Source organism: Streptomyces sp. NPDC046308, from assembly GCF_055588065.1.
The window spans coordinates 55,996-112,752 of record NZ_JBVJFB010000007.1 but is presented as its reverse complement, the minus strand read 5'-3'; the positions used below and the strand labels follow the sequence as shown (position 1 = coordinate 112,752).

The 56,757-nt window shown below is 72.5% G+C and carries 52 protein-coding genes and 1 riboswitch (2 of these 53 cut by a window edge); of the genes, 37 read left to right on the top strand and 15 right to left on the bottom strand.

Going from position 1 to position 56,757, the window contains the following annotated elements:
• The 22 genes from ACZ6JT_RS26450 to ACZ6JT_RS26345 all read left to right on the top strand — a co-directional run.
• Positions 1-176, top strand: partial view of a VOC family protein gene (locus tag ACZ6JT_RS26450; protein ID WP_469213461.1) — the end only. It extends 268 nt beyond the left edge of the window; 176 of the gene's 444 nt are visible here — the last part of the coding sequence; its start codon lies beyond the left edge, outside the window; it ends in the stop codon at positions 174-176.
• A 1-nt stretch (position 177) separates the two neighbouring features.
• A complete protein-coding gene (locus ACZ6JT_RS26445) occupies positions 178-2,001 on the top strand; it encodes an AGE family epimerase/isomerase (RefSeq protein ID WP_469213459.1) in 1,824 nt (607 codons plus the stop codon).
• A gap of 37 nt (positions 2,002-2,038) precedes the next feature.
• On the top strand, positions 2,039-2,383 hold the full coding sequence (locus tag ACZ6JT_RS26440; protein ID WP_469213457.1) for an STAS domain-containing protein: 345 nt from the start codon (positions 2,039-2,041) through the stop codon (positions 2,381-2,383).
• Positions 2,380-4,533, top strand: coding sequence for a glycogen debranching protein GlgX (gene glgX / locus ACZ6JT_RS26435; protein WP_469213455.1), 2,154 nt, complete (start codon positions 2,380-2,382; stop codon positions 4,531-4,533). Before ACZ6JT_RS26440 ends, glgX begins: the two co-directional genes overlap by 4 nt.
• A 16-nt stretch (positions 4,534-4,549) precedes the next feature.
• Entirely contained in the window at positions 4,550-4,861 is a 312-nt protein-coding gene (locus ACZ6JT_RS26430; RefSeq protein ID WP_469213453.1) for an STAS domain-containing protein, read from the top strand.
• Positions 4,862-4,875: 14 nt separating this feature from the next.
• Positions 4,876-5,331 carry an ATP-binding protein gene (locus tag ACZ6JT_RS26425; protein ID WP_469213905.1) on the top strand — a complete coding sequence of 152 codons (456 nt, stop codon included), beginning with the start codon at positions 4,876-4,878 and terminating at the stop codon, positions 5,329-5,331.
• Positions 5,313-6,572 (top strand): PP2C family protein-serine/threonine phosphatase, encoded by a 1,260-nt coding sequence (locus ACZ6JT_RS26420; RefSeq protein WP_469213451.1) that lies wholly within the window; start codon positions 5,313-5,315, stop codon positions 6,570-6,572. Before ACZ6JT_RS26425 ends, ACZ6JT_RS26420 begins: the two co-directional genes overlap by 19 nt.
• The gene (locus ACZ6JT_RS26415; RefSeq protein ID WP_469213449.1) at positions 6,573-7,316 is read left to right on the top strand and encodes a MinD/ParA family ATP-binding protein; all 744 of its coding nucleotides are present in this window, start codon (positions 6,573-6,575) and stop codon (positions 7,314-7,316) included.
• Between the two features lie 69 nt (positions 7,317-7,385).
• Positions 7,386-8,126, top strand: coding sequence for a type 1 glutamine amidotransferase domain-containing protein (locus tag ACZ6JT_RS26410; RefSeq protein ID WP_376618641.1), 741 nt, complete (start codon positions 7,386-7,388; stop codon positions 8,124-8,126).
• A gap of 32 nt (positions 8,127-8,158) precedes the next feature.
• Complete coding sequence (locus ACZ6JT_RS26405) at positions 8,159-9,643, top strand: aldehyde dehydrogenase family protein (protein WP_469213446.1); 1,485 nt, start codon at positions 8,159-8,161, stop codon at positions 9,641-9,643.
• A 24-nt stretch (positions 9,644-9,667) separates the two neighbouring features.
• A complete protein-coding gene (locus tag ACZ6JT_RS26400; protein WP_469213445.1) occupies positions 9,668-10,282 on the top strand; it encodes an NADPH-dependent F420 reductase in 615 nt (204 codons plus the stop codon).
• Positions 10,279-10,809 carry a (2Fe-2S)-binding protein gene (locus ACZ6JT_RS26395; protein ID WP_469213903.1) on the top strand — a complete coding sequence of 177 codons (531 nt, stop codon included), beginning with the start codon at positions 10,279-10,281 and terminating at the stop codon, positions 10,807-10,809. The genes ACZ6JT_RS26400 and ACZ6JT_RS26395 overlap by 4 nt, the downstream gene beginning before the upstream one ends.
• Before the next feature lie 5 nt (positions 10,810-10,814).
• Positions 10,815-13,220 (top strand): xanthine dehydrogenase family protein molybdopterin-binding subunit, encoded by a 2,406-nt coding sequence (locus ACZ6JT_RS26390; protein ID WP_469213444.1) that lies wholly within the window; start codon positions 10,815-10,817, stop codon positions 13,218-13,220.
• A complete protein-coding gene (locus ACZ6JT_RS26385) occupies positions 13,217-14,047 on the top strand; it encodes an FAD binding domain-containing protein (RefSeq protein WP_469213442.1) in 831 nt (276 codons plus the stop codon). Before ACZ6JT_RS26390 ends, ACZ6JT_RS26385 begins: the two co-directional genes overlap by 4 nt.
• Positions 14,048-14,101: 54 nt before the next feature.
• A complete protein-coding gene (locus ACZ6JT_RS26380) occupies positions 14,102-15,358 on the top strand; it encodes an MFS transporter (protein WP_469213440.1) in 1,257 nt (418 codons plus the stop codon).
• Positions 15,355-16,866, top strand: coding sequence for an ATP-binding protein (locus tag ACZ6JT_RS26375; RefSeq protein ID WP_469213438.1), 1,512 nt, complete (start codon positions 15,355-15,357; stop codon positions 16,864-16,866). The genes ACZ6JT_RS26380 and ACZ6JT_RS26375 overlap by 4 nt, the downstream gene beginning before the upstream one ends.
• Before the next feature lie 12 nt (positions 16,867-16,878).
• Complete coding sequence (locus ACZ6JT_RS26370; RefSeq protein ID WP_389019721.1) at positions 16,879-17,220, top strand: nuclear transport factor 2 family protein; 342 nt, start codon at positions 16,879-16,881, stop codon at positions 17,218-17,220.
• A gap of 116 nt (positions 17,221-17,336) precedes the next feature.
• A complete protein-coding gene (locus ACZ6JT_RS26365) occupies positions 17,337-17,984 on the top strand; it encodes a TMEM175 family protein (RefSeq protein ID WP_469213437.1) in 648 nt (215 codons plus the stop codon).
• 72 nt (positions 17,985-18,056) lie between these two features.
• Positions 18,057-19,373 carry an IS701 family transposase gene (locus tag ACZ6JT_RS26360; RefSeq protein ID WP_469213435.1) on the top strand — a complete coding sequence of 439 codons (1,317 nt, stop codon included), beginning with the start codon at positions 18,057-18,059 and terminating at the stop codon, positions 19,371-19,373.
• The gene (locus ACZ6JT_RS26355; RefSeq protein WP_469213433.1) at positions 19,373-20,542 is read left to right on the top strand and encodes an XdhC family protein; all 1,170 of its coding nucleotides are present in this window, start codon (positions 19,373-19,375) and stop codon (positions 20,540-20,542) included. The genes ACZ6JT_RS26360 and ACZ6JT_RS26355 overlap by 1 nt, the downstream gene beginning before the upstream one ends.
• Positions 20,543-20,678: 136 nt before the next feature.
• Positions 20,679-22,121: a GuaB1 family IMP dehydrogenase-related protein gene (locus ACZ6JT_RS26350; RefSeq protein WP_469213432.1), complete on the top strand. Its 1,443-nt coding sequence runs from the start codon at positions 20,679-20,681 to the stop codon at positions 22,119-22,121.
• Between the two features lie 307 nt (positions 22,122-22,428).
• Positions 22,429-22,992: a sigma-70 family RNA polymerase sigma factor gene (locus ACZ6JT_RS26345; RefSeq protein WP_469213430.1), complete on the top strand. Its 564-nt coding sequence runs from the start codon at positions 22,429-22,431 to the stop codon at positions 22,990-22,992.
• Here ACZ6JT_RS26345 and ACZ6JT_RS26340 read toward each other — a convergent pair.
• The 7 genes from ACZ6JT_RS26340 to ACZ6JT_RS26310 all read right to left on the bottom strand — a co-directional run bounded on the left by ACZ6JT_RS26340 (position 22,929) and on the right by ACZ6JT_RS26310 (position 32,546).
• Positions 22,929-25,751 carry an ATP-binding protein gene (locus tag ACZ6JT_RS26340; protein WP_469213901.1) on the bottom strand — a complete coding sequence of 941 codons (2,823 nt, stop codon included), beginning with the start codon at positions 25,749-25,751 and terminating at the stop codon, positions 22,929-22,931. The two genes, ACZ6JT_RS26345 and ACZ6JT_RS26340, sit on opposite strands and share 64 nt — an antisense overlap.
• An 85-nt stretch (positions 25,752-25,836) precedes the next feature.
• Positions 25,837-27,072: a sensor histidine kinase gene (locus tag ACZ6JT_RS26335; RefSeq protein ID WP_469213899.1), complete on the bottom strand. Its 1,236-nt coding sequence runs from the start codon at positions 27,070-27,072 to the stop codon at positions 25,837-25,839.
• Positions 27,073-27,077: 5 nt separating this feature from the next.
• A complete protein-coding gene (locus ACZ6JT_RS26330; protein WP_469213428.1) occupies positions 27,078-28,835 on the bottom strand; it encodes a sodium/solute symporter in 1,758 nt (585 codons plus the stop codon).
• A 129-nt stretch (positions 28,836-28,964) separates the two neighbouring features.
• Positions 28,965-29,240 (bottom strand): hypothetical protein, encoded by a 276-nt coding sequence (locus ACZ6JT_RS26325; RefSeq protein ID WP_365480391.1) that lies wholly within the window; start codon positions 29,238-29,240, stop codon positions 28,965-28,967.
• Positions 29,241-29,436: 196 nt separating this feature from the next.
• Complete coding sequence (locus ACZ6JT_RS26320; RefSeq protein ID WP_469213426.1) at positions 29,437-30,264, bottom strand: LytR/AlgR family response regulator transcription factor; 828 nt, start codon at positions 30,262-30,264, stop codon at positions 29,437-29,439.
• 163 nt (positions 30,265-30,427) lie between these two features.
• Positions 30,428-31,408, bottom strand: a complete 981-nt coding sequence (locus tag ACZ6JT_RS26315; RefSeq protein ID WP_469213897.1) for an SCO0930 family lipoprotein — start codon at positions 31,406-31,408, stop codon at positions 30,428-30,430.
• A 118-nt stretch (positions 31,409-31,526) separates the two neighbouring features.
• Entirely contained in the window at positions 31,527-32,546 is a 1,020-nt protein-coding gene (locus tag ACZ6JT_RS26310) for a GDSL-type esterase/lipase family protein (protein ID WP_469213424.1), read from the bottom strand.
• A gap of 414 nt (positions 32,547-32,960) precedes the next feature.
• Between ACZ6JT_RS26310 and ACZ6JT_RS26305 the strand changes: the two genes are divergently transcribed.
• Both ACZ6JT_RS26305 and ACZ6JT_RS26300 read left to right on the top strand, forming a co-directional pair.
• Positions 32,961-34,442 carry an amino acid permease gene (locus ACZ6JT_RS26305; RefSeq protein ID WP_469213421.1) on the top strand — a complete coding sequence of 494 codons (1,482 nt, stop codon included), beginning with the start codon at positions 32,961-32,963 and terminating at the stop codon, positions 34,440-34,442.
• 10 nt (positions 34,443-34,452) lie between these two features.
• Positions 34,453-34,908, top strand: coding sequence for an Lrp/AsnC family transcriptional regulator (locus ACZ6JT_RS26300; RefSeq protein WP_007262967.1), 456 nt, complete (start codon positions 34,453-34,455; stop codon positions 34,906-34,908).
• A 40-nt stretch (positions 34,909-34,948) separates the two neighbouring features.
• On the opposite strand, the gene ACZ6JT_RS26295 is transcribed toward ACZ6JT_RS26300, so the two are convergent.
• Positions 34,949-35,248 carry a WhiB family transcriptional regulator gene (locus tag ACZ6JT_RS26295; protein ID WP_469213419.1) on the bottom strand — a complete coding sequence of 100 codons (300 nt, stop codon included), beginning with the start codon at positions 35,246-35,248 and terminating at the stop codon, positions 34,949-34,951.
• An 80-nt stretch (positions 35,249-35,328) separates the two neighbouring features.
• On the bottom strand, positions 35,329-36,045 hold the full coding sequence (locus tag ACZ6JT_RS26290) for a GNAT family N-acetyltransferase (protein ID WP_469213417.1): 717 nt from the start codon (positions 36,043-36,045) through the stop codon (positions 35,329-35,331).
• A gap of 491 nt (positions 36,046-36,536) precedes the next feature.
• Here ACZ6JT_RS26290 and ACZ6JT_RS26285 point away from each other — a divergent pair, with 491 nt between their 5' ends.
• The 3 genes from ACZ6JT_RS26285 to ACZ6JT_RS26275 all read left to right on the top strand — a co-directional run bounded on the left by ACZ6JT_RS26285 (position 36,537) and on the right by ACZ6JT_RS26275 (position 39,735).
• Positions 36,537-36,998: a hypothetical protein gene (locus ACZ6JT_RS26285; protein WP_469213416.1), complete on the top strand. Its 462-nt coding sequence runs from the start codon at positions 36,537-36,539 to the stop codon at positions 36,996-36,998.
• A gap of 198 nt (positions 36,999-37,196) precedes the next feature.
• A complete protein-coding gene (locus tag ACZ6JT_RS26280; protein WP_469213414.1) occupies positions 37,197-37,997 on the top strand; it encodes a carbon-nitrogen hydrolase family protein in 801 nt (266 codons plus the stop codon).
• A 40-nt stretch (positions 37,998-38,037) separates the two neighbouring features.
• Entirely contained in the window at positions 38,038-39,735 is a 1,698-nt protein-coding gene (locus ACZ6JT_RS26275) for a flavin monoamine oxidase family protein (protein WP_469213412.1), read from the top strand.
• A gap of 144 nt (positions 39,736-39,879) precedes the next feature.
• Here ACZ6JT_RS26275 and ACZ6JT_RS26270 read toward each other — a convergent pair whose 3' ends face one another.
• From ACZ6JT_RS26270 to ACZ6JT_RS26260, 3 genes are all read right to left on the bottom strand, one after another.
• Positions 39,880-40,548 (bottom strand): DUF5995 family protein, encoded by a 669-nt coding sequence (locus ACZ6JT_RS26270; protein ID WP_469213411.1) that lies wholly within the window; start codon positions 40,546-40,548, stop codon positions 39,880-39,882.
• Between the two features lie 76 nt (positions 40,549-40,624).
• Positions 40,625-42,022, bottom strand: coding sequence for a uracil-xanthine permease family protein (locus ACZ6JT_RS26265; RefSeq protein WP_469213408.1), 1,398 nt, complete (start codon positions 42,020-42,022; stop codon positions 40,625-40,627).
• A 94-nt stretch (positions 42,023-42,116) separates the two neighbouring features.
• Positions 42,117-43,355: an MFS transporter gene (locus ACZ6JT_RS26260; protein ID WP_469213406.1), complete on the bottom strand. Its 1,239-nt coding sequence runs from the start codon at positions 43,353-43,355 to the stop codon at positions 42,117-42,119.
• A 55-nt stretch (positions 43,356-43,410) separates the two neighbouring features.
• Here ACZ6JT_RS26260 and ACZ6JT_RS26255 point away from each other — a divergent pair, with 55 nt between their 5' ends.
• A complete protein-coding gene (locus ACZ6JT_RS26255; RefSeq protein WP_469213404.1) occupies positions 43,411-44,580 on the top strand; it encodes an ROK family transcriptional regulator in 1,170 nt (389 codons plus the stop codon).
• A 219-nt stretch (positions 44,581-44,799) separates the two neighbouring features.
• Here ACZ6JT_RS26255 and ACZ6JT_RS26250 read toward each other — a convergent pair whose 3' ends face one another.
• From ACZ6JT_RS26250 to ACZ6JT_RS26240, 3 genes are all read right to left on the bottom strand, one after another.
• Positions 44,800-45,531, bottom strand: coding sequence for an SDR family oxidoreductase (locus ACZ6JT_RS26250; protein WP_469213403.1), 732 nt, complete (start codon positions 45,529-45,531; stop codon positions 44,800-44,802).
• Positions 45,532-45,586: 55 nt separating this feature from the next.
• Entirely contained in the window at positions 45,587-46,471 is an 885-nt protein-coding gene (locus ACZ6JT_RS26245) for an RNA polymerase sigma-70 factor (RefSeq protein WP_469213402.1), read from the bottom strand.
• 78 nt (positions 46,472-46,549) lie between these two features.
• Positions 46,550-48,904 carry a chitinase C-terminal domain-containing protein gene (locus tag ACZ6JT_RS26240; protein WP_469213401.1) on the bottom strand — a complete coding sequence of 785 codons (2,355 nt, stop codon included), beginning with the start codon at positions 48,902-48,904 and terminating at the stop codon, positions 46,550-46,552.
• Between the two features lie 286 nt (positions 48,905-49,190).
• Positions 49,191-49,321: riboswitch (FMN riboswitch) on the top strand.
• 149 nt (positions 49,322-49,470) lie between these two features.
• Here ACZ6JT_RS26240 and ribD point away from each other — a divergent pair.
• From ribD to ACZ6JT_RS26195, 9 genes are all read left to right on the top strand, one after another.
• A complete protein-coding gene (gene ribD / locus ACZ6JT_RS26235; RefSeq protein WP_469213399.1) occupies positions 49,471-50,607 on the top strand; it encodes a bifunctional diaminohydroxyphosphoribosylaminopyrimidine deaminase/5-amino-6-(5-phosphoribosylamino)uracil reductase RibD in 1,137 nt (378 codons plus the stop codon).
• Positions 50,608-51,237 (top strand): riboflavin synthase, encoded by a 630-nt coding sequence (locus tag ACZ6JT_RS26230; RefSeq protein WP_469213397.1) that lies wholly within the window; start codon positions 50,608-50,610, stop codon positions 51,235-51,237. It abuts the gene before it with no gap.
• Positions 51,234-51,890, top strand: coding sequence for a nicotinamide mononucleotide transporter family protein (locus ACZ6JT_RS26225; protein ID WP_469213395.1), 657 nt, complete (start codon positions 51,234-51,236; stop codon positions 51,888-51,890). Before ACZ6JT_RS26230 ends, ACZ6JT_RS26225 begins: the two co-directional genes overlap by 4 nt.
• A complete protein-coding gene (locus tag ACZ6JT_RS26220; RefSeq protein WP_469213393.1) occupies positions 51,887-53,176 on the top strand; it encodes a bifunctional 3,4-dihydroxy-2-butanone-4-phosphate synthase/GTP cyclohydrolase II in 1,290 nt (429 codons plus the stop codon). The genes ACZ6JT_RS26225 and ACZ6JT_RS26220 overlap by 4 nt, the downstream gene beginning before the upstream one ends.
• 51 nt (positions 53,177-53,227) lie before the next feature.
• On the top strand, positions 53,228-53,713 hold the full coding sequence (ribH, locus tag ACZ6JT_RS26215) for a 6,7-dimethyl-8-ribityllumazine synthase (RefSeq protein ID WP_007262951.1): 486 nt from the start codon (positions 53,228-53,230) through the stop codon (positions 53,711-53,713).
• Between the two features lie 67 nt (positions 53,714-53,780).
• Positions 53,781-54,062, top strand: coding sequence for a phosphoribosyl-ATP diphosphatase (locus ACZ6JT_RS26210; protein ID WP_030706574.1), 282 nt, complete (start codon positions 53,781-53,783; stop codon positions 54,060-54,062).
• Positions 54,063-54,120: 58 nt separating this feature from the next.
• Positions 54,121-54,969, top strand: coding sequence for an ATP phosphoribosyltransferase (hisG, locus tag ACZ6JT_RS26205; RefSeq protein WP_469213391.1), 849 nt, complete (start codon positions 54,121-54,123; stop codon positions 54,967-54,969).
• 44 nt (positions 54,970-55,013) lie between these two features.
• Entirely contained in the window at positions 55,014-55,478 is a 465-nt protein-coding gene (locus ACZ6JT_RS26200) for a PH domain-containing protein (protein ID WP_469213389.1), read from the top strand.
• Between the two features lie 200 nt (positions 55,479-55,678).
• Positions 55,679-56,757, top strand: partial view of a hemolysin family protein gene (locus ACZ6JT_RS26195; protein WP_469213387.1) — the 5' portion only. Its footprint extends 352 nt past the window's final position; the window shows 1,079 of its 1,431 coding nt (coding positions 1-1,079); the start codon lies at positions 55,679-55,681; its stop codon lies off the right edge, out of view.

Here is a 56,757-nt window from a genome sequence, read left to right as displayed (position 1 = left end):
TGGCCGAGCTGGGCGACGCGGCCGAAGTGACCCTGGGGCCGCTGGACTTCGACGACTTCATCTGCGGCTGGCGGACCGTGTGGGTCCGCGATCCCGACGGGGTGATCGTCGAGGTCAGCCAGGGATATGAGGACGACCGCTCTCACGAGGGCTCTCACGACAAGGACGGTGCTTGACATGGCGGACGCCGTGAGCTTCTCCTTCTCCGACACCATCGCCGGCTACGTCGAACGCTTCGACTCCGGGGCGCGCGTGCTGCGTCTGAAGACCTCCGACGGGCGCGAGTTCGACGTCTCGCTCGCCGGCGACCCCAGCGCCGAGCTGGTCCGCAACCTGGACGAGCCCTACATCGACGCCTCCGGGCACATCGACGAGATGCTCTCGCCGGGCCGGTTCCTCTTCGTCTACGGAGTCCACTACCCGGAGCGCGGCGGGCGGTTCGACGCCAAGCGGCTGGTCTTCCTGGGCCGCGGCGCCGAGGACTTCCGCTTCGAGGAGCCCAGCTGGTGGATCAAGCAGATCGAGTCGCTGGCCGACTTCTACAAGCGGGCGCAGTTCGGCGACGGGCCGGTGGACTTCACCGAGTACCGCACCGAGATCCGGCTCGGCGGCGACAAGACCGCCAGTCACGTCCAGGAGACCGACACGATCTCCCGGCTGGTCTACGGCATGGCCTCGGCCTACCTGCTGACCGGCAAGGACGAGTACCTGGAGGTCGCCGAGCGCGGCACCGAGTACCTGCGCAAGCACATGCGGGTCGTGGACAGCGAGGAGGACGTGGTCTTTTGGTACCACGGCATCAGCGTCGACGGGGACAGCGAGCGCAAGCTGTTCACCTCGGAGTTCTCCGACGACTACGACGCGATCCCGATGTACGAGCAGATCTACGCGCTGGCCGGCCCCATCCAGACGTACCGGGTCACCGGTGACGTCCGGATCAAGAACGACGCGGACGCCACCATCCGGCTGTTCGACAAGTTCTTCTTCGACCCGGAGCAGGGCGGCTACTACTCGCACATCGACCCGATCCTGTTCAGTGCCGACCACGAGTCCCTCGGCGAGAACGCCGAGCGCAAGAACTGGAACTCCGTCGGCGACCACGCGCCCGCGTACCTGATCAACCTGTACCTGGCGACGGGTGAGCAGAAGTACGCCGACTTCCTCGAGTACACCTTCGACACCATCGCGGACAAGTTCCCGGACTACAAGAACAGCCCCTTCGTCCAGGAGCGCTTCTTCCGCGACTGGTCGCACGACACCGCCCACAGCTGGCAGCAGAACCGCGCGGTGGTCGGCCACAACCTGAAGATCGCCTGGAACCTGATGCGGATGAACTCGCTGAAGGCGAAGCCGGCGTACGAGGACCTCGCCAGGAAGATCGGCGAGATCATGCCGGCGGTCGGCAGCGACGTGCAGCGCGGCGGCTGGTACGACGTCGTCGAGCGGATCAAGTCCGGGGACGAGGAGACGTATCGTTTCGCCTGGCACGACCGCAAGGCCTGGTGGCAGCAGGAGCAGGCGATCCTCGCCTACCTCATCCTGCACGGCACCGTCGGCGGCGAGGCGAACCTGCGCGAGGCCCGCCAGGCGCAGGCCTTCTACAACACCTTCTTCCTCGACCACGACGAGGGCGCCGTCTACTTCAACGTGCTCGCCAGCGGTATGCCGTACCTGCTCGGCACCGAGCGCCTCAAGGGCAGCCACTCGATGTCCATGTACCACTCGGCGGAGCTCTGCTACCTCTCCGCCGTCTACAACAACCTGCTCATCAACGGCCGGGAGATGGACTTCCACTTCCAGCCCGACCCGACCGACCTGCCCGACCGCGTCCTGCGCGTCTCGCCCGACCTGCTCCCGGCCGGCTCGGTGCGGATCGCGTCCGTGGAGATCGACGAGAAGCCGTACGAGGAGTTCGACGCGGACGAGCTGACCGTCCACCTCCCCGACGTCCAGGACCGGGTGAAGGTCAAGGTCCGGCTGCGGCCGACCGCAAAGAAGTAGCGCTCAACGGGGGGCGCCCCAACCAGAGGGGAAGGCAATGACTCTCAACGTCAAGGAACGCCGGAACAAGACGGGCACCGTGCTCGTCGCCACCGGTGAGATCAACAGCGAGACGTCCGGTTCGCTGCTCCAGGCCCTGCTGCCGCTCGTCCGCGAGGGCAAGCCGCTGAAGATCGACCTCACGGCCGTCAGCTACGTCTCCAGCGCGGGCCTGCGCACGCTGCTCGTCGTCTACCGCGAGGCGCAGCACGCCGGCGTGGCCGTCACCCTCTACGGGGTGAGCGAGGAAGTCCGGTTCGTCATGTCGGCCACCGGCTTCCTCGACTTCTTCGAGACCGGCGAGGCCGTCGCGGCCGCCGCCAAGGCCAAGGCCGCGCGATGACCGAGACCCGGTCCGAGCAGGTCCTGCGCGTCGACGCGTACCCGACCCACGAGGTGGGCGGGTACCGCGTCCGCGCGGGCAAACCGTTCCCCTTCGGGGCCAACGTGGTCCCCGGCGGGGTCAGCTTCTCCGTCTTCTCCGACCAGGCCACCTCCATGACGCTGGTCATCTACAAGCGCGGAGAGCCCGAACCGATGGCCGAACTGGAGTTCCCGGAGGAATTCCGCACCGGCAGCGTGTTCGCCATGACCGTCTTCGGCCTCGACCACGAGAACATCGAGTACGGGTACCGGGCCGACGGCCCCTACGACCCGGTCACCGGCCACCGCTTCGACGCCCGGCAGGTCCTCTCCGACCCGTACGCCCGGCTGATCGCCGGCCGTGACGTGTGGGGCGTGGAGCCGGACCGCAGCCGCGGCTACCAGTACCGCTCCCGCGTCTGCCTCCAGGACTTCGACTGGGGCGACGACACACCGCTGGGCATCCCCGCCGAGGACCTCGTCATCTACGAGGCCCACGTGCGCGGCTTCACCCGGCACCCCAACTCGCAGGTCACCGCGCCCGGCACCTTCGCCGGGCTGCGCGAGAAGATCCCGTACCTCAAGGAACTCGGCGTCAACTGCATCGAGCTCCTGCCGGTGTTCGAGTTCGACGAGAGCGACAACCCCCGCTCCAACCCGGAGACGGGCGAGCGGCTCTTCGACTACTGGGGCTACAACACCGTCTCCTTCTTCGCCCCCAAGGCCGGCTACGCGGCCACCGGGCGCTACGGGATGCAGGGCGACGAGTTCCGGACGCTGATCAAGGACCTGCACGCGGCCGGCATCGAGGTCATCCTCGACGTCGTCTTCAACCACACCGCCGAGGGCAACGAGCAGGGCCCGACGATCTCCTTCAAGGGGCTCGACAACGCCACGTACTACATGCTCACGCCCGAGGGGTACTACTTCAACTTCAGCGGCACCGGCAACACGGTCAACTGCAACCACCCCGTCGTGCGCAACTACGTGCTCGACTGCCTGCGCCACTGGGTCGCCGACTACCACGTCGACGGCTTCCGCTTCGACCTCGCGGCCATCCTCGGCCGGGCCCTGGACGGCACCCCGCTGCCCAACCCGCCGCTGCTGGAACTGCTCGCCTACGACCCCGTCCTGCGGCACACCAAGCTCATCGCCGAGGCCTGGGACGCCGGCGGCCTCTACGAGGTCGGCAACTTCCCGGCGTACGGCCGCTGGGCGGAGTGGAACGGCAAGTACCGCGACACCGTGCGCCGCTTCCTCAAGGGCGACGCCGGCGTGACCGGCGAACTGGCCACGCGCATCGCCGGCTCGCCCGACCTGTACTCCAGCCGCGGCACCGCGGCCTCGGTCAACTTCCTGACCGCGCACGACGGTTTCACCCTCGCCGACCTGGTCTCCTACAACGACAAGCACAACGACGCCAACGGCGAGAACAACAACGACGGCGCCAACGACAACAACAGCTGGAACTGCGGCGCCGAGGGGCCCACCGACGACCCCGAGATCAACGCGCTGCGGACGCGGCAGATGAAGAACGCCCTCGCCATCCTCTTCACCAGCCAGGGCATTCCGATGCTGCTGTCCGGCGACGAGGTCGCGCGCACCCAGCAGGGCAACAACAACACGTACTGCCAGGACAACGAACTTTCCTGGTTCGACTGGGACCAGGTCGACCAGAACGCCGAGCTGCTCCGGTTCACGCGGGAGATGATCGCCTTCCGCAAGCACCACCGGGAGCTGCGCTCCACCGCCCACCCCACCGGACAGGTCCGCGAGAACCTGGGCCTGCCGGACATCAGCTGGCACGGGGAGCGGGCCTGGCAGCCCGACTGGTCGTCCGAGAGCCGGCTGATCGCCGTGGCCCGCTGCGGCACCGGGGACGACGACGTGGTGTACGTGGCGATGAACTCGCACTGGGAGTCGCACGACCTGGAACTGCCCGCCCTGCCGGGAGGCCGGAGCTGGCACCTGTTCGCCGACACCGGGGCCGAGGCACCGCACGACATCCGCACCCCCGGCGGCGAGCAGGAACTGGACAACGCCGGGAAGTACCTGATCGGCCCGCGCTCGGTCGTGATCCTGGTGGGCCGTACCCGTACCCCGCTTTCCGAGACGACTGAGATGCCGTGACCGAAGGAGACCTGACATGCCGCTTTCCGTGTCCCTGAGCATCGAGGGCGACACCACCGTCATCGAGCTGACGGGCGAGCTGGACGCCAAGACCGCGCCGGACTTCCACCGGACCATCGAGAAGGCCGCCGGGCACGGCACCAGCACGGTCGAGATCAGGATGGCCGGCGTGGGCTACATGGCCAGCGCCGGACTGCGCTCCCTGGTCTTCGCCCAGCAGAAGGTCGCGAACGACGTCACCATCAAGGTGGTCGGTGCCATCGAGCCCGTCTCCCGGACCATCCGGACGGCCGGACTCGACAGGAGCATCGTCCTCGCCGATGAGTGACCGCCGTGACTGACATGGCCGAACTGGCGAGGACGTCCTGCCTGCTGGAGGTGCCCGCGACGGTGGGGGCACTGGGCGAGATCGCCGCGTTCGTCCTGCGGCTGGCCGCACGGGCGGGCCTGGACAAGAGCGCCACGTACCGGATCCGGCTGGCCGTGGACGAACTGGCCACGAACATCGTGATGCACGGGTACCGGGGCGGTGGCGGACGGATCACCGTCCGCGGCCGCTCCGGCCCGGGCGGGGTGCAGATCACCATCGAAGACGCCGCACCCGCCTTCGACCCCGTCGAAGGCCGCCTGCCGCCCGTCCCCGGGGTCCCCCCGGAGGACCGGCGGATCGGCGGCCTCGGCATCCACCTGGCGCTGACCAGTGTGGACGAGTTCAGCTACGCGCACCGGGACGGCCGCAACATCAGCACGCTGACCGTGAAGGCTGAGGAGACGGACCGATGCCCTCCACGACCGTGATCATCCTCGATGCGGACCCGTCACCGCCGCCCGAGCTCCTGCGGGCCCTGCGGATCATGGACGCGGAACTCGTCCCCCGCACGCTGACGGAGCTGCTCGCCGGCCCGCTGGAACTGCTGCCCGTCGCGGACGTGCTGCTGGCCCCGGCCGAGTCCGACGGGGAGTCCGTCCGGACGGCCGTGCGCCGGCTGCGCCGCTGGGCCGGCGCCCCCATCGTGGTCGTCTGGACCGTGACGGAGTTCGCCGCCCTGGAGGCGCACGTCCGGATCGGGCACGACTACCTCGTACCCCCCTTCCTGCCCGCCCTCGTCGGGGCCCGGCTGCACAGCTGCTCGGAGCGCGCCGGACTCGGCCGCACCCTGCGGGAGGCCGACGCCCGCGCCGAACTCATGGGCTACGAGAAGGAACTGGAGATCGGCCGGGAGATCCAGGCGGGCTTCCTGCCCGAATCACTGCCCGTACCGGCGGGCTGGGAGATCGACGTGCGCTTCCGGCCCGCCCGCCAGGTCGCCGGTGACTTCTACGACGTCTTCGAGATATCCCGCGGCCGCCGGCTGGCGTTCGTCGTCGCCGACGTCTGCGACAAGGGGGTCGGAGCCGCGCTGTTCATGGCGCTCATCCGCTCCCTGCTCCGGCACACCGCGCAGAACAGCGGCCTCCAGCACCTGGTCGCCGCCGGGCGCGCCGGAGGCAGCCGGCGCATCCCGGTCGTCGGCGCCACGCCGCTGCTCAACGCGGTCACCGCCACCAACGGCTACCTCACCCGCAACCACCTGCGGCAGGGCTACTTCGCCACCCTGTTCTTCGGGGTGCTGGACCCGCTCACCGGCAGCCTCGTCTACATCAACGGCGGCCACAACCCGCCCCTGCTGCTGCCCGCCGACGGCAGCCCGCCCCGGGCCCTGGACGTCACCGGCCCGGCCGTCGGAGTCCTGCCCGACGTCGTCTACACCCTCGGCTACGCCCAGCTGGACCCGGGCGACACCCTCTTCGCCTTCACCGACGGAGTGCCCGAGGCCCGCTGCCCGAGCGGCAGTTTCCTCGGCGACGAACGCATGCTGGAACTGCTCGCCGGCCCGCCGGTGAGCGGCAAGGACGTGGTCGACCGGATGGACCTGGCGGTGCGCGAGCACACCGGCACCGCGGAACAGCACGACGACGTCACCATGCTGGCCCTGCACCGGCCACGCGCGGCGCGGGGGCCGCACGCGGACGGTACCGGTCACAGGGTGGTGGCCTAGATGGCCCGCACCATCGTGGTGCACTCGCACCGCGGTGGCACCGGGAAGTCCTCGGCCATGGCGAACCTCGCGCTGCTGATCGCGGCCCAAGGACGCCGGGTGGGACTGGTGGACACCGACATCCAGTCACCCACCCTGGACCTGCTGTTCCGGCTCGGACCCGGTTTCTCCCTGGCCGACTACCTCCTCGGCCGCTGCGAGATCGAGACCACCGCCCAGCAGGCGGGCGCGCCCGGGCTGTACGTCGTACCGGCCCGGACCGGGACGGCCGCCCTGCGCGAGATCATGACCAGCGGCTACGACGTGGGGATGCTGCCGGAGGGCTTCGACAGGCTGGCCGAGCACCACGCGCTCGACGTGCTGCTGCTCGACACCCACGCCGGACTCAACAACGAGTCGGTGTCCGCCATGGCGAGCGCCGACGTCCTGATGATCATGGCCCGGGCGGACCGGATCGACCTGTCCGGGGTCGAGGAGACCATCGCCCTCGCCGGCCGCCTGACCTGCCGGCGGACCGTGGTGCTGAGCATGGCCCCCGAGGGCATGGACCGGGACCGGGCTCGGCGGCGCGCCGAGGAGGTCTACGGGGCGCCGCTGGCCGGAATCCTTCCGTACTCGCCGGAAATGGCGGCGCTGTACGGGGAACGCATATTCGCAGACGCCCACCCCGACCACCCCCTGGTCGGTGAATTCCGCACCATCATCTCGGCGTTGGACGCACGTGACGAAGTATCGCGGGCCTGACGTCACCCCCTTACGCCCCTTCCGGGGGGCGTGTTGAATCGGCAGCGAATCCAGAACAAGGAGAGAATCATGAAGATTCTCGTCGTCATGACGGCCAAGGCCACACTGCATCTGCTGGACGGCGAACAGCATCCCTCGGGATTCTGGGCCGAGGAATTCGTCGTACCCTTCACGCTCTTCAAGGCGGCGGGCCACGACGTGGACGTGGCGACGATCGCGGGCCGCGCGCCCACCGTCGACCAGACGAGCATCGACCCCCAGTTCCTCCAGTGGGTCCGCCCCCAGGGCTCGCCCGACGAGGACGCGGCCAATGCCGCCGAGTACGTCCGGGTCATCGGGGAGACCCCCCAGCTGAGAGCCCCCCTCGCGCTGGAGGACCTCACCGAGAAGGACATCGCCGACTACGACGGCGTGTACGTCAGCGGCGGCCACGGAGCCATCGGCGACCTCCCCAAGTCCGACGAGCTCGCGCAGATCCTGCGCTGGGTCATCGCCCAGGACAAGCCGCTCGCCACCGTCTGCCACGGCCACACCTCGCTGCTCGCGCTGCGCGACGGCGAAGGCCGCTGGCCGTTCGAGGGCTACCGGATGACGGCCTTCTCGCACAGCGAGGAACTGGTCACCAACATGGCCGGCCGGCTCCCGCTGATCCTCGAGGTCGAGCTCACCCGGCTCGGCGCGCGCTACGAGAAGGCCGAAGCCATCTGGGACTCGCACGTGGTCGTGGACCGCAAGCTGACGACCGGCCAGAACCCCTACTCCTCCAAGGCCCTCGCCGAGACCTTCTTACGGCAGCTCGCGAAGGGCTAGAACCGCCCCGCACCCGACACCGGAAGGCAGCCATGACCAAGCGTGAGCTGAGCGGCCAGCCCCTCGCGAACCCCGGGAAACTGTTCATCGGCGGCAAATGGGTCCCGGCCCGGGACGGCCGTACCGAGCCGGACATCAGCCCCGTGGACGGGCAGGAGATCGTGCCGGTGGCCCAGGCCGCCGCCGCCGACGCGGACGCGGCCGTCGCCGCCGCCCGCACGGCGTACGAGGAAGGCCCGTGGAGCAGACTGTCCGCCCAGGAACGCGCGCTGCGGCTCAACCGGGTCGGTGAGCTGATCGAGCGCGACCTGGAGGAGATCGCCCTGCTGGAGACCGTGGACATGGGCAAGCCGTTCGCCTTCTCCAGCACGGTCGACGCCCCCATGGCCGCCCAGCTCATGCACTACTACGCAGGTGCCGTGACCCGGGTCGACGGCTCCTCCCGGGCCCCGGCCGGCGGCCAGCTCGCCTACACCCTGCGCGAACCGCTGGGCGTGGTCTGCGCCATCACACCGTTCAACTTCCCGCTGCTGCTGTCCATGACGAAGATCGCGCCGGCCCTCGCGGCGGGCAACACGGTGGTCCACAAGCCCTCCCCGGCCACCCCGCTCACCGCCCTGAAGATCGCCGAGCTCTTCCAGGAGGCGGAGATCCCGGACGGCGTGCTGAACGTGATCACCGGTCCCGGCGTGGAACTGGGGGAGACCCTCACCGACCACCCGGACATCGACAAGATCGCCTTCACCGGATCCACCGTGGTCGGCCAGTCGATCATCCGCAAGGCGGCCGGCACCCTGAAGAAGGTGACGATGGAGCTCGGCGGCAAGTCCGCCAACATCGTCTTCGCCGACGCCGACCTCGACGCCGCCGAGGAACTCGCCTTCTTCGGCATCTACTACAACAAGGGCGAGATCTGCACCGCCGGCTCCCGGCTGCTCCTGCACCGCCCCATCCACGACGAGATGGTCGAACGCCTCGTCCGCCGGGCCGCCGCCCTCAAGCCCGGCGACCCGCGCGACCCGGCCACCCTCTTCGGGCCGCTGGCCCACCGCGGCCAGTTCGACAAGGTCAGCTCCTACATCGAGGTGGGGGAGAAGGAAGGCGCCGTGCTGCGCACCGGCGGCACCGGCTGGACCCCCGAGGGCGCCTCCAGCCAGGGCCTGTACTTCCTGCCCACCGTCTTCACCGGCGTCGACAACGGCATGCGGATCGCCCAGGAGGAGATCTTCGGCCCGGTCCTGTCGATCATCCCCTTCGACACCGAGGAGGACGCCGTGCGCATCGCCAACGACAGCGCGTACGGCCTCGCCGCCGGCGTCCACACCAAGGACCTCCGGCGCGCCCACCGGGTCGCCTCGCAGATCAAGGCCGGCACCGTCTGGGTCAATTGCTACAACCAGTACGACCCCTCCGTGCCCTACGGCGGCTACAAGGCCTCCGGATACGGCCGCGAGTGCGGCCCCGAGTCCCTGGAGAGCTACACCCAGACCAAGTCGGTCTGGATCGGCATGGACTGAGACCCCCTTCCCGAAGGAGCGGCAATGCGCACAGGCATCATCGGCACCGGGCGGATCGGCTCGACCCTGGCCAGGATCCTGGTGGCGGCGGGCCACCAGGTCGTCCTCGCCAACGCCCGTGGCCCGCAGACCCTCGGCCCGCTCGTGGCCGAGCTGGGACGGGCGGCCTCGGCGGCGCACCCCGCCGAGGCCGCCGGCCAGGCCGAACTCCTGGTGCTGATGGTGCCCTTCGACAGCGGGCGGGGCCTGCTCCCGCCGCGCGTCGTGCAGGACAAGGTGCTGGTGGACGCCACCAACGCGTTCGCCGGCCCCGCCGCACCCGCCGACCTCGGCGGGCGCGGCTCCAGCGACCTGGTCGCCGAGTGGTACCCCGGCGCCCAGGTCGTGAAATCCCTGAACACCATGCATTTCGAAACCCTCGCCGTCGCCGGGACCGCTTCCGGAGAGCGCCTGGCGCATTACACGGCGGGCGACGACGCGAAAGCGAAGGAAATCGTCGCGGGAATCATCACGGATCTGGGATTCGCGCCCGTCGACACCGGCCCGTTGCACTCCGGAGGAATTCTCCAGCAGCCCGGCGGGCCCCTTTTCAACCGGCCGCTCACGGAAGCGCAGGCGCTGGCATGGATATCACACTGAATGTGAACGGAAGACCGGAGCAGTTCTCGGCGGAGCCGAACGAACTGCTCGTGGAACGGCTCCGCGCCGGCCTCGGACTGACCGGCACCAAGGTCGGCTGCGACACCGGCCAGTGCGGCTCCTGCGTCGTCCGGCTCGACGGCAGGTCCGTCAAGAGCTGCCTGGTCCTCACGGCCTCGGCCGCCGGCGGCGAGGTGGCCACCATCGAGGGCGTCACCACCCCCGGCGGTGAGCTGACCGGCCTCCAGGAGGCACTGCGCCAGGAACACGGCACCCAGTGCGGCTTCTGCACCCCCGGCATGGTCATGGCGCTCGGTGAGCTCGTCGACACCACCGCCGGCGGCGAGGCCCCCACCGAGCCCGAGATCCGCGAGTGGCTCACCGGGAACCTGTGCCGCTGCACCGGCTACCACAGCGTCGTACGGGGAGTGCAGCGCGCCTGCGCGGCCGCCCGCGCCGAGGAGCCCGGGGCCCTCTCCGCGGCCGGCGCCGGCCCCGCGCCGGCCGCTGCCGGACAGGAGGTGTGAGGGACATGACCGCAGTGACGGGGGACGCCCCTGCCGTGGGAGGCGGAGTGCTCGGGCAGCCGCTGGACAGCCGCGAGGACCCGCAGCTGCTGCGCGGCGAGGCGACGTACGTGGCGGACATCGACCTGCCGGGCACCGCCCACATGGCCATCCTGGGCAGCACGGTCGCCCACGCGAGGATCCTCTCCATCGAGACCAAGGCCGCGGAGCAGCTGCCCGGCGTGCTGAAGGTGGCCACCGCCGCCGACTTCACCGACGTGATGCCGCTGCCCTGCATCTGGATACCCGGCGGGGTCGAGAGCCACTTCCCGCCCCACCCCTACGGACTTCCCGGCGCCCGCCCGGTCCTCACCGGCGATGCCGTGCGCCACGTCGGCGACCCGATCGCCGTGGTCGTCGCCGAGACCCCGCGCCAGGCCGCCGCCGCGCTCGCCGCCATCGCCGTCGAGTACGAGCCGCTGCCCGTGGTCACCCGGGCCGACGAGGCGCTCGCCGACGGCGCGCCCCAGCTGCACGAGGCGGTCCCGGGCAACCTCAACGCGTACTGGACCTGCGGCGACAAGGACCGCACCGACGCGGCCATCGCCGAGGCCGAGGTCACCGTCGAGCTCGACCTGGTCAACCAGCGCACCATCAACAGCCCCATCGAGCCCCGCGGAGCGGTCGGCGACTACAACGCCGCCACCGGCGAATACACCCTCTACGCCTCGACCCAGGGCCCGCACAACCACCGCTTCCTGCTCTCCGCGCTGGTCCTCGGCATCCCCTTCAACAAGCTCCGGGTGATCGCCCCGACCGTCGGCGGCAGCTTCGGCACCAAGGGCTACCTCTACCCCGACATGGCGCTGGTCCTGCTGCTATCCAAGGCGCTCGGCCGGCCCGTGAAGTGGGTGGACACCCGCACCGGACTGATGAACTCCACCGTCCAGGGCCGCGACCACCGCCAGCACGTCACCCTCGCCGGTACCCGCGACGGGCGCATCACCGCCGTGCGCGCCACCAGCTACGCCAACCTCGGCGCGTACCCCTCCACCATCGGCCCCGGGGTCGCCACCGCCCTGATGGGCCGCTCCATCAGCGGCATGTACGACATCGACGCGGCCTTCTGCGAGGTCTACGCCGCCTTCACCAACACCGTCCCGCTCGGCGCCCAGCGCGGCAGCGGGCGGGCCGAGGCCGCCTTCCTCATGGAGCGCCTGGTCGACCGGTACGCCTGCGAGATCGGCATGGACCCGGTGGAGGTACGGCGCAAGAACCTGGTGCCGAAGGAGAAGTTCCCGTACGACAACGGTCTGGGCTGGACCTACGACTCGGGGAACTACCGGCTGAACTTCGACCGGGCGATCGAGCTGTCCGGCTACGCCGACATGCCCGCCCGCAAGGCCGAGGCCCGTACCCGCGGCAAGCGCCTGGGCGTCGGCCTCGCCACCTACGTCGCCATCTGCGGGGTGGGCCCGTCCACCCGGATGTCCCAGGAGGGCATGCTCGGCGGCACCTGGGAGAGCGCGAACATCCGCGTCCACCCGACCGGCGAGGTCACCGTCACCGTCGGCTCCGCCTCCACCGGCCAGAGCCACGGCACCGTCTTCGCGATGGTGGCCGCCGACGAGCTCGGCATCGACCCGGACACGATCCAGGTCCTCGAAGGCGACACCCAGAAGGCCCCGTACGGGCAGGGCACCTACGGCTCGCGTTCCTACAGCATGGCCGCGCCCGCTGTCGCCCTCACCGCACGCAAGATCAAGGCCAAGCTGGTGAAGGCCGGCGCCGTGTTCCTGAACGTCCCCGAGGAGAAGGTCGTCTACGAGGGCGGCAAGGTCCACGAAGAGGGCAACCCGGAGAACACCAAGACCTTCGCCGAGCTGGCCATGGCCATGTGGTACGGCTGGGGGCTGCCCCCGGAGATCGAGCCGGCCCTCGACGAGACCACCCACTTCGACCCGCCGGACTTCAACTACCCCTTCGGGACGCACGTCGCGGTCGTCGAGATCGACGAACTGACCGGCGAGACCGAGGTCGTCGCCTACACCGCCGTCGACGACGCCGGGAACATCGGCAACCCGAAGATCGTCCTCGGGCAGATCGAGGGCAGCATCGTGCACGGCCTCGGCCAGGCCCTCATGGAGGCCGCCGAATACGACGAGAACGGACTGCTCGTCAGCTGCGACCTCAACCACTACGCCCTGCCGCGCGCCGCCGACGTGCCGTTCTTCGCGCTCGACAAGACCGTCACGCCCAGCCCGCACAACCCGCTCGGCGCCAAGGGCGCCGGCGAGATCGCCACCGTCCCGCCCGCCGCGGCCGTCGTCAACGCCGTCGTGGACGCCCTCTCCGACCTGGGCGTCCGGCACATCGACATGCCGCTCACCCCCGAGAAGGTCTGGCGCCGCCTGAGAGGGGAATCCCAGTGATCCTCACCGAGTTCGACTACGTCCGGCCCGCCGGCCTCGACGAGGCCCTGGCCCTGCTGACCGGGACGCGCGGCGCCCGGCTCCTGGCCGGCGGCCAGAGCCTCCTGCCCGACCTGCGCACGGGCGCCGACCACGCCCGCCTGCTGGTCGACATCAGGCAGCTCGCGCAGCTGCGGGGCATCCGGCGCGAGCTCGGAGGCGGACCGCTGCGGATCGGGGCCCTCACCACCCTCACCGAACTGGCCACGGACCCGCTGGTGCTCGCCGCGGCACCCGAACTGGCCGCCGCGGCCCGCGCCAACGGCGACCCGCAGGTCCGCAACCTCGGCACCGTCGGCGGCAACCTCGCCGCCGCCGGCCGGGCCACCGACCTGCCGGTCGCCGCCATCGCCGCGGACGCCGTGGTCGAACTGGCCGGCCCCGACGGGCGGTCGGCCCTGCCGGCCGAGGAGTTCGCGGCCGGCGGCGCACCCGCCGCCGCGGTGCTCACCGCCCTGCTGGTGCCCGCCTCCGGCCCGGCCGCCGCCTTCGAGAAGACCGCCGACCGGGCCACCCGCTACCCGGTGTGCGCCACGGCCGTACGGATCACTCCCGGCGGGCCGCGCATCGCCGTCACCGGGGCCACCCCCCGCGCGCTGCGGCTGCGCGGGGTCGAAGACCGCCTGCGCGGGGGCCCGTACGGCACCGACGCCGTCCTCGCGGCCTTCCGCGCCGAGCCCCGGGAGCTCTTCGTCCCCGGGCGCGGCACCTCGGCCGAGTACCTCGGCCACCTCGCGGGGGTACTGACGGCCCGAGCCTTGCAGAGGGCCGAGCAGGCACGCGCCTGATCGCCCACCACGGGGCCCGGGCAGGGCCCCATCACGGGGGAGTTGAGTGAAGCAGTGGCCGAATCATCGAAGACGACCACGGGGACAACCGTGCACCCGGCGGCACCCGCGGCCGGTGCGCCCAGAGGCTCCGGCTTCTGGGTGGTGGGAGCGGTCCTCGTCCTGCTGATGCTCTCCTCCTCCGTGCCCTCCGCCCTCTACGTGCTCTACCAGCAGGAGTGGGGCCTGTCCTCCGGCACCATCACGGTGGTCTTCGCCCTGTACGCCGTCACCGTGCTCGCCGGCCTCCTGCTGTTCGGGTCCCTCTCCGACACCCTGGGCAGGCGCCCGGTCCTGGCCGCCGGGCTGGTCCTGGCGATCGTCTCCATGGTCCTGTTCGCCGGGGCCCAGGGGCTCGGGCTGCTCCTCGCCGCCCGCGCCGTCCAGGGCCTGGCCGTGGGCCTGGCCACCGGGGCGATGGGGGCGGCCCTGCTGGAACTCAGCCCCGCGACCAGGCCCGCGCTCGGCGCCCAGGTCAACAGCGCCGGCCCGACCGTGGGCATCGGGCTCGGCGGGATCGGGGCCGGACTGCTCGTCCAGTACGCGCCCGCGCCGACCGTCCTGAGCTACCTGCTCCTGGTCGGGGCCTTCGCCGTGACCCTGGTGGGGGTGTTGCGGATGCGCGAGAGCGCGCCGGGCGCCGGGGGCCGCTTCCGGGTGGTCCCGCACCGGATCCGCGTACCCGAGGGCGCCCGAGGCCGCTTCGCCGTCCTCGTGCTGACCATCGTCGCCGTCTGGTCGGTGGGCGGCTTCTACCTCTCGCTCGGCCCGCACCTGGCGCTGTCGCTGCTGGAGTCCACCAACTACCTCGTCGGCGGCGCCACGGTGGCGCTGCTCGCCGGCGCCGCCACCGTCGCCCAGCTGATGCTGGGGGCCACCGCCGCCCTGCGCACCGCCGTACTCGGACTGCTCGGCCTGCTCGCCGGACTCGCCCTGGTGCTCCTCGCGCTGGGCCTCGGCTCGGCCGCGGTGTTCCTGGTGGCCACCGCGGTCCTCGGCAGCGGCTGGGGCGCCGCGTTCCTCGGCTCCTTCCGGGCGCTGAGCGCACTCGCCGAGCCGGCGCACCGCGGTGAACTGACCGCCGCCGTATACGTCTTCGCGTACCTCGCGATGAGCGTGCCGGCGGTCCTCGCCGGGATGCTCACCAACATCCACGGGCTGCACCGCACCTCCGTCGGCTTCATGGCGGCCGTCGCCGGGGTGTGCGCGCTGGCCCTGCTGGCCACCCTGCGACTGGCCGCCCGCACCAGGGCGGAGGAGGGCACGGTATGAAACCGGCAGAACTGCGGTCCGCCCTGAGCTCGCTGGAGATCTTCGAAGGGCTGACCGAGGACCAGCTGGACTGGCTGGTCTCGGTGTCCGAACCCAGGATTCTCGGCGACGGGGAAGTGCTCTTCCGGGACGGCGAGGAGGCCGCCGGCTTCCACGTCCTGCTCTCGGGCGGGCTGGTCGTCACCAAGGTCGTCGACGGCCGGGAGGAGGTGCTCACCCGCCACTCCACGGAAGAAGAGAGCGCTTCCGCCGAGGAACACGACGGAAAACCGTCGGCCGCCCACCGGTTCACGGGTGAACTGCCCCTGCTGACCGACGGCAACTACGTGGCCACCGCGGCCGCGAGCGGGCCGTCGACCACCGTCGTGGCGTACCCCAAGGCGGTCTTCTTCGAGATGCTCACCCGCTGCCACGGGGTGGCCGCCGTCCTGATCCCCGTCCTGGCCTGGCGGATCAAGTCCTCCGAGGTGCAGGCCCGCAAACGGGCCACCGTGGAGGCGCTCGGCACCCTCGCCGCCGGGCTCGCGCACGAGCTGAACAACCCGGCGGCCGCCGTGGCCCGGGCCGCGCAGGAACTGGCCCCGGCCCTGGACCGGCTCACCCGGACCGCCCAGGCCTGGGGCGCGGCCGCCACCGGCGCGGAGCGGGCCGTCTTCGACCGGCTCGCCGAGGAACTGGACAAGCTGCCACCGCCCGTGACCACCGACCCCTTCGCCCAGGCCGACGCCGAGGAGGAGATCGCCGACTGGGCCGAGGAGGCGGGCACCGAACGGCCCGGCCTGCTCGGCTCCGGGATCTCGGACCTCGGGCTGGAGCTGGGCTGGCTGCTGGCGCGGCTGGAGGGGGTCGGCGAGCCGGCCCTCGCCTGCGCCCTGGACCACCTGGCGGCGCTGCTGGAGATCCGCTCGCTCGCCGCGGAGCTCCGGGCGGCGGGTCCCAGGATCTCCCAGCTCGTCTCCGCCACCCGGGATTACGCCAATCTCGACCGGGCGCCCGAACAGCGCTTCGCGGTGACCGAGGGACTGGAGAACACGCTGGTCGTGCTGCGGGCCAAGCTCGGGGGCATCAGCATCGTGCGTGAGTACGAGCCCGGACTGCCCGAACTGACGGGCTATCCGAGCGAGTTGAACCAGGTGTGGACCAACCTCGTCGACAACGCCGCCGAGGCCATGGAGGGCGCGGGCGTACTGACCCTGCGCGCCCGGGCCGAGGGCGACTGCATGGTCGTCGAGATCTCCGACACCGGGCGCGGCATCCCCGCGGAATCCCTGCCGCGGATCTTCGAACCCTTCTACACCACCAAGGACGTGGGCAAGGGCACGGGCCTCGGGCTGCATCTGAGCTACCGCATCGTGACCCAGCGCCACCACGGCTCGCTCACGGCGCGCTCGCGCCCCGGCGAGACCCGGATGGTGGTCAGGCTGCCCTTCGCCGGCAGCGCCCAGTCCTGCGCCCCACCTGCTGAAACACCCGATACGGCGCCCATCGAGGGCACCCCGCCCGGTTGAAACGGAGTCGACATGGCCAAGTACGACATCTCCAAGCTGCACCCGGTGTTCGTCCGCCAGATGGAAGCGCTGGCGGCCCTGGACATCGAGGCGGTGATGAAGAACTACACCGACGACGCCGTGCTGCTGCGCTTCGAGGGGGTCTCGGTCGGCATCGAAGCCGTTCGCGAGACGTTCACCGGCTATCTCACGGTGAAGCCCACCCTCGTCGAACTCCAGGAGTACGTCGAGACCGAGGACACCATCTTCTACCGGGCGATCATGAACCTGAACGGCGAACCGGAGCACGCGTTCGGGACACTCGTCGTCCGCGATGGCCGAATCTGGCGGCAGACCGCCGGCTTCGGCGGCTGACGGCCGAAACCTGGGTAGCGTGTGCGGGGAGGGCGGGAGAACGCCCTCCCCGTATGTGTGGCATACCGTGCGTGTGCAGACGGCGCATATATGCGAGCGGTGGCAAAGGGGAGGCAATGGAAAACGAAACCGGGCGGATCGAGGCATTCAGTGACGGAGTATTCGCCGTCATCATCACCATCCTCGTTCTGGAATTAAAGGTTCCGGAAGAAACGGGTTCCGAGTTCTGGCACGGCGTCCGGGAACAATGGCCCCATTACGCCGCCTACGTCGTGAGTTTCCTCATCATCGGCGTGATGTGGGTGAATCACCACACCATCTTCAGTCACCTGAGGAGGGTCGACCGCCCCTTGTTGTTCCTGAATCTCCTGGTGCTGATGGTGGTATCGGTGGTTCCTTACACCACCAACGTCCTCGCCGAACACCTCATGGAGGAAGGCGGCTCCGCCAATGCCGCGGCCGTCCTCTACAGCGGCGTCACCGTGGCCTACGCCTTGGCGTTCCTGGCTTTCTGGTGGTACGTCACCCGGGTCGGCCACCTCTTCCACGAAAAGGTGGACCGGGAGGGCGCACGCGCCACACGGGTGCGTTTCGGCCTCGGCGCCATCGCCTACCCCCTCACCGTCGTCCTTGCCTTCTACTCGGCGACGCTCACGCTTGTCGCACACTTCCTGATCGCGATCTACTATGCGGCGAACCAGATCCCCATCCCCCTCGTGGTAGAGGAAGAGCGGCTCGAAACTGCCAGCGACCTCAGGAAGTAGCCGCCGGGGCCTACGGCCGTTCTCCGCGGTCAAGTAGGGTATTGGATCTAGCTGGTCGCGGGGGAGGCCCAGATGGCTCGCGTAGTCCTGCCGGAGGATTCCACGAAGGAAATCTCCGAATTGATCGACGTCCTGATCTCTCTGCTCTTCGAGTCCTTACCCCGGCGGGACCAGCGAAACTGGGCCCGCGTTTATCTGAACGGATTGGTGCGGACCACCGGGAAGAAAACAATCCGTAACATAGCCGGAACAGGGGCCAGTTCCGTCGAGCAGAGCCTCCAGCAGTTCATCAGCAAGTCCCCCTGGGACTGGACCCCCGTCCGCCGCTCCCTCGCCCAGCACCTCGAACGCACCGCGCAGCGCCCCCTGGCCTGGGTGCTCCAGCCCATGGTGATAGAGAAGGCCGGCGACCGCTCGGTCGGCGTCGGCCGGCAGTTCGTCCCCCAGCTCGGCCGCACCGCCAACTGTCAGCAGGCGAGCGGGATCTGGCTCGCCTCCAGCGAGGCCAGCTTCCCGGTCGAATGGACCCTCACCCTCCCCGGGCCCTGGACCAGCGAACTCCTGCGCCGCCGACGGGCCGGCATCCCCGACACCGCCCGCTCCCTCACCCCCGCCCAGGACGCCGTACACGCCGTCCAGCGGATGGCCGCGACCTGGCAACTCCAGCGCCGGCCCGTGGTGATGGAGGTCGCCAACGGCGATCTCCCGCAGTGCATCGAGTCCTTCGCGCAGCAGGACATCCCCTTCGTCTTCAAGGTCGACGGCTCCCTGCCCGTCTCCTTCGGCGGCGCCGGCCGGCACAAACCCGGACCGCACACCGCCCCCGCCCGCGAACTCATCGACTCCCTGCGCTCCCAGCGCCGCGTCGTCGAATGGACGCGGCACGGCCGGGCCGAAGGCGCGGTGACCCTGCTGACCTCGGCCTCCATCCTCGCCACCCCCTGCGAGGACCGGCCCATGCCCGCGCCGCCCACCCCGCTGCTGCTGGTCGGAGCCTGGACCGAAGCCGCCCTGCTGCCCTCCGAGTTCTGGATCACCAACATCGGTGACCGCCCGCTCGCCCAGCTCTTCCTGCTCGCCAAACTCACCGACCGGGTCTCCCTGGACTTCACCGAGACCTGCGAACCGGTGGGCATCCGCGACTTCGAGGGCCGCTCCTTCCGCGGCTGGCACCACCACGCCACCCTCGCGAGCGTGGCCCACGCCGCCCGACTGCTCGCCACCCGGCCCGAGCTCCCCGGCGGCCACCCCGAGCCCGCCCGCCCCGCCGTCACCCGGCCGGCCGCCCCCGCGGCCCGGCCCGCCCCGGCCCGGCCGGCGACCCCGGCCGTACTGCCGCCGCGCCCGTACCTCCCCGGCCAGACCCCGCGCCGCGAGTACATCCGCTGATGCTCGACATAGCCGACGAGCTACGCGCGTGGTGTGCCGCCGAGCGGGAATTCGCGCTGGCCACCGTGGTGGCGGTCAGCGGGAGCGCCCCGCGCGGCCCCGGCGCCTCCCTCGCCGTCGACGCCCGGGGCACCGCCCTCGGCTCGATCTCCGGGGGCTGCGTGGAATCCGCCGTGCACGAGCTGTGCCTCGACGCCATCGCCTCCGGCGAAGGCGGCCTGCACCGCTTCGGCTACAGCGACGACGACGCCTTCGCGGTGGGCCTGACCTGCGGGGGAGTCCTGGACGTGCTGGTCACCCCGGTGCGCGGAGCCGACCCCGTGCGGCCCGTGCTCGGCGCGGTGCTCGACGCCGCCGCGGCGGGGAGCCGCGCCGCGCTCGCCCGCGTGGTCTGCGGCCCGCCCCGCCAGCTCGGCCGGGCGCTCGCCGTCCACGCCGACGGCTCCTACGAGGGCGGGCTCGCCGGCGGCCCCGCCCTGGACCGGGCCGCGGCCGGGCAGGTACGGGCCCTGCTGCTGGCCGGCCGCACCGGCACCGCCGAACTCGGCACCGCCGGCGGACTCTGCGGGGAACCGCTCACCCTGCTCGTCGAATCGGCGGCCGAACCGCCCCGGCTCATCGTCTACGGCGCCATCGACTTCGCCGCGGCCCTCGCGCGGATCGGCGCCTTCCTCGGCCACCGGGTCACCGTGTGCGACGCCCGCCCCGTCTTCGCGACCCCGGAGCGCTTCCCCGCCGCGGACGAGGTCCTCGTCGACTGGCCGCACCGGCACCTCGCCGCGGAATGGGCCGCCGGCCGCCTGGACTCCCGTACCGCCGTGTGCGTCCTCACCCACGACGCCAAGTTCGACGTACCGCTGCTGGCGCTCGCCCTGCGGCTGCCCGTGGGCTACGTGGGAGCCATGGGATCGCGGCGCACCCACGCCGAACGCGGGAGACGGCTGCGGCAGGAAGGGGTGAGCGACGCCGCGCTCGCCCGGTTGCGCTCACCCATAGGGCTGGACCTCGGCGGCGCCACCCCCGAGGAGACGGCCCTGGCCATCGCCGCCGAGTTCACGGCGGTGCGGCACGGAGGATCGGTGCTCCCGCTGGCCCGGCGCCGGGGCCCGGTGCACCGGCGGGAGGGGTCCGCCGCGTCGGCCCGCCCGGCCGGGACCAGGGTCCCGTAGGAAAGAACCAGGGGGCCCGGTATGTCCTGGACGATCGGACCGGACCGTGTGAACGCCAGGTCGTGGGAGAATGAAGTACGTGCGTTTCCTCGGCTGACCCGTCGAGGTACCTCCGATCGACTGGGATGTTCAGCACGTGCGTTTCCTCAATGACTCGAAGCCGCCGTACGACCTGACGTACGACGATGTGTTCATGGTTCCGAGCCGCTCCGCGGTAGGTTCCCGCCAGGGCGTGGACCTCTCCTCGCCCGACGGCACCGGCACCACCATTCCGCTGGTCGTGGCGAACATGACCGCCATCGCGGGCCGCCGGATGGCCGAGACCGTCGCCCGCCGCGGCGGCATCGTCGTCATCCCGCAGGACATCCCGATCGAGATCGTCACCGACGTCATCTCCTGGGTGAAGACCCGCCACCACGTGCTCGACACCCCGATCACGCTGGCACCCACCCAGACCGTCGCCGACGCGCTGTCCCTGCTGCCCAAGCGCGCCCACGGCGCCGGCGTCGTCGTCGACGGCGAGGGCCGCCCGGTGGGCGTCGTCACCGAGCACGACCTGACCGGTGTCGACCGCTTCACCCAGCTCTCGGAGGTCATGTCGAAGGAGCTGCTGCTCCTCGACGCCGACATCGACCCCCGTGAGGCCTTCAACAAGCTCGACGCCGGCCACCGCAAGCTGGCCCCGGCCGTCGACGAGGACGGCAAGCTCGTCGGCATCCTCACCCGCAAGGGCGCCCTGCGCGCCACCCTCTACACCCCGGCGACCGACGCCAACGGCAAGCTGCGCATCGCGGCCGCCGTCGGCATCAACGGCGACTTCGTGGCGAAGGCCAAGCAGCTGCTCGACGCGGGCGTGGACACGCTCGTCATCGACACGGCGCACGGCCACCAGGAATCGATGATCAACGCGATCAAGGCCGTCCGCGCGCTGGACCCGCAGGTCCCGATCGTGGCCGGCAACATCGTCGCCGCCGAGGGCGTCAAGGACCTCATCGACGCCGGCGCCGACATCATCAAGGTCGGTGTGGGCCCCGGCGCCATGTGCACCACCCGCATGATGACCGGCGTGGGCCGCCCGCAGTTCTCCGCGGTGCTGGAGTGCGCGGCCGAGGCGAAGAAGCACGGCAAGCACGTGTGGGCCGACGGCGGCGTCCGTCACCCGCGCGACGTGGCGATGGCGCTGGCCGCCGGTGCGTCCAACGTGATGATCGGCTCCTGGTTCGCCGGTACGTACGAGTCCCCGGGCGACCTCCAGCAGTCCGCCGACGGCCGCCTTTACAAGGAGTCGTTCGGCATGGCGTCGGCGCGTGCGGTGCAGAACCGCACGAGCGAGGAGTCGGCCTACGACCGTGCCCGCAAGGGCCTGTTCGAGGAGGGCATCTCCACCTCGCGCATGTTCCTCGACCCGGCCCGTCCGGGCGTCGAGGACCTGATCGACTCGATCATCGCGGGTGTGCGCTCCTCGTGCACGTACGCCGGCGCGGGCTCGCTGGCGGAGTTCGAGGAGAAGGCGGTCGTCGGCATCCAGTCCGCCGCCGGCTACGCCGAGGGCAAGCCGCTGCACGCCAGCTGGAGCTAGCCTCACTCTTCCGTGGCCCCGGCCGTCCCTCGGCGGACGGCCGGGGCCACGGCCGTTCCCGGGCGCGGCTCCGCTGCCGGGGCACCGCCCCCGACCCCGCGCCTCGAACGCCGGCGGGGCTGAATCGCCGGGGCTCCGCCCCCGACCCCCGCGCCTCAATCGCCGGCGGGGCTGGATCAACCGGTGTGACCGTTCGGCGTGGCGGGGGACCGTTCGGCGCAGGCGGGGGACGGATACGTCATGCGGCGGATAACTCCGGGGCGCCGGTCGGTCACGCTGAGGTGACCCGACCAGGAAGGGGCACCCCGTGGCCAGAACCGACCCGCACGCCCTCGCCCGCCTGCACAGCGAGCACGGCAAGGCCCTCCACGGCTTCCTCCTCGGCCTGACCCTCGGCGACCGGCACCGCGCCGAGGACCTCCTGCAGGAGACCCTCTTCCGGGCCTGGACGCACCCCGAGGCCCTGGAGAGCAGCCACGCCTCCATGCGGCCCTGGCTCTACACCGTCGCCCGGCGCCTGGCCATCGACGCCCGCCGGGCCCGCCTGGTGCGGCCCGCCGAGGTCGGCCCGGAGGCCCTCGCCCACGTCCAGGCCGCCGCCGACGACCGCACCGAGCAGGCCGTCGCCGCCCTCGACGTCCGCCGGGCCCTGCGGTTGCTCAGCCCCGAGCACCGCGCCGTGCTCGTGCAGATCTACTACCGCGGGGCATCCGTCTGCGAGGCCGCCGAGGCGCTCGGGGTACCCGCGGGCACCGTGAAGTCCCGTACCCACTACGCCCTGCGGGCCCTGCGCGCCGCCATGCCCGGCTACGGACCCGACGCCCCGCCCGTCCCCGGCACCCCCGGCACGCCCGTCGCCACGGCCGCCTGAGCCGCCACCGCCGCCCGCGAGCGCACCTGGAGCTTGGCCAGGATGTGCGACACGTGCGTCTGCACGGTCCTCGGCGACAGGAACAGCGCGCTCGCGATCTCCGGGTTCGATCGGCCCTGCGCCACCAGCAGCGCCACCTTCAGCTCGGCCGGGGTAAGCGCCTCCCAGCCGTTCGCCGGCCTGCGCCGCGCCGATCGGCTGCCCCGGCGCACGCCCAGGCTGCGCAGCCGGGCGTCGGCCCGGGCGATGTCCCACCGGGCGCCCAGGTCCTCGTACGCCGCCACCGCGCGCGTCAGCGCCGACCGCGCCCCGGCGAGATCGCCGTGCCAGGCCCGCGCCACCGCCAGGTCCTCCAGGGTGTGGCCCAGCACCAGCGGCCACCCGCCGCGCTCGCCCCGCGCCACCGCCTGCGCCAGCAGCTCCGGATCCTGCGCGAACAGGCCCCGGCAGCGCAGCAGGGCCAGCGCCGGCCCCGGGTACTCGGCCAGCGTTCGTGCCGCCCGCCCGCAGCGCTCCACCGCCGCCCGGGCCGTGGCCGTCTCCCCGCACTCCAGGGCCAGCCGGACGATCTCCGACAGCACCCACGGGCGGTCGTAGGCCACCGCCTCCTCGACCCCGTCCTCCAGCGCGGGCGCCAGCGCCTGCAGTGCGTCGGCCGGGCGGCCGTCCCGCTCGGCCAGCAGCGCCCGGGCCAGCAGCACGTGGGAGGCGTAGCGGCGGGCCGTCGGCGTGGCGAAGGCGTCGGCCGGCAGGTCCGCGAGCTCGGCCCCCGCCGCCTCCCGCTCGTCGCGGTGGCCCAGGACCAGCGCCCGCAGCCCGTGCACCACCACCGGCAGCCAGCCGTCCGACACCGGCAGCGCGCGCGCCCGGTCCACCCCGACGAGGGCCTCGTCCCAGTCGCCCAGCCGGTAGTGGAACTCGGCGAGCCGCGCCTCGGTCACCACCAGCCGTCCCGTCGAACGGGTCGCCGCCGCCAGCCCGCGCGCCTCCCGCAGCGCGGCCGCCACGGTCCCCGGCTCGTCGAACCGCATGTGGCCCTCCGCCTGGTTGGCCAGCAGCAGCAACCGCATGTCGTTGGCGTCGGGGCTGCGCCGGGCGCAGGCGATCCCCTGGGCGACGTGGCGCAGCGAGTCCCGGCCGCGGCCCAGGTGGAACAGCGCGTAGGAGGCGGCGTGGTGGGCCTCCGCCCCGCACAGCGGATCGCGCAGCCGGCGCGCCCGCACCACCACCGCCTCCGCCAGCGCGTACGCCTCGGCGGCCCGGTGCAGGTCGGCCAGGGCCAGCACCCGGCAGGCCTCCAGGCGCAACCGCAGGGCGACGGAGGGGAATTCCTCCGCCAGGGCCCGCTCGGTCACCGCCAGGGAGCGGGCCATGTCGCCCTGGATCATCAGCGCGGAGACCAGTTTGAAGTCCACCGAGGCCCGCCGGTCCGGGTCCGTGGTCCGGGCGCGCAGCGTGCGCAGGAGGTCCACCGACTCCGGGCGGCGCAGCAGCAGCGCCGCGTCCGCCAGCCGCTCCTCCAGCGCGTCGCGGGTCTCCCGCTCCCGCGGATCGCCCTGGGCGATGGCCCGCTCCAGCAGCTCGGCCGCCACGCCCGGCGCCCCGGCGATCAGCGCCGGGGCCGAGTCCGCCAGCCAGCGCACCGCCCACGGGGCCAGCCGGCCGCCGCGCACCAGCTGTGCGGCGGTCCGGGCCGGATCCAGGCCCGCGTCGGCGAAGGCCCGCGCGGCGTCCTGGTGCAGGGCGGCGCGCAGGGCCTCGGGGGTCTCGGCGTACAGCGCCAGCCGCAGCGCCGGGTGGCGAAAGCGCAGGGCGCCGTCGGTGTCCGTCAGCAGCCCGGCCGCCACCGGCTCCTCCAGTTCGGCGAGCAGGTCGCGGGCCGGCCCGCCGCGTACGAGGGCCAGTTCGCGCCCGGTGAAGGCGGGACCCAGCAGCGCCGCGTGCCGCAGGAGGGCGCGCGCCGGTGCGGGCAGCCGGCCCGGCTCGCGGGTCAGTGAGGCGGGCGGTGGCGGCAACTCCGCCTCGGGTACGAGGAGTTCCGCGCGGTCCGCGTCGACGCGCAGCAGCCCGGACCAGTGCGCGAGCAGTTCCCGCAGCAGCCGCGGATTGCCGCCCGCCTGCTCGACGGCCTCCCGCAGCCGGGGCCCGGGCTCCGCGCCCAGCAGGTCCCGGACCAGCCCGGCGGCCTCCGCCCCGGACAGCGGCTCCAGCCGGAGCGTGCGCCCACCCGGGGTCGCGCACAGCTCATCCAGCTCGGGCCGCACGGGCAGCGGCCGCCGGGTCGCCGCCAGCAGCAGGGGCAGCCGGCCCGCCACCGCCTGGCCGGCCAGGCGACGCCACAGCAGCAGACTGGCCGCGTCCGCCCACTGCGCGTCGTCCAGCACCAGCAGCAGCGGCCGCTGCGCGCACCACTCCTCGACCGCGGCCGTCAGCAGGTCCACCGCCGCCAGCAGGGCGCCGCCCGGCCGCGGCGCCTCCTGCGCCTCCCGCAGCAGGGCGACGGCCGCCGCCCGGTCCGGGCCGCGGGGGTGCAGGCAGTCCAGTGCCGCCTGCAGCGGCAGTTCCGTCCCGGGGGCGACTGCCGCCGCGTACCGCACGCGGCAGCCCAGGGCCGCCGCCCGCGTCAGGGCGTCCCGGACGAAGTCGGTCCGGCCCGCTCCGGGCTCGCCCTCCACGACCAGGAACCCACCACCGCCCTCGGCGCCGCCGCCCACCCATTGCCACAACTCGTCACGAAGCCGATCTCGCCCGACCCGCACGTCGGCGATCCCTTCAGCAGTCACCGCGGGGGGTGCCCCCGCCGGTCACGTCGCGCCCCTCCCAGGATGACACGGGACCGGGTGCTCAGGGGTGCGGGGGCTGCTGTCCCGACGGTGAACTGTGCACGCCCGCACGGTATTTGGGGATCCGGATGGTGACCTTCATGCCCGCGCCGACGCCCGTCTCGATCACCGGCCCGTACTCGTCCCCGTACACCTGCCGGATCCGCTCGTCGACATTGGGCAGCCCGATGCCGGAGGAGGAACCGCCGCGCTCCCCGGCCAGGATCCGGCGCAGCAGGGCCGGATCCATCCCCACCCCGTTGTCCTCCACGGTGATCACGGCTTCGGCGCCCGCGTCCTGCGCGGTGATGGTGATCCGGCACTCCTCGGTGGAGTCCTCCAGCCCGTGCTTGACGGCGTTCTCCACCAGGGGCTGCAGGCACAGGAACGGCAGCGCCACCGGCAGCACCTCCGGCGCCACCTGCAACGTCACCTTCAGCCGGTCGCCGAACCGGGCGCCCGCCAGCGCCAGGTACTGCTGGATCGAGCGCAACTCCTCGGCCAGCGTGGTGAAGTCGCCGTGCCGCCGGAAGGAGTACCGGGTGAAGTCCGCGAACTCCAGCAGCAGCTCCCGGGCGTGCTCCGGATCGGTCCGCACGAACGAGGCGATCGCGGCCAGCGAGTTGAAGATGAAGTGCGGGGATATCTGCGCCCGCAGCGCCTTGATCTCCGCCTCCATCAGCCGGGTCCGCGAACGGTCCAGCTCGGACAGCTCCAGCTGTACGGACACCCACCGCGCGACCTCCGTGGCGGCCCGCACCAGCACCGCCGACTCCCGCGACCCGTACGCCACCAGCGCGCCCAGCATCCCGTCCTCACCGGTGAGCGGGGCCACCACCGCCCACTTCAGCGGACAGTCGGGCCGCTGGCACTCGGTCCGCACGCTCTGGCTGCGCCCCGACTCCAGCATCACCGCCACCCGGGCCATCGCCCGCCGCTCGTGGTGGTCGGCGCCCGGCCCGTCCCAGGCCAGCACCGACTCCCGGTCCGTGAGGCACAGCGCCTCCGTGCCCAGCAGCGAGCGCAGCCGCCGGGCGGCCTTGCGGGCGGCGTCCTCGGTCAGCCCGGCACGCAGCGGGGGAGCGGCCAGCGAAGCCGTGTGCAGGGTGTGGAAGGTGGCCCGTTCCACCGGCGTCCCGAGGTCCAGCCCGGCCGCCCGTTCGCCGCGCCGGGCCTGCCAGCGGCCCGCCGCCCAGCCCGCGCCCAGCAGCAGGACCGCGCCCGCCACCGCCAGTACGGCCGGCAGGGCCGGACACACCGCCGTCACCGCGGACCCTTCCCCTCGCTCCGCCGGGCGGAGGCCCACGCCCGGTCCACGGCCACGTTCTCCGGCAGGTGCAGCCGGGCCAGCGTGGCCGCCGTCCCGGCCGGGATCCGCGAGCGGGTGGCCAGCGACACCGCCACCATCGTCAGGAACCCGAGCGGCACCGACCACACCGCCGGCCACGCCAGCAGCGTGTGCGTCCAGCCCGCCGGAGCCAGCCCCGTCCGGGTCGCCAGCACCGCGCTCAGGGCCGCCCCGCCACCGGTGACCAACCCGGCCACCGCCCCCCGCGGGGTCAGCCCGCGCCACCAGATGCCCAGCACCAACAGCGGACAGAACGAGGAGGCCGACACGGCGAAGGCCAGCCCCACCGCGTCCGCCACCGGGACGTCGGTGGCCGCGACGCTGCCGCCCAGCGGCACCAGGATCGCCACGAGCACCGCCGAACGGAAGCTGCGCACCCCGCGCGCCGGCAGCACGTCCTGGTGCAGCACCCCGGCCACCGCCATCGTCAGCCCCGAAGCCGTCGACAGGAACGCCGCGAAGGCACCCCCGGCCAGCAGCGCCCCCAGCAGCTCGCCGAGCAGTCCGCCGAGCACCCGCTCGGGCAGCACCAGCACCGCCGCGTCCGCGTCGCCGGTCAGGGCGAGTTCGGGGGCGTAGATCCGGCCCAGCGCCCCGTACACCGGCGGCAGCAGGTAGAAGGCGCCGACCAGCCCGAGCACGACCAGCGTGGTGCGCCGGGCGGCCCGCCCGTTGGGGCTGGTGTAGAAGCGCACCGCCACGTGCGGCAGGCCCATCGTGCCGAGGAACGTGGCCAGGATCAGCCCGTAGGTGGCGTACAGCCGGTGCTCGGGGCGGTCCCCGGACAGCGGCTCCGACCAGCTGGACACCCCGAGGCCGGATCCCGCGCGGGTGTCCGGGACGGGCGTGTCCGGGGCGAACTCCAGCCGCGCGTGCGCCCGTACGGAATGCCCGCCGGGGGCCAGGGTCAGCGGGGCGGCCACGTAGCCGCGTCCGTCCACCTGCCCGGTCACCGTGACCGTCAGCGGCTCGTCCAGGGACAGCCGCACGTCCTCCGCGAGGGTCACCGAGGTGTGCTCCCGGAACACCGCGGGCGCGTCGAAGGTGGCCCTCGGCGCCCCGTCCCCCGCCCAGGCGGCCAGCAGGAAGAAGGCCGGGACCAGCAGCGCGGTGAGCTTGAGCCAGTACTGGAAGGCCTGCACGAAGGTGATGCTGCGCATCCCGCCGGCGGCCACCGCCGCGCTCACCACGAAGGCCACGACCAGCCCGCCGACCCAGTGCGGGGCCCCGGTCAGGATCTCCAGCGTCAGCCCGGCGCCCTGCAACTGCGGCAGCAGGTACAGCCAGCCCACGCCGACCACGAACAGCACCGCGATCCGGCGCACCGCCTGCGACTCCAGCCGGGCCTCGGCGAAGTCGGGCAGCGTGTACGCGCCGGAGCGCCGCAGCGGGGCCGCGACCAGCGCGAGCAGCACCACGTACCCGGCCGTGTAGCCCACGGGGTACCAGAGCATCGCGGGCCCCTGGAGCAGCACCAGCCCCGCCACCCCGAGGAACGACGCGGCCGAGAGGTACTCCCCGCTGATGGCCGCCGCGTTGAGCCGGGGCCCCACCGTGCGCGAGGCCACGTAGAAGTCGGAGGTGGTCCGGGATATCCGCAGACCCAGCGCGCCGACCAGGACGGTGACCACCACGACGACGGCGACCGCGGTCAGCGCGTACGTCTGGTTCACCGGGCGGTCCTTCGGCGGAGGGGGTGGAGACCGGAGTCTATGCACCTGCCCGGGCCCGGCAACAGGCACGATCCGGCCCTGCGGCGCCGCTGCCGCAGGCTGCGCCGGGGACCCCGCGCCGCTGGTGGATCAGAGAGCCGGGTCGCGGTGCTCGGCGCAGTCCCGCAAGGCGATCTCCAGCTCCACGTACGACTCCTCCGCGCGCCGGAAGGCCAGTGTCAGGGCGGCCTCCGCACGCGGCGGCACCTGCTCGCGGACGCCCTCACGGGCCTCGTACAGGACGTCGGCCCAGCGGGCGGCCGCACTGCGCAGCCGGGCCAGCAGCGCCTCCGCCTCGGCGGGCCCGGCGGGCGGGGTGCGGGGCAGTCCGCTCAGGGCGTCGACCAGCGCCTGGATCTCGGACATCTCGCTCCTCCCGCGCCGGAAGATCCACGATACGCAGGGGCGACGGCAGTGGCGGGCCGTTCACGCCGGCGGTGCGGCCGACGGCTCCGGCGGATCGCCGTACGTCCCTCCCCGCGCGACGAACGGCACCCGCGCGCGCCGGACGGTCGCCGGCCGGTGGACGGGCGCGCCGGACGGCCCCCGGCGGCGGCCGCTTTCAGCCAGTGGCGTGCCGCATCAGGAGGTCCCGCAGCTCCCGTGCGTGCCGGCGGCTGACCTGGAGCTCCGCCGAACCGACCCGGACGCTGGTCGTGCCCGCCTCCAGCCGGATCTCGTCGATCCGCGACAGCGCCACCAGATGGCGGCGGTGGATCCGGACGAACCCGCGCGCCGCCCAGCGCTCCTCCAGCGTGGACACGGGGATCCGCACCAGGTGGCTGCCCTCGTCGGTGTGCAGCCGGGCGTAGTCGCCCTGCGCCTCGACGTAGGCGATGTCGGCGATCGCCACGAAGCGGGTGACCCCGCCCAGCTCGACCGCGATCTGCTCCGGTGCGCGGTCGGCGACCGTGACCTCGGGGGCCGGGCGTTGCGACGGCACCGCCGCCGACGGGCTCGCCACCGGCTCGGCGGCGGCCGGCGGCGCCTCCTCGGCGCGGCCCAGCTGCGCGCAGGCCCGCCGGACGGCCTCGGCCAGCCGCTGCGGGCGCACCGGCTTGAGCACGTAGTCCACGGCCTTCAGGTCGAAGGCCTGTACGGCGAAACCCTCGTGGGCGGTGACGAACACGATCAGCGGCGGCTGCGCGAACCCGGCCAGCAGCCGGGCGATGTCCAGACCGGTCAGCCCGGCCATGTGGATGTCGAGGAACACCACGTCGATGGCGTCGGCGCCGTCCGGTCCGCACTCCAGCGCCCGGGTGACCCGGCGCAGGGCCTCGGTGGCGTCCGAGGCGCCCTCCGCGCTGAGCACGCGGGGGTCCGAGCGCAGCAGGTAGAGGAGTTCCTCCAGGAGCGGCTTCTCGTCGTCGACGGCAAGTACGCGCAGCATGCCGCCGAGTCTAGGGAGCGCCGCGCCGCGGCGGAACGGGGCGCGGCCCCCGCCCCGGGGGAGGGAGGCAGGGGCCGCGCGACCGTGGTGGGGGGCCTGGAGGGGGGCTCGGAGGTGTCCCGGACCGTCGTTCCCGGACCGTCCCCGGGCTGCTGTCCCGGGACTACTGGACGGTGATGAGCTTGCCGTCGGGGGCGACGGCGTACCAGGTGCCGCCCACGCCCTGACCGTTGATGTCGCCGGGCTTCTTGTCGCCGGTGAAGGTGTAGACGGGCCAGCAGTTGACGGTCTGCTGCTTCTTGCCGTCCGGGCGGTCGAGGACCAGGTAGTTCTTCTCGATGATGCCCTTGGCGTTGCCCTGGGCCACCGGCGGGACGACCGGCCACTTGGCCAGGCAGTCGCCGACGCACTTGGAGACCATCGGCCACGCCGTGTCCGGCTTGAACCGGTAGACGGTCATGCCCTTGCCGTCGACGATGTGGTCGCCCAGCTTGGGGTCCTTCGCCACGGTGAGCGCCGCGTCCGCCTCGGCCGCACCCGCCTCGGCCGCACCCGCCCCCGCGGCACCCGCCTCGGCGCCGCCGGCCGCGGGCGCCGCCGCCTTCGCGGCCTTCTTGCCGTCGGGGGCGAGCGCGAACCACACCCCGCCGACGCCCTGCCCGTTGAAGTCGCCCGCCTTGGTGTCCTTGTTGAAGCGGTACGCGGGCCAGCCGGCCACCGTCAGCTGCTTGCTGCCGTCGCTGCGCACGACCTCGCCGAGCAGCGAGGGGTCCATGCCCGCCGCGGCGGTGGCGTCGCCCGCGGCGACCGCCGGCCAGGTCTTCTCGCAGTCCCCGTCGCAGTTCGACTTCGGCGGCTTGGCCGTGTCCTTGTCGAAGCGGTAGAGGGTGCGGCCGGCGCTGTCGGTGAGGACCGCGCCCAGCTGGTCGTTGTTGGCGATCGCCAGCTGACCGGCGGGCTTGGCGCCCGCTCCCGCGTCCGCGGCGGGGGCTCCGTACCCTCCGTCCGCGGCGGGGGCCTGGGAGGCGGCACCGGCCGGCTGGGCGCTGTCGGCCGCCTTGTCGTCCGACGGACCGCATGCGGTCGCCGCGAGGACGACCGCCATCGCGACGGCTGCCAGGGTGGTTCCGCGCTTGATGCCCATCTTGATCTCTCCCACGTGTGGTGTCTGTCGTGCCGTCGCCCCCGGCGGCGGCAACTGTGCTCAGGACACGCCCTGATGGCAGGGATCCGTTCAAGGGAGCCCGTGTGGGCTGTTTCACTCACCCGGGGCCGAACCCGGCGCGCCGCAGGGCCGTGGCCACAGCGAGGCCGAGTACCTGGTGTCCGCTGTCGTTGGGGTGCAGGCCGTCCGCCAGGTGCTCGGGACCGAGCAGGTCCCGGCCCGGGAGGACGGCGAGCCGGTCGTCCCCGGCGGCGATCCGGTCCCGGGTGGCGCGCTCCATCGCGTCGCGCAGCGCGCCCAGGGTGGCGCCGAGCTTGTTCGGGGTGCGCTCCGCGTCGGGCCGCAGCACCGGCGAGACGAGCAGCAGCGGGGTCCGCGGGTGACCCTGCCGGACCAGGTCGAGGAAGGCGCGCGTGGTCTCGTACAGCAGGGGCGCGGAGAAGGGCACCCGGGACCAGCAGTTGGTGCCGAAGGCGAGCGTGAGGACGTCGGCGGGCAGGCCCGCGAGCTGCTCGGCGGTGGCGAGCTCGCCGCGCGCCGCGCCGGCGTAGCCGAGGTTGACGGTGTCCCAGCCGAGCGCCCGGCCGGTGACGGCCGGCCAGCCGTGCGCGGGACGGGTGGACCACCAGCCTTCGGTGATGGAGTCGCCGTGCACCACCCAGCGCGGGGCGGCCGGCGCCGGGGCGAGGGGGCCGCCGATCCCGCGCAGGCCGAGGACCAGCGGGGACTGGGTCTCGGGAGGGTGGAGGGTGAACGGGCCGGTGCCGCCCCCCAGGCCGATCCGTACGACGGCCTCCGCGGCCGGTTCGGTGAACACCTCGGTGACCACCCCGTGCCGGTCCCAGAGCGCGAAGCCGTGCGCGAGGTCGCGCAGGGCGTCGGTGGGGCCGGGCACGGTCGCCCGGTAGCGGACCTCCACCGCGTGCGCGGTCTCGGTGGTGAACTCCAGCCGGACCCCTATGGGCAGGGTGGACCGCTCGCCGGTGTCCCAGGGCAGCCGCATGGTGTCCGCCGGGTCGGCCCGCACCGGGCGCCCCTTGTCCAGCCAGGCGACACCGCGCAGGAAGGGCTGCGGATCCTGCCACGCCCACTGCTGGTCAGCGCCCGGTCTGCTCACGCTCCGCCTCCGATCGTGTGTCCGTGGTCTCGGCGACCCGTACCCCGCTCGTGCCCGGATCCACCGCTTCCGGTCGCACCTGTGCCGCCGGGCGGCACGCTGCGACACATCTGACGAAGTGTCAAGAAAGGGGGTCCGGAGAGGGCTGCGCAGCGATCGATCATCCACACGCAACAAAGGGCCATCCCGGACAGATCCGCGCAACGATCGTGCGCCAATGTGCAAGGATGGTGCATTACGGGCGGTATCACTCAGCTCGTAGGCTCACTCGCTGTACGTGGAGTGGCGGATCGCCAGCTCGGCGGTCCTCCCATGCTCAGGCCCTTCCCCCGTCGGGCCCTGTCCTGCTCCGGATCGTCGCGGTCGACGCCTCATCCCCGACCTCCCCGATCCGCAGTGACAAGGAGTCCCCTCGTGCTCGACCACGGCCAGGCGCCACCGCTCGCCACGAAGCCCGTCAACCCGCTGCTCCGCCGCAAGCCGGTGGAGCAGCTGGTCTCCGAGGGCGGCCAGGGTGAGGGCGGAGCGCTCAAGCGCTCGCTCACCATGTGGCAGCTGACCATGATCAGCATCGGCGCCACCCTGGGCACCGGCATCTTCGTCGTCCTCGGCGAGGCCACCCCGATCGCCGGTCCGGCCGTCTTCATCGCGTTCATCCTCGCGGGCCTGACCGCGCTCTTCTCGGCGCTCTCCTACGCCGAGCTGGCGGGCTCCATCCCCGTCTCGGGCTCCTCGTACTCCTACGCCTACGCCACCATGGGCGAGCTCATAGCCTGGGTCTGCGGCTGGTGCCTCGTCCTGGAGTACGGCGTCTCGGTCGCGGCCGTCGCCGTCGGCTGGGGCCAGTACCTCAACGAGCTGCTCGACGGCACCCTCGGCTTCACCATCCCCGAGGGCTTCTCCGCCCCGCTGGGCGAGGGCGGCTACATCAACCTGCCCGCCCTGGTCGTCGTCCTGCTCTGCATGGTCTTCCTGCTGCGCGGGGCCAAGGAGAGCGCCCGGATCAACTCGATCATGGTCGCCGTCAAGATCGTGACGCTGGTGCTCTTCTGCGTCATCGGCTTCATGGGCATCAAGGCCGGCAACTACACCCCGCTGGCCCCCCTCGGCGTCACCGCCATCAGCACCGCCGCCTCCATGCTGTTCTTCTCGTACATCGGCTTCGACGCCGCCTCCACCGCCGGTGAGGAAGCCAAGAACCCGAAGAAGGACCTGCCGCGCGCGATCATGCTCTCGCTCGCCATCGTCACCGCGATCTACTGCCTCGTCGCCCTGGTCGCCGTCGGCGCCATGCCGTGGCAGAAGTTCGAGGGCAGCGAGGCCGCCCTGGCCCAGATCATGGAGAACGTCACCGGGCACTCCTTCTGGAGCGTCATCCTCGCCGCGGGCGCCGTCGTCGCCATCGCCAGCGTCGTCTTCGCCGTCCTCTACGGCCAGACCCGCATCCTCTTCGCCATGTCCCGCGACGGCCTGATGCCCAAGGTCTTCGCCAAGGTCGACCCGAAGACCGGCACCCCCCGCGTCAACACGATCATCGTCTGCCTCTTCTGCGGACTGCTCGCCGCATTCATCCCCCTGGGTGAGCTGGCGAACGCCACCAGCATCGGCACGCTCTTCGCGTTCGCCCTGGTCAACGTGGCCGTCATCATCCTGCGCAAGACCCGCCCGGAGATGAACCGCACCTTCAAGGTCGCGCTCTTCCCGGTCACCCCGATCGTGGGCTTCCTCCTCTGCGCCTACCTGATGACGGAGCTGCCCGGAATCACCTGGCTGGTCTTCGGTGGCTGGATGGCCGTCGGGCTCGTGATCTACTTCTTCTACGGCATGCGCCGCTCCAGCCTGGCCACTGTGGCCGACCCGGCCGCCCCGGCCGAGGAGGCCGCTGAACAGAAGTGATTCACCCCCCGTGCGACTGAACGATCTCGACGAACGCATCGTGCACGCCCTCGCCGAGGACGCCCGCCGCTCCTACGCGGACATCGGCTCCGAGGTCGGGCTCTCCGCCCCCGCCGTGAAGCGGCGCGTGGACCGGCTGCGCGCCGAAGGCGCCATCACCGGCTTCACCGTGCGCGTGGACCCGGCCGCCATGGGCTGGGAGACCGAGGGCTTCATCGAGATCTACTGTCGGCACAACACCTCGCCGGACGACATCCGGCGAGGACTGGAGAGATACCCCGAGGTGGTGTCCGCGTCGACCGTCACCGGCGACGCGGACGCCCTCGTCCAGGTCTTCGCCTCCGACATGCGGCACTTCGAACGGGTCCTGGAGCGCATCGCGGGCGAGCCCTTCGTGGAGCGCACCAAGTCGGTCCTCGTCCTCTCCCCGCTGCTGCGCCGCTTCACCTCCGGCGCACCGGCGTAGCCCCTCGGGGACGGGGCCCGGGCGGCCGTCGTACGCACGCCTAGGCGCGCCCCGCCAAGGTCATCCCCGCCGGGCCCAGGAGCGCGTGGCGCTCCTCCTCCGTCAGGCCGCCCCAGACGCCGAACGGCTCGCGGGTGCGCAGGGCGTGGTCGCGGCAGGCCGTCAAGACCGGGCAGGCCGCGCAGACCCGCTTCGCGGCGGCGTCCCGCTCCTCGCGGTCCCCGCCCCGCTCACCGGCGGGGTGGAAGAACCGGCCGGACCCCAGGCCCCGGCAGGCCGCCCGGGACTGCCACTGCCAGAAGTGGTGCGCGGAGCCGGGCAGGCGTGAGACGTCGGTCATGGCAGTTCCTTTCCGTGGGTTGTCCCGCGTGTGACCGCTCGCCGCCCGCTGAAACCCCGCCCTCACCGAAGGCCTGCGGATCAGGCCCCCACGGCCGGTGTGCGCAGCCCCACGAAGTCCGGGCGGCGGCGCACCGTGAACCCCATCGACTCGTAGAGCCGCACGGCGCCGGTGTTCGCCGCCGCCGCGTGCAGGAACGGGCTGTCCCCCCGCTCGCGGACCGCCGCCGCGACCGCACGGGTCAGCCGGCCGGCCAGGCCCCGGCCCCGGTGGTCCGGGTGGGTGCACACCGCGCTGATCTCCGACCAGCCCGCCGGCCGCATCCGCTCCCCGGCCATCGCGACGAGCCGGCCCTCGTGGCGGATCCCGAGGTACGTGCCCAGCTCGACCGTCCGGTCGAGGAAGGGGCCCGGCCGGGTCAGCCCGACCAGCTCCAGCATCTCCGGTACGTCGGCGCGCCCCAGCGGGACCGCCTCCGGCGCGGCCTCGGCCCGTACCGCCCGGCCGTCCAGCTGCACGCCCGGCACCGTCATCAGCGTCTCCCAGTCCGCCGGCGGGGTCGGCAGCCCGGTCACCCAGACCTCCTGACCGGGTCCCACCAGCGCGGCCAGGTCCGCCCACGCCGCGGGATCCTCCGGGTCGCGGAGCGCCGCGAAGGGGGACGCGTCCGAGGCGTAGCGGCCGGCCAGGCCCGCGGGCCCCAGCTCGGCGAAGGCGCGGTGGGTTCCGGTCAGTGAGGCCCAGACCGGGTTGTCGAGCACAGCGCCGTCGGACAGGGTTCCGGTCTCGGGGGACATGGGTGCGGGACTCCTTCCGTGGGGCGGCGGCGATCGTCCCGCTGCCGCCTTCTTGACGGCCCCCGGCGCCGCCACGAAACTGCGGGGGACGGCCACGACGCACGTGCCCGTCGTCCGAAGCCTAGCCACCGCGCCGCGGACGACCGCGACGCGGGCCGGGACGGACCGGGGCAGGCCTGGGACAGGCCGAGAAGAGGACGGGGGTGGAGCACCGGTGGACACGGCCTGGACGGCGGAACCGGGAGCCCCGACCCTGCGGCGCTGGTGGCTGACCCGGCGCCTGCACATCGACCTCCTGCGCGTGTGCAGCGCGTTCGGCCCGCGCGGCTGACCCCTCTCGCAGACGAGTGACCCGGACCGGGCGTGCGCGACGACGCCCGGAGCGCCGGCCTGCGCAGCGCCGCCCCGCCCGGGGCGCGACCCGCCCAGGCCACCCCTGCGACCTGGCCGCCGTGCGCCCAGGCCGCCGCCCGCGCCACCCCAGGAGAGCCATGTCCCACACCGTCCTGCCCCGCACCGGCCCGGCCCCCGCCCCGCGCGGCCGCATCGGGGCCGGTTTCTCCCCCGTCCCGCACCGCTACCGCCTCTACCTCCGCGCCGACTGTCCCCGCTCCCGGCAGGTGGCCGCCGCCCTCGCCCTGCTGGGCCTGGACGACTCGGTCGCCACCACGGTCCTCGGCACGCACACGGGCCCGGGCGTCGGCTCCGCCCTCGGCACCGGCGTCGGGTCCGCCCTCGGCACCGGCTCGGACATGGGCTCCGACATCGAATCTGCCGGGTACACCGCGCTACGGCTCGCGTACGAGGCCGCCGGCCACCACTTCGACGCCCCCGGGACCGTCCTGGCCCTCGTCGACACCTGGAGCGGCCGCGTCGTCTCCGACCACACCCCCGACATCCTGGACGACCTGCGCTTCCTGGCCGGCCACCCGGCCTTCCGCAAGGCCGCGTAGCAGGGTCGAAGGAGGGGGTCCGCGAGGGTCCGCAGGGGCTTCCCGGGAGCCTCCGCGGGCCCCGCGCAACGAATCGCCGCACCCGCGGGGGAACACGCAACGAATCGATGCGCGCAGCGCAACGGTCACGGCTTGTCCGGGTGGAGCGCGCGAACGTACCTTCGTATGACCCCACCCCTCCTGTCCCAGAGGTAGTCCATGCCTGCGCTGCGCACCGCCCTCCTCCAGAGCTCCGGAGTTCTCGGCGACACCGCCCAGAACCTCAAGGCGCTCGACGAGGCGGCGGCTCGCGCCGCGCAGGGCGGGGCCGGGCTCCTCGTCACCTCGGAGATGTTCCTGACCGGCTACGCGCTGGACCTCCAGGACATCCCCGGGCTCGCCGAACCGGCCGACGGCCCGTCCGCCGTCGCCATCGGCGAGATCGCCCGCCGCCACGGCGTCGCCGTCCTGTACGGCTACCCGGAGCGGGGCGACGGCGCCGTCTTCAACGCGGCGCAGCTCATCGGCCCCGACGGGGCGCGTCTCGCTAACTACCGCAAGACCCACCTCTTCGGCTGCTTCGAACAGGACGCCTTCACCCCCGGCGACACCCCCGTCGTCCAGGCGGACCTCGGCGGCCTCCGCATCGGCATCATGATCTGCTACGACGTGGAGTTCCCCGAGAACGTCCGGGCGCACGCGCTCGCCGGCACCGACCTCCTCCTGGTGCCGACCGCGCAGATGCACCCGTTCCAGTTCGTCGCCGAACAGCTCGTCCCCGTACGGGCCTTCGAGAACCAGATGTACATCGCGTACGTCAACCGCACCGGCCCGGAAGGCGAGTTCGAGTTCGTCGGACTCAGCTGCCTGGCGAGCCCCGACGGGGTCACCCGGACCCGGGCCGGACGCGGCGAGGAGCTGGTGTTCGGCGAGGCCGACCCCGAGCTGCTGGCGGCATCCCGCGAGACCAACCCCTACCTGCGGGACCGCCGCCCCGGGCTCTACGCCTCCCTCGTCTAAGCCCTCTTTCCCCAGCCCTGCCGCAAGGAGACGTACCCCCATGACGTCCACGGTGCCCACCACCGCCGTCCCGCACAGCGACGGACAGCCGCCGATCACCATGTTCGGCCCGGACTTCCCGTACGCGTACGACGACTTCCTCGCCCACCCGGCGGGTCTCGGTCAGATACCCGCGACCGAGCTCGGCACCGAGGTCGCCGTCATCGGCGGCGGGCTGTCCGGCATCATCTCGGCGTACGAGCTGATGAAGATGGGCCTCAAGCCCGTCGTCTACGAGGCCGACCAGATCGGCGGCCGGCTGCGCACCGTCGGCTTCGAGGGCGCCGAGACCGAGGGCCTCACCGCGGAGATGGGCGCCATGCGCTTCCCGCCGTCCTCCACGGCCCTGCAGCACTACATCGACCTCGTCGGCCTGGTGACGGAGCCCTTCCCGAACCCGCTCGCCGAGTCCACCCCCTCCACGGTCGTCGACCTCAAGGGCGAGACGCACTACGCCGAGACGATCGCGGACCTCCCGCAGATCTACCGCGACGTGTCCGCCGCGTGGAACGCCTGCCTCGACGAGGGCGCCGACTTCTCCGACATGAACACCGCGATGCGCGAGCGGGACGTCCCGCGCATCCGCGAGATCTGGGCCAAGCTCGTCGAGAAGCTCGACGACGAGACCTTCTACGGCTTCCTCTGCAAGTCGGAGGCCTTCAAGTCCTTCCGCAAGCGCGAGATCTTCGGCCAGGTCGGCTTCGGCACGGGCGGCTGGGACACCGACTTCCCGAACTCCATCCTGGAGATCCTGCGCGTCGTCTACACCGAGGCCGACGACCACCACCGCGGCATCGTGGGCGGCTCCCAGCAGCTGCCGCTGCGCCTGTGGGAGCGCGAGCCCGAGAAGATCGTGCACTGGGCCCAGGGCACCTCGCTGTCCTCCCTGCACGACGGCACCCCGCGCCCGGCGGTCACCCGCCTGCACCGCACGGCCGGCAACCGCATCACGGTCACCGACTCCTCCGGCGACATCCGCACGTACCGCGCCGCGATCTTCACGGCCCAGTCCTGGATGCTGCTGTCGAAGATCGAGTGCGACGACACGCTGTTCCCGATCGACCACTGGACGGCGATCGAGCGCACCCACTACATGGAGTCGTCCAAGCTGTTCGTCCCCGTCGACCGCCCCTTCTGGCTCGACAAGGACGAGGAGACCGGCCGCGACGTCATGTCGATGACGCTCACGGACCGGATGACCCGCGGCACCTACCTGCTGGACAACGGCCCGGACAAGCCCGCCGTCATCTGCCTCTCGTACACCTGGTGCGACGACAGCCTGAAGTGGCTGCCGCTGTCCGCGAACGAGCGGATGGAGGTCATGCTGAAGTCCCTCGGCGAGATCTACCCGAAGGTCGACATCCGCCGGCACATCATCGGCAACCCGGTCACCGTCTCCTGGGAGGACGAGCCCTACTTCATGGGCGCGTTCAAGGCCAACCTCCCGGGCCACTACCGCTACCAGCGCCGCCTGTTCACCCACTTCATGCAGGACCGCCTCCCCGAGGACAAGCGCGGCATCTTCCTCGCGGGCGACGACATCTCCTGGACGGCCGGCTGGGCCGAGGGCGCGGTCCAGACCGCCCTCAACGCCGTCTGGGGCGTCATGCACCACCTCGGCGGCTCCACGGATGCCACCAACCCGGGCCCGGGCGACGTCTACGACGAGATCGCCCCGGTCGAACTCCCGGAGGACTGACCCTCCCGGCCCCCGATCACGGGCCGCCGCCCCGCGAACGTCAGCACGCGGGCCGGCGGCCCGTTCTCATACCCGGGGTGCCGCACGCCCGCCGAGGCCGAGGTGCGCCGGTTCGAGGACATGCGGTGAGCCGCGCCGGGGCCGTCAGCTGCGGTACACCGCGGCCGGCTTCGGGGCCGTCGGGGTCAGGAGGCAGCGGCCGACCAGGCCGACGCCCGCGTCGAGGGAGGCCGTGAACTCCTCGGCCAGTTCGGGGGAGCGGCGCAGGGTCCACAGGAGGCGGGCCGTCGCCCAGGCGCCGGCCCGGGCGCGCTCCAGGCTCCACGAGCCGATCAGGTGGGTCAGCGGGTCGGCGATCTCCAGCAGGTCCGGGCCCGGCATCAGGTCCTCCCGGATGTGCTCCTCCAGCGAGACCAGCGTGTCGCCGACCCGGTCGAAGTCCGCCTCCAGGGCCCGCGGTTCGCAGTCCAGCTCGCCGCACGTGGCCACCACGGCGAGCGCCAGGTCGTGCCCGATGTGCGCGTTGATCCCGGCCAGCGCGTGCTGGAGCGGGCGGATCCCCGGGTGGCGGCGGTACTGGAGGAGCGGGCGCCAGCAGGCCGGGGCCCGGTCCGCCTCCACCGCCGTCAGGTACCGCTCCGCGAACCGCACGCTGAGGGTCGCCGCGCGCCGGGGCGCCGGGAAGCACCCGTGCTCGATCCGGTGGTGCAGGGTCTCCGTCACCGTCAGGTAGACCCGGTTGAAGACGGCGACACCGTCCTGCGGCGGCAGCCGCTCGTCGAGGGCGCGCATCCGCGCCAGCACCGCTTCCATGGGAGGCAGAGTCGCAGGCGCCGGCGCGGAACCGGGGAACTTGGCCGTACGCTTCCCCGGTTCGGGCGAAACCCCGTCAACGGGGCTTGTCCTGCGCCTCCCCGCCGTCGTCGTACGCGGAGGTGCCCGCGTCGAGCAGCGGCTCCTGCGGCTTCAGGTGCGCGGGGGCGAAGCAGCGCAGCGCGTGATAGCCCCCGATCACCACGATCGTGCCCAGCGCGATGCCGCCCAGTTCGAAGGTGTCGGTGATCTGGAGCTTCACCCCGCCGACGCCGATGATGATGCCCGCCGCGGCCGGCACCAGGTTCAGCGGATTGCGCAGGTCCACCCCGCCGTTGATCCAGATCTGGGCGCCGAGCAGGCCGATCATCCCGTACAGGATCACGGTGATGCCGCCGAGCACGCCGCCCGGGATCGCGGCGACGACCGCGCCGAACTTGGGGCACAGGCCGAAGAGCAGCGCGAATCCGGCCGCCGCCCAGTAGGCCGCCGTGGAGTACACCCGGGTGGCCGCCATGACGCCGATGTTCTCGGAGTACGTGGTGTTCGGCGGGCCGCCGACCGCCGTGGACAGCATGGACGCGGCGCCGTCCGCCGCGATGGCCGTGCCCAGCTCGTCGTCGAGGGGGTCGCCGGTCATCTCGCCCACGGCCTTGATGTGCCCCGCGTTCTCGGCGATCAGCGCGATCACCACGGGCAGTGCGATCAGGATCGCCGACCACTCGAAGGACGGCCCGTGGAAGGACGGCAAGCCGATCCAGTCGGCCTTCGCGACCCCGGAGAGGTCCAGGCGCCAGTGGTCCACGGCCGCCCCGCCGCCCACCGTCGAGTGGATCTTCCCGAAGAGCAGGTCCGAGAGCCAGGAGATCGTGTACCCGAAGACCAGGCCCAGGAAGATGGCGATGCGCGACCAGAAGCCGCGCAGGCAGACCACGGCGAAGCCGGTGAACAGCATGGTCAGCAACGCCGTCCACTGGTCCTGCGGCCAGTACGTCGACGCCGTCACCGGAGCCAGGTTGAAGCCGATCAGCATCACCACCGCACCCGTCACGATGGGCGGCATCGCCGTGTGGATGACGCGCGCCCCGAAGCGCTGAACGGCCAGCCCGGCCAGGAACAGCGCCACGCCGACGACGAACACGGAGCCCGTGACGACCGCGCTGTCCCCGCCCGACGCCCGGATCGCCGCCGCGACACCGACGAAGGACAGGGAGCAGCCCAGGTAGGAGGGGACCCGGCCGCGCGTCGCGAGGAGGAAGATCACCGTCGCGACGCCGGACATCATGATGGCCAGGTTCGGGTCCAGGCCCATCAGGACCGGTGCGACGAAACTGGCGCCGAACATCGCCACGACGTGCTGGGCGCCCAGCCCGGCGGTCCGCGGCCACGACAGCCGCTCCTCCGGCCGGACCACCGCGCCGGGGGCGGGGGTCCGCCCGTCTCCGTGCAGGGTCCAGCCCACGCCGAGGCCCATGTTCCACTCCTCTTCCCCGGACACTTCCCGGCTCCGGCCGCTGACATGTCGAGGCCGCAGCGCACGGGAAGTGCCGCTGCGGCCAGTCGACATATTACGGCCGGATATCGATGGGTTCGTCCCGATCGGCCGGACCGGCCTTCTCGCCGGTCCCGCCCCCAGACTGCCCCACCGGCGGCCGCGGGCGCAGTACCGCGGCGCCCACGACCAGCGCGAAGGCCAGCAGCGTGACCAGTCCGAAGGACACCACCAGCGAACTCGCGTCGGCCACCGCGCCGATCGCCGACGGCGCGATCAGCCCCGAGGTGTACGTGATCGTCGCGACGCCCGCGATGGCCTGCGCCGGGGCCGGACCGCTGCGCCCCGCCGCGGCGAAGGCCAGCGGGACCACCACCGCGATGCCGAGCCCGATCATCCCGAAGCCGGCCAGTGCCGCCCCCGGATGCCGCACCAGGACCACGAGCAGCCCGCCCGCCGTGGCCAGCACGCCGCCCGCCCGAACGGTGCGCACCGGCCCGAACCGGTCCACCACCCGGTCCCCGGCGAGCCGGGCCACGGCCATGGTGAGCGCGAAGGCGGTGGTGGAGGCGGCCGCCAGCCCGGCGTCCGTGTGCAGCACGTCCCGCAGGTACACCGCCGACCAGTCCAGGCTCGCGCCCTCGGCGAAGACCGCGCAGAAGCCGATGGCCCCGATGAACAGCGCGGACTTCGGGGGCAGCGCGAAGTGCGGCGGTGCCGGCGCCTCCGCGTCGCTGCGCAGGTCCAGTACGCCGCCCACGGCGATCAGCCCGGCCGCGGTGAGGACGAGGGCGGCGACCAGGTGGTGCAGCCGGGCGTCGGTCCCGGTGTGCGCGGCGACCGTGCCGGCGGCCGATCCGAGCAGCGCGCCCACGCTCCACATGCCGTGCAGCGAGGACATGATCGAGTGGCCCAGCCGGTTCTCGGTCTCCACGCCCAGCGCGTTCATCGCCACGTCCGACATGCCGGCGGTGGCCCCGTAGACGAGCAGGGCCAGGCAGAGGACGGGCAGGTTCGGGGCGAGGCTCGGCAGGATCAGGGAGAGCGTCCACATCGCCAGCAGCCCCCGCAGGGCGGTGCGCGCGCCGAACCGGTGGTTGATCCGCCCGGCCAGCGGCATCGCGAGCGCCGCACCGAGGGCGGGGAAGGCGAGGGCGAGCCCGAGGGTGCCCGCGCCGAGCTGGGCGTGGTCCTGGATCCAGGGGATGCGGGTGGCGAAGGAGCCGGTGACGGCGCCGTGGGCGCAGAAGACGGCCGCGATGGCGAAACGGGCATGGCGCAGGCGCGCCGGGCTGAGGTCGTTGTCCCCGGTCATGGCCATTAAACTATCAGGGACCCTGCCTGATAGATAATGGCCCCGACTCCCTAGGATGGGCGCCGTGACTTCCGCCCCCGCCTCGGTACCGTCCTCCGCCCCGGTGCCGTCCCCCGCCTCGCCCAGCACGGCCCGGGCCCTCAACGACCGCCTCGCCCTGCGGCTCCTCCAGGAGTCCGGGCCGCTGACGGCCGCCCAGCTCAAGTCCATGACCGGCCTCTCCCGCCCCTCGGTCGCCGACCTCGTCGACCGCCTCACCGGAGCCGGGCTGATCGAGGTCGTCGGCGAGTCCGGCGAACAGCGGCGCGGGCCCAACGCCAAGCTGTACGGGATCGTCGCCGACCGCGCCCACCTGGCCGCCCTGGACGTCCGCACCGACCGGGTCACCGCCGTCGTCACCGACCTCCTCGGCCGGCCCCTGGCCGAGGCCGCCCTGCCCGTCGGCGCACCCGAGGACGCGGTCGCGGCCCTGCTGCGCACCGCGCACGAGGCCGGCGCGTCCGCCCTGCACACCGTCGTCATCGGAGCCCCCGGCCTGGTCACTCCGGCCACCGGCGAACTCCGCGACACCATCGGCCTGCCCGCCTGGCACCGCGACCTGGTGGGCGCCCTGCAGCGCACCCTGCCCGCCGTCGTGGTGGTCGAGAACGAGACCAACCTCGCCGCCCTCGCCGAACAGCGCCTGGGCGTCGCCAGCGACCTGGACTCCTTCGTGCTGCTGTGGCTCGGCGCGGGCGTGGGCGCGGCGGTGGTCCTGGACGGCCGGCTGCGCCGGGGCGCCTCCGGCGGGGCCGGCGAGATCGGCTTCCTCCCGGTACCCGGCACCGGAACCCTGCCGTCGGCCGCCGAGTGCGGGGGCGGCTTCCACGCCCTGGCGGGCCGGGAGGCGGTCGTCGCGCTCGCGGCGGAACACGGCTTCCGGGGGCCGGCGGAGGAGGCGGTGGCCGGGGCGGCCGGAGACGCGTTTCTGGACGCCCTGGCCGAACGGCTCGCCCTCGGCGCCGCGGCCGTGGCGGCGGTCCTCGACCCGGGCTGCGTGGTCCTCGGCGGTGAGCTCGGCCGCGCGGGGGGCGACGCGCTGGCCGCCCGCGTCGCCGCTCGCCTCGCCACCCTGACCCCGGTCCCGACCGAGGTCCGCGCCACCGCACTCGGTGACCGGGCGGTCCTCACGGGCGCCCGCCTGGCCGCCCGCGAGGCGGCGCAGGAGGTGCTGTTCGGGGGGTAGGGCCCGGGGCCCCGCCCCGCACCCCGCCGGGCTCCGCCCGGACCCGCTCCTCAAACGCCGGAGGGGCTGCATTCGCGCGGCGCAGGCAACCTTTGAGCCGCAGTGTCCAGCTGGGCCGCACCCATTCAGCCTCGCCGGCGTTTGAGGCGCGGGGTGCGGGGCGGAGCCCCGGGCTTGGAGCCGCACCGGGAGGCGGCGGCAGCCCCAGGCGGGAGCCCGTCAGCGCCGGGCCAGGAAGTCCTCGAACGTGGCCTTGCCGACGGCGTGCCCCGGCGCCAGGTGCCCGCCGCGGCGGAAGGCCGCGCCGGCCTTGCCCGGCAGGCGGACCGGGAGGACCGGGCGGCGGCGGCCCGTGCCGCGGAGGTAGGCCCGGGCCAGGTCGGTCATGTCGCGGGCCTCGGGGCCGCCCATGTCCGGCACCCGCCCCGCCGGCGGTGCGACCGCGAGGCCCGCCAGCCGGTCCGCGACCTCCTCGACCGAGATCGGCTGGTCCCGCGTCCCCGCGGGCACCAGCAGGACCGGCAGCTTCGCCATCACCCGGAAGTAGCCGTGGACGAGGTCGTGGAACTGAGTGGTGCGCAGCACCGTCCAGCCCAGGCCCGACTCCTCCAGCATCCGCTCGACCTTGTGCTTGACCTGGTAGTACGAGTACGGCACCCGGTCCACGCCCACGATCGAGATGTAGACGAGGTGCCCGACCCCCGCCCGCCGGGCCGCCTCGACGAGGTGGCCCGCCGCCGTGTCGTCCCCGCCGCGCGGGCTGCTCGCGCAGTGCACCACGACCTCGGCGCCCGCCATCGCCGCGTCCAGCCCGGCGCCGTCGCGCAGGTCGACGGGGTGGTCCGGGGAGCGCCGGCTCAGGACGCGGACCTCGTGGCCCGCGTCCCGCAGCCGGGTGACGACCTGCGATCCGAGGGTTCCCGTGCCGCCGGTGACGAGGATGGTGCTCATGGTCCGTCCGTCCTTCCCTGGAGAAACGCCTTCGCCAGCTGGGACCGGACAGCCGTCAGGAATGTGACAGCTGGCGCCGCAGGAAGTGCAGCTTCTCCGGGTTCACGACCGCCTGCATCCCGCTGACCAGGCCGTCCTCGAACTCGATCAGCAGGACCGCCGCCTCCCCGAACAGCAGCGCGGGCGCCCCGTTGACCTCCGTGAGGGTGACCGGCAGGCCCGCCACGTACTTGCCCAGCGCGCCGATCGCGAAGCGGGCCACCTTGTCGCGGCCCAGGATCGGCCGCCGCGCCGCGTTGACCACGCCGCCGCCGTCCGACACGTACCGCACGTCCGCCGTCAGCATGCTCTCCAGCCGGGACACGTCCCCGCTGCGCGCCGCCGACATGAAGGTGTCCACCAGGCCCTGCCACTGCGCGGGGTCGGGCCGGAAACGCGGCCGCGGGGCCGCCACGCGCGCGGCCGCCCGACGGTACAGCTGGCGGCAGTTGGCCTCGGAGAGGTCGAGCAGCCCGGCGATCTCCCGGTGGCCGTACGCGAAGGCCTCGCGCAGTACGTACACCGCCCGCTCCACCGGCGTGAGCTGCTCCATCAGCACCAGCAGGGCCATGGACACGCTGTCCCGCTGCTCCGCCGACTCCAGCGGGCCCAGCGTCCCGTCCCCGGTGAGGACCGGCTCGGGCAGCCAGGGGCCCACGTACTCCTCGCGCCGGGCCCGCGCCGAGGTGAGCTGGTTGAGGCACAGGTTGGTGACGACCTTGGCGAGCCAGGCCCCCGGGTGCCCGACGTCCCCGCGGTCCGCCGATGCCCAGCGCAGGTACGCGTCCTGCACGGTGTCCTCGGCCTCCGCGGCGGAGCCGAGCATGCGGTAGGCGATGCCGAACATCCGGGGCCGGTGTTCCTCGAAGACCGCGTCGGTCGCGGTGGCGTGGGTGCTCACCGGGACAGCGTAGGCACGGGCGAGGACCCGGTGGCCGCCGGGCCACCGGGTCCTCACCCGCTCACGCGCGGATCAGGGTCAGCAGGCGCCCTGGTCCTTCCAGACACCCCATTCACCGGTGGTGCCTGGCTCCTCGTTCTGCGTCCACCACTGGGCCTTCCAGGTGTGGCCCTTGTGCGAGACGACGTTGCCGCTGTTGTAGACCGTGCCCGCCACGTACGCCGGGCCCGTGCACGTCCCGCCCGTCGGCGGAGGGGTGGTGGGCGGCGTGGTCGGGGGAGTGGTGGGCGGGGTGGTCGGCGGCTGGGTGCCGCCCGGTTCCGTCACCGTGGTGCCGCGCGCCAGGTCCCCGGCGAGGGCGTAGGTGGTGCCGGAGATGTTCACCGTCCAGTTGGAGGGCGTGGAGACGGGCAGGTAGTAGTTGAAGGCCAGGTCGACCGAGGCGCCCGGGGCCAGCGTCTGCCAGGCCGGGAGCTTCAGGGAGACCCGCTGGAAGTCGCCCTTCAGACCGCCGACGTTGCTGCCGGTGTGGCCGCTGCTGATCACCTTCGTGCCGAAGCCCGACTGGTCGGAGGCGTTGTCCGGGGCCGAGGTCCCGTAGTCGAACTGGAACTCGGTGCCGCCGGGCAGCGTCGTGTTCGTGTTGTTGGTGATCTTGAGCTTGGGGGTGAGCGGGTAGTTGGAGTCGCCCAGCTTGAACTCGGTGAACTCCGTCCTGATGTTCACGGCCCGGCTCGGCAGCGCGGTGGCGCCCGCCTTCTTCGCGCCGTACGGCGAGGCCGACTTGAACTTCTGGTACATCGCGTCGGTGAGCGTGTCGCCCATCTCGTACTGGCCCTTGGCCGCGTTGTACGCGTAGTCGCCCGCGAGCTCCCAGACCATCGTGCCGCCGATGCCCTTGTTCACCACGTAGTCGGCCTTGGCGGCCACCGACTGCTCGTCCTCCGTCGAGAGGAACACCTTCTTCTGCGCGTTCCACAGCCACGGCGCCACCAGGGTGGAGTCGTACTTGCGGACGTAGGTGCCGGTCAGTGTGGTGTTGGCCGGGAAGCCGTACTTGGTGACGTAGTCGCCGACGACCCCCTTCTCCAGGTTCTTGGCGTGCCACATGGGATTGGACCCGGCCGGGGACTCGGCCCCGTTGGTGTCCTTGTCGTGCCACAGGTTGTCGATGCCGACCGCGCCGTCACCGCACTTGGTCAGGCCCGCGCCGGCCGGGCAGGTGGTCGCGGGGGCCTTGCCCCACAGGCCGTCGGTGCCGCCCTGCACGTTCTTGAAGCCGCGGGTGTAGTAGGGCAGGCCGATGTTGATGCGGCCGCCCGGCATCGAGCCGCGGAAGTAGTGGTACGCCCAGTCGGTGTTGAGGTAGCCGATGCCGCCGTACTGGGAGGTGGAGTACACGCCCGCGGCGGCCAGCTCGCCGTCCTTGCCGTCGTCGAAGAGCGAGGCGTTGGGGCCGACGTACTCGTTCCAGGCGCCGTGCAGGTCGTAGGACATGATGTTGACGTAGTCCAGGTACTTCTGCACCTGGAAGGTCTCCATGCCCCGCAGCAGGTAGCCGGAGGAGGGGGCGGCGACGGAGAGCAGGTAGTGCCTGCCGTCGGCGGCGCCCGCGCGGTCCAGCTTCTCGCGCAGCGACTTCATGAGGGCGGCGTAGCCCTGGACGAGGCCGGCCCGGCGGGCGTTGGAGAGCTGCCAGTCCAGCGGGTTGCCCGCGTCCTTCATGGTGGTCGGGTACTCGTAGTCGATGTCGACGCCGTTGAAGCCGTACTTGCGGACGAACTCGACCGAGGAGTCCGCGAAGGTGTCGATACCGGCCTGGTTGACCGAGCCGTCGGCGTTGGTGGCCATCGAGTAGAAGCCGCCGGAGGCGACGCGGTTGCCGTCGTCGCCGAAGTAGCCGCCGGTCTCCGCCCAGCCGCCGACCGAGATCAGCGTCTTGACGTTCGGGTACTGCTTCTTGAACTTGGTCAGCTGGTTGAAGTGGCCCTTGTAGGGGAGGGCCGGGTCCATCTCGGCGCCCGCGACGCCGGGCCAGGTCGTCCCGGTGGCGGCGTTGTTCACGCCGTCCGAGCCGACCGAGATCTTGTTGTCGGCGCCCACGTGGGCGAAGGCGTAGTTCAGGTGGGTGACCTTGGACCACGGGATGTTGTTGGCGAGGTAGGCGGGGGCGCCGTCCTTGCCGGTGCGCCAGCCGGTGAAGTAGCCGATGACGCGGCGCTGGTGGTCGGCGCCCATCTTCTCGCGGCCCTCGGAGTCGTAGACCGAGCAGTACGGGACGTCGACGCCGGCGGTCTTGTACAGCCCGTCGGGGCGACAGGTCTCGTTGTCGGCCGCGTGCGAGACGCCCGTCGAGAGCCCGCCCACCAGGAGTCCGGCGATTGCGGCGCCGGATGCCAGGAGCATCGCTCTCGTACGTGTGGGGGACGGCATTGTGCCTCCTGGGGAGGGGAGGATGCAGGACACAGCTGGACACAACAGGAATCAACCGGGTTGGTGGACAAGCGTGTTGGCCCGTGACGTGCGCACATCGGACGGGCCGTTCCCGGGAAGATGAAGGGAACGTTAAGAGGACTAGACCACCTCGTCAATAGGTCTGGACCAAGCCCGTCCCACTTGACGAAGTCCGCACGGGCGGCGACTCGCTGTGAGCCAGGCCACACCGCATCGCCTGCGTGGCGGCGGATCACCCGTGGCAAACTGGCTGGAGTACCAGTAGCAGCGCACTCCGGGGTCGGTGTAATTCCGAACCGGCGGTTATAGTCCGCGACCCGTCCGCAGCCAGCGGCCGGTTGACCAGGTGAGATTCCTGGACCGACGGTTAAAGTCCGGATGGGAGGCAGTGCGCGGCGGGCCAGACACAGGTACGCCGCCGTCGGCGGTTCATCGGCATATCCCTGCGGACATGCCCGATCGGACCGTTTTCCGGCCTCGGCGTCCCCCAGTGAGCTGGACCGCTTCATCTGTCGTATCCCGACAGGCCCCGGAGTCCGTGCCCGATGAGGCAGGAGGACCCGGTGGCGACACACGCCGCGCACGCAGCACCCGCATCCGACGCGGGTACCCGTGCCATGCGCCGAGCCGTCGAGCTCGCCGCCCGCGGACTCGGCTCCACCAGCCCCAACCCCGTCGTCGGCTGCGTCATCACCGACGCCTCCGGCACCGTCGTGGGCGAGGGCTGGCACGAACGGGCCGGCGGCCCGCACGCCGAGGTCAACGCCCTGCGCGCCGCGGGCGACGCGGCCCGCGGCGCCACCGCCTACGTCACTCTCGAACCCTGCAACCACACCGGCCGTACGGGACCCTGCGCCCGCGCCCTCGTCGAGGCCGGCATCGCCCGCGTGGTCTACGCCGTCTCCGACCCGAACCCGCAGGCCAGCGGTGGCGCGGCCACGCTGCGCGCCGCCGGGATCGACACCGAGGCCGGGTTCCTGGAAGCCGAGGCCGAGGCCGGCAACACCGCCTGGCTGACCTCCGTACGGCTCGGCCGTCCCCACGTGACCTGGAAGTACGCCGCCACCCTCGACGGCCGCAGCGCCGCCGCCGACGGCACCAGCCGCTGGATCAGCTCCGCCGAGTCCCGCGCCGACGTCCACCGGCTGCGCGCCGAGGCCGACGCCGTCCTGGTGGGCGGCGGCACCCTGCGCGCCGACGACCCGCACCTGGCCGTACGCGGCATCGCCGGAGCCACCCAGCCCCTGCGCGTGGCCCTCGACACCCACGCCGGACTCCGGCCCGGCGCCCGCGTCCTCGACGACTCCGCGCCCACGCTGCTGGTCGTCGCCGAGGACGCCGACACCCGCCACCTGCCCGGCGTCGACCTGCTCCGGCTGCCCCTGCACGACGGCCGGATCCCGCTCCACCGGCTCCTGACGGAGCTGTACGACCGCGGCGTGCGCTCCCTCCTCCTGGAGGGCGGCCCCACCCTGGCGGGCGCCTTCGCCGAGGGCGGGGCCGTCGACCGGGTCGTCGGCTACCTCGCCCCGGCCCTGCTCGGCGCCGGCCCCGCCGCCTTCGGCGACGCCGGCATCACGAACATCTCCCAGGCGCTCCGCCTCGACATCACCGAGGCCGTCCGCGTGGGCCCCGACCTGCGCATCACCGCCATCCCCACCACCGCCCCGAAGGAGCACTGAGTGTTCACCGGAATCGTCGAAGAACTGGGCGAGGTCACCGCCGTCGAGCAGCTCGAGGAGGCCTCCCGCTTCCGGCTGCGCGGCCCCCTCGTCACCGAGGGCGCCAAGCACGGCGACTCCATCGCCGTCAACGGCGTCTGCCTGACCGTCGTGGAGACCGCCGACGGCGAGTTCACCGCCGACGTCATGCAGGAGACCCTCAACCGCTCCAGCCTCGGCGCCCTCACCGAGGGCTCCCGGGTCAACCTGGAGCGCCCGATGGCCCTCGGCGGACGGCTCGGCGGCCACCTGGTCCAGGGGCACGTGGACGGCACCGGCGAGATCCTCTCCCGGACCCCCTCCGAGCACTGGGAGATCGTCAAGGTCGCCCTCCCGGAGAACCTCTCCCGCTACGTCGTCGAGAAGGGCTCCATCACCGTCGACGGCGTCAGCCTCACCGTGGTCGAGGCCGCCGCCGACTGGTTCACCATCAGCCTCATCCCCACCACCCTGGCCCTGACCACGCTCGGCACCAAGCAGGCCGGCGACCCCGTCAACCTGGAGGTGGACGTCCTCGCGAAGTACGTCGAGCGCCTCCTGGCCGCCGGCGTGGACCCGCTGCACGCGAATCCGACGGGAGACGGCCGGTGACCGCCCTGACCTGGCTCAACGCCGAGGCCTTCACCGTGTTCGGGCAGAAGGTCATCTGGTCCGACATGATCGGCAACCTGATGGGCCTGGCCGCCCTCGCGCTCGGCTGGCGCCGCTCCATATGGACCTGGCCCGCCCAGCTCCTCTCCGGCCTGATCCTCATCGCCGCCTACGCCTCCGCCCACCTCGCGGGCGGCGTCGGCAAGCAGCTCCTGGTCATCGGCGTGGCCGCCTGGGGCTGGCGCGCCTGGCAGCTCGGCCGGCAGCAGGCCCAGGACGGCTCCATCGCCGTGCGCACCGCCGGCTGGAAGGAGCGCGGACTGCTCCTCGGCGGGGCGGCGCTCGGCACCCTCGCCGTCGGCGGCCTGTTCACGCTCTACCCGGACCTGTCCTGGAGCCCGTGGGCCGACGCGTACATCTTTGTCGGCACCATCGTCGCGATGGTCGCCCAGGCCCGCGGCCTCGTCGAGTTCTGGATCGCCTGGCTCCTCGTCGACCTGGTCGGCGTCCCCCTCGCCTTCAACGGCGGCCTGGTCTTCTCCGGCCTCGTCTACGTCGTGTACTTCGCGCTCGTCGTCTGGGGCGCCTACGACTGGTACCGGCGCTCGCGCACCACCACCCCCGCCACGGCCCTGGAAGGAGCAACGGCATGACCAGCCTCAAGCCCGTGCCCGACATCCCCGAAGAGACCTTCCTCCTCGACCCGGTCGAGCAGGCCATCCGCGACATCGCGGCGGGCCGGCCGGTCGTCGTCGTCGACGACGAGGACCGCGAGAACGAGGGCGACCTCGTCATCGCCGCCGAGAAGGCCACCCCGGAGATCATCGCCTTCATGATGAGCGAGTGCCGAGGCCTGATCTGCGCCCCCATGGAGGGCCCCGAGCTGGACCGGCTCGAACTCCCCCAGATGGTCCAGAACAACACCGAGTCGATGAAGACCGCCTTCACCGTCTCCGTGGACGCGAGCGCCGCCCACGGCGTCTCCACCGGCATCTCGGCCGCCGACCGCGCCACCACCCTGCGGCTCCTCGCCGACGGGGTCTGCGGCCCCGCCGACTTCGTCCGCCCCGGCCACATCTTCCCGCTGCGCGCCAAGCCCGGCGGCGTCCTGGTCCGCAACGGCCACACCGAGGCCGCCGTCGACCTCGCCCGCCTCGCGGGCCTGCGCCCGGCCGGTGCCATCGTCGAGATCGCCGGCGAGGACGGCGTCATGCTGCGCCTGCCCGAGCTGATCCCCTTCGCCCGCAAGCACGGCCTGACGATCATCTCCATCGAGGACCTGATCGCCTACCGCCGCTCCGCCGAGCCCACCGTGCGCCGCGAGGCCGAGGTCAGCCTCCCGACCGCCTTCGGCGAGTTCACGGCCTACGGCTACCGCTCCACCGTCGACGGAGTCGAGCACGTCGCCCTCGTCCACGGCGAGATCGGCGACGGCGGCGACCTCCTGGTCCGCATGCACTCCGAATGCCTGACCGGCGACATCTTCGCCTCCCAGCGCTGCGACTGCGGCCCCCAGCTGCACGCCTCCATGGAGCGGATCAAGGCCGAGGGCCGCGGGGTCGTCGTCTACCTGCGCGGCCACGAGGGCCGCGGCATCGGACTGCTGTCCAAGCTGCGCGCGTACGAGCTCCAGGAGCGCGGCCGCGACACCCTCGACGCCAACCTGGAGCTGGGCCTGCCCGCCGACGCCCGCGACTACGCCGCCGGCGCGCAGATCCTCGCCGACCTCGGCGCCCGCACCGTCCGGCTGCTCACCAACAACCCCGACAAGTCCGAGGCCCTCGTCCGGCACGGCATCGAGGTCACCAGCCGGGAGGCCATGCCGGTCGAGGCCGGCGAGCACAATCTGCGGTACCTGCGCACCAAGCGGGACCGGATGGGCCACGACCTGCCCTGGCTGGACGGGGCCGTGACCACGTCCGCCTGCGGCAACCAGTAAGCACGCACCACCACCCGTACGTACATCCACGAACCACCGAGGAGCAGAGCTGTGAGCGGCAAGGGCGCACCCGAACTGAGCGTGAAGAACTGCGGAGACCTCCGAGTCGCCGTGATCGCGGCCCAGTGGCACGAGAAGGTCATGGACGGACTGGTCGACGGTGCCCTGCGGGCCCTGCACGAGCTCGGCATCGACGAGCCCACCCTGCTCCGCGTCCCGGGCAGCTTCGAGCTGCCGGTCGTGGCGAAGGTACTGGCCGGTCGCGGTTACGATGCGATCGTCGCCCTCGGCGTGGTCATCCGCGGCGGCACCCCGCACTTCGACTACGTCTGCCAGGGCGTCACCCAGGGCCTGGTGCAGGTGTCGATCGACACCGGAGTCCCCGTCGGCTTCGGAGTGCTGACCTGCGACAACGACGAGCAGGCGCTGGACCGCGCCGGACTCGAAGGGTCGAACGAGGACAAGGGGCACGAAGCGGTCACCGCCGCCGTCTCCACCGCCATGACCCTGCGGACCGTCAGCGAACCCTGGCGCTAGGAGACCCGGTCCAAGGAGTGAACCCCGGCACGGGGACACCCGGGTGAGCCCGTACCCTAAGGACATCATGGCGAACAAACCCTCCAAGAGCTTCGAAGACCTCTTCACGGAGCTCCAGCTCAAGGCCGCCAACGGCGACCCCAGCACCTCCCGTACCGCCGAGCTCGTCCACAAGGGCGTCCATGCCATCGGCAAGAAGGTCGTCGAGGAGGCCGCCGAGGTCTGGATGGCCGCCGAGTACGAGGGCAAGGAAGCCGCCGCCGAGGAGATCTCCCAGCTGCTCTACCACGTCCAGGTGATGATGGTGGCGCGCGGGATCTCCCTCGACGACGTCTACGCGCACCTCTGAGCTCCGGCCCGCACACCCACCCGTAAGCACGCACCACCCACGCATCAAAGGAAGCCCCATGCTGCGCATCGCCGTCCCCAACAAGGGTTCTCTCTCCGGACCGGCGTCGGCGATGCTCCATGAGGCCGGCTACCGGATGCGCAAGGAGTCCAAGGAGCTCGTGGTCGTCGACCCCGAGAACGAGGTCGAGTTCTTCTACCTCCGCCCCAAGGACATCGCGATCTACGTCTCCTCGGGCAAGCTCGACATCGGCATCACCGGCCGGGACCTGCTGCTCGACTCCGGCGCCAGCGCCGAGGAGATCCTGCCGCTGAACTTCGGCCGCTCCACCTTCCGCTACGCCACCACCCCCGGCACCGCGAAGGGCCCCGAGGACTTCAACGGGATGACGATCGCGACCTCGTACGAGGGAATCGTCGCCAAGCACCTCGCCGACAAGGGGATCGACGCCTCCGTCGTCCACCTCGACGGCGCGGTCGAGACCGCCATCCAGCTCGGCGTCGCCCAGATCATCGCGGACGTCGTCGAGACCGGCACCAGCCTGCGCAACGCGGGCCTGGAGGTCATCGGCGAGCCGATCCTCACCTCCGAGGCCGTCGTCATCCGCGGCAACGGCGCCGACGCCGACGACCCGCAGGTCCAGCAGTTCCTGCGCCGCCTCCAGGGCGTCCTGGTCGCCCGCAGCTACGTGATGATGGACTACGACTGCCGCGCCGAGCACCTGGAGCGCGCGGTCGCCCTCACCCCGGGCCTGGAGTCGCCGACCGTCTCCCCGCTGCACAACGAGGGCTGGGTCGCGGTCCGCGCCATGGTCCCGGCCAAGGAGGCCCAGCGGATCATGGACGACCTGTACGAGCTCGGCGCGCGCGCCATCCTCACTACGTCGATCCACGCCTGCCGGCTCTGACCCGTCCCACCCGCACCACCACCGCAGAAGGCATCCGAACCACCATGGCCGAGTCCGTCGCCCAGCCCCGCACGCCCGCCCTGCCGGTCACCTTCCGGCCGAACCGGACCCGGGCCGTCCTGCTGGGCGTCGGGACCGCCATGTTCGTGACCATCGGATCGATCGCCTTCCTCCTGGAGAACCTCAGCACCGGGGAGCGGATCAGCTTCCTCTTCACCGCCGTGCTGCTGAGCTCCGTCCTCGTCCTGCTCAGCCGCCCCAAGGTGGTCGCGGACGAGAGCGGCGTCACCGTCGTCAACATCACCACCACCCGCCGCCTGGAGTGGGCGCAGATCCTGCGCGTGAACCTCCGCCCGGGCGACCCGTGGGTGTTCCTCGACCTCAACGACGGCACCAGCCTGCCCGCCCTCGGCATCCAGCCGGGCATCGCCAGGCAGCGGGCGATCGGCGACGCCCGCGCCCTGCGCGCCCTCGCCGAGAGCCGCGGAACGGGCGCGCACGACCACTGAGACCACCGATCCTCGTCGCTGCGTACCGTTGCGGCCGGGATCTCAATGACTACCCTGGTGGCGGGGCGCAGCTGTGCGCCCTCCCACCGGCCCCGGGACCCCGAGGCCCGTGGGCACCTGCGACTTGAGGAGTGACTCCCTCCAGCAATGGACGGATCGTCCGGTAGTACCCGCGCCGCCCTCCCTCCGGAGGCGGCGGCATGACCATTCCGCTACTCCTGCTCGCGGCGGCATTCGCCCTGATCCTCGCCAACGGTTTCTTCGTGGCAGCCGAATTCGGCCTCGTCACCGTGGAGAGACCCGAGGCCGAGCGCGCCGCGGCCGACGGTGACCGCCGTGCCCGCACGGTGGTCGAAGCCCTGAAGGAGCTCTCCTTCCAGCTCTCGGGCACCCAGCTCGGCATCACCATCACCTCCCTCGTGGTCGGTATGCTCGCCGAGCCGGCCCTCGCCGCACTGCTGGCCGGGCCGATCGGTGCCACCGGCCTGCCCGCCGGGGCCGTCCCCGGCGTCGCCGTCGTCATCGGCATGCTGCTCGCCTCCGCCGTCCAGATGGTCGTCGGCGAGCTCGTCCCGAAGAACTGGGCGGTCTCCCGGCCGCTCCAGGTGGCCCGCTTCGTCGCCGGCCCCCAGAACGCCTTCTCCCGCGCCTTCCGGCCGGTCATCGCTGGCCTCAACGCCGTCGCCAACCGGCTCGTGCGGGCGCTCGGCGTGGAGCCGACCGAGGAGATGGCCTCCGCCCGGACCCCCGGCGAACTGGTCTCCCTGGTCCGCCATTCGGCCCAGGCCGGCGCCCTCGAACAGGACACCGCCGACCTCTTCGTACGGACCCTCTCGCTGGGCGAGCTCACGGCCCAGCACGTCATGACCCCCCGGGTGAAGGTCAGCGCCCTGATGCACACGGCCACCGCGGCCGACGTGCTCAACCTGACCCGCGCCACGGGCCTGTCCCGCTTCCCCGTCTACCGCGACCGCATCGACGAGGTCACCGGCGTGGTCCACCTCAAGGACGCCCTCGCCGTGCCCGAGTCCGAGCGCGACCGCACCACCGTGAGCCGGATCTGCGTCGCCCCGCTGCTGGTGCCCGGCTCCCTGCCGGTGCAGCCGCTGCTGGAACGGTTGCGCAGCGAACAGCCGATGGCCGTGGTCGTCGACGAGTACGGCGGCACCGCCGGCGTGGTCACGCTGGAGGACATCGTCGAGGAACTCGTCGGCGAGGTCCGTGACGAGCACGACCTCGCCGAGGACGAGGGCCCCGAACTGGCCGCCGTACCCCCGGA

Coding starts and splice junctions, on each gene's coding strand:
- glgX (WP_469213455.1), top strand. CDS start 2,380: ATGACCGAGACCCGGTCCGAGCAGGTCCTGCGCGTCGACGCGTACCCG.
- ACZ6JT_RS26425 (WP_469213905.1), top strand. CDS start 4,876: ATGGCCGAACTGGCGAGGACGTCCTGCCTGCTGGAGGTGCCCGCGACG.
- ACZ6JT_RS26420 (WP_469213451.1), top strand. CDS start 5,313: ATGCCCTCCACGACCGTGATCATCCTCGATGCGGACCCGTCACCGCCG.
- ACZ6JT_RS26365 (WP_469213437.1), top strand. CDS start 17,337: ATGGAAAACGAAACCGGGCGGATCGAGGCATTCAGTGACGGAGTATTC.
- ACZ6JT_RS26275 (WP_469213412.1), top strand. CDS start 38,038: ATGACGTCCACGGTGCCCACCACCGCCGTCCCGCACAGCGACGGACAG.
- hisG (WP_469213391.1), top strand. CDS start 54,121: ATGCTGCGCATCGCCGTCCCCAACAAGGGTTCTCTCTCCGGACCGGCG.
- ACZ6JT_RS26390 (WP_469213444.1), top strand. CDS start 10,815: ATGACCGCAGTGACGGGGGACGCCCCTGCCGTGGGAGGCGGAGTGCTC.
- ACZ6JT_RS26320 (WP_469213426.1), bottom strand. CDS start 30,264: ATGCTGCGCGTACTTGCCGTCGACGACGAGAAGCCGCTCCTGGAGGAA.
- ACZ6JT_RS26440 (WP_469213457.1), top strand. CDS start 2,039: ATGACTCTCAACGTCAAGGAACGCCGGAACAAGACGGGCACCGTGCTC.
- ACZ6JT_RS26325 (WP_365480391.1), bottom strand. CDS start 29,240: ATGTCCGAGATCCAGGCGCTGGTCGACGCCCTGAGCGGACTGCCCCGC.
- ribD (WP_469213399.1), top strand. CDS start 49,471: ATGAGGCAGGAGGACCCGGTGGCGACACACGCCGCGCACGCAGCACCC.
- ACZ6JT_RS26410 (WP_376618641.1), top strand. CDS start 7,386: ATGAAGATTCTCGTCGTCATGACGGCCAAGGCCACACTGCATCTGCTG.
- ACZ6JT_RS26290 (WP_469213417.1), bottom strand. CDS start 36,045: ATGTCCCCCGAGACCGGAACCCTGTCCGACGGCGCTGTGCTCGACAAC.
- ACZ6JT_RS26415 (WP_469213449.1), top strand. CDS start 6,573: ATGGCCCGCACCATCGTGGTGCACTCGCACCGCGGTGGCACCGGGAAG.
- ACZ6JT_RS26240 (WP_469213401.1), bottom strand. CDS start 48,904: ATGCCGTCCCCCACACGTACGAGAGCGATGCTCCTGGCATCCGGCGCC.
- ACZ6JT_RS26210 (WP_030706574.1), top strand. CDS start 53,781: ATGGCGAACAAACCCTCCAAGAGCTTCGAAGACCTCTTCACGGAGCTC.
- ACZ6JT_RS26250 (WP_469213403.1), bottom strand. CDS start 45,531: ATGAGCACCATCCTCGTCACCGGCGGCACGGGAACCCTCGGATCGCAG.
- ACZ6JT_RS26220 (WP_469213393.1), top strand. CDS start 51,887: ATGACCAGCCTCAAGCCCGTGCCCGACATCCCCGAAGAGACCTTCCTC.
- ACZ6JT_RS26270 (WP_469213411.1), bottom strand. CDS start 40,548: ATGGAAGCGGTGCTGGCGCGGATGCGCGCCCTCGACGAGCGGCTGCCG.
- ACZ6JT_RS26295 (WP_469213419.1), bottom strand. CDS start 35,248: ATGACCGACGTCTCACGCCTGCCCGGCTCCGCGCACCACTTCTGGCAG.
- ACZ6JT_RS26260 (WP_469213406.1), bottom strand. CDS start 43,355: ATGACCGGGGACAACGACCTCAGCCCGGCGCGCCTGCGCCATGCCCGT.
- ACZ6JT_RS26315 (WP_469213897.1), bottom strand. CDS start 31,408: ATGGGCATCAAGCGCGGAACCACCCTGGCAGCCGTCGCGATGGCGGTC.
- ACZ6JT_RS26285 (WP_469213416.1), top strand. CDS start 36,537: ATGTCCCACACCGTCCTGCCCCGCACCGGCCCGGCCCCCGCCCCGCGC.
- ACZ6JT_RS26405 (WP_469213446.1), top strand. CDS start 8,159: ATGACCAAGCGTGAGCTGAGCGGCCAGCCCCTCGCGAACCCCGGGAAA.
- ACZ6JT_RS26355 (WP_469213433.1), top strand. CDS start 19,373: ATGCTCGACATAGCCGACGAGCTACGCGCGTGGTGTGCCGCCGAGCGG.
- ACZ6JT_RS26400 (WP_469213445.1), top strand. CDS start 9,668: ATGCGCACAGGCATCATCGGCACCGGGCGGATCGGCTCGACCCTGGCC.
- ACZ6JT_RS26280 (WP_469213414.1), top strand. CDS start 37,197: ATGCCTGCGCTGCGCACCGCCCTCCTCCAGAGCTCCGGAGTTCTCGGC.
- ACZ6JT_RS26370 (WP_389019721.1), top strand. CDS start 16,879: ATGGCCAAGTACGACATCTCCAAGCTGCACCCGGTGTTCGTCCGCCAG.
- ACZ6JT_RS26265 (WP_469213408.1), bottom strand. CDS start 42,022: ATGGGCCTCGGCGTGGGCTGGACCCTGCACGGAGACGGGCGGACCCCC.
- ACZ6JT_RS26430 (WP_469213453.1), top strand. CDS start 4,550: ATGCCGCTTTCCGTGTCCCTGAGCATCGAGGGCGACACCACCGTCATC.
- ACZ6JT_RS26445 (WP_469213459.1), top strand. CDS start 178: ATGGCGGACGCCGTGAGCTTCTCCTTCTCCGACACCATCGCCGGCTAC.
- ACZ6JT_RS26255 (WP_469213404.1), top strand. CDS start 43,411: ATGGGCGCCGTGACTTCCGCCCCCGCCTCGGTACCGTCCTCCGCCCCG.
- ACZ6JT_RS26360 (WP_469213435.1), top strand. CDS start 18,057: ATGGCTCGCGTAGTCCTGCCGGAGGATTCCACGAAGGAAATCTCCGAA.
- ACZ6JT_RS26200 (WP_469213389.1), top strand. CDS start 55,014: ATGGCCGAGTCCGTCGCCCAGCCCCGCACGCCCGCCCTGCCGGTCACC.
- ACZ6JT_RS26375 (WP_469213438.1), top strand. CDS start 15,355: ATGAAACCGGCAGAACTGCGGTCCGCCCTGAGCTCGCTGGAGATCTTC.